This is a genomic window from Pseudomonas sp. B6(2017) (assembly GCF_002112765.1).
Lineage (GTDB): Bacteria > Pseudomonadota > Gammaproteobacteria > Pseudomonadales > Pseudomonadaceae > Aquipseudomonas > Aquipseudomonas piscis.
Genome location: NZ_NEIQ01000004.1, coordinates 1 through 56,633 on the forward strand (window position 1 = coordinate 1; position 56,633 = coordinate 56,633).

The following is a 56,633-nucleotide window of genomic DNA, read 5'->3' on the forward strand; positions in this document are numbered from 1 at the left end:
CGCCTGTACAAGCTCTCTGCCGCCCCCTGACACCGGCACCTCCCCACCCGACGCAACCAGCAGATCCACGGCCAATAAAAATGCCCTGGCCTTGCGACCAGGGCATTTCGCCATCATCGAGCCCCTATATAGATAGAAGCCCAGTGCCAGGAACTTAGTGCGACACCGCCCCACTGGCACCGAGGCCGGTCTGCGAACGCACGAACTGCGGGAAGAACAGCGCCCGCTCATTGGCCGCTGCCGCCGACTTGTCGGTGATGGAGAAGAACCAGATACCGACGAAGGCGATGATCATCGAGAACAGCGCCGGGTACTCGTACGGGTAGATCGGCTTCTCATGATGCAGGATCTGCACCCAGATGGTCGGACCGAGGATCATCAGCGCCACTGCGCTCACCAGGCCCATCCAGCCACCGATCATGGCGCCACGGGTAGTGAGTTTCTTCCAGTACATGGAAAGCAGCAGTACCGGGAAGTTGCAGCTGGCAGCGATGGAGAACGCCAGGCCCACCATGAACGCGATGTTCTGGCTCTCGAACAGGATGCCCAGGCCGATGGCCAGCACGCCCAGGGTCACCGTGGTGATCTTGGAGACGCGGATCTCGTCCTTCTCGTTGGCCTTGCCCTTCTTGATCACGCTGGCATACAGGTCATGGGACACCGCCGAAGCACCGGCCAGGGTCAGGCCCGCCACCACAGCCAGGATGGTGGCGAAGGCCACCGCCGAGATGAAGCCCAGGAACACGCTGCCGCCCACCGCATTGGCCAGGTGCACCGCCGCCATGTTGTTACCGCCCAGCAAGGCGCCTGCGGCGTCCTTGAAGTCCGGATTGGTACTCACCAGCAAGATCGCGCCAAAGCCGATGATGAAGGTCAGGATGTAGAAGTAACCGATGAAACCAGTGGCATAGAGCACGCTCTTGCGAGCTTCCTTGGCGTCGCTCACGGTGAAGAAGCGCATCAGGATATGCGGCAGGCCGGCGGTACCGAACATCAGCGCCAGGCCCAGGGAGAACGCCGAGATCGGATCCTTCACCAGGCCGCCCGGGCTCATGATCGCCTCACCCTTGGGGTGGACCTTGATCGCTTCGGAGAACAGCACGTTGAAGTCGAAGCCCACGTGCTTCATCACCATCAACGCCATGAACGATGCGCCGGAGAGCAACAGCACCGCCTTGATGATCTGTACCCAGGTAGTGGCCAGCATGCCGCCGAACAATACGTACAGGCACATCAGGATGCCCACCAGGATCACCGCCACGTGGTAATCGAGACCGAACAGCAGCTGGATCAGCTTGCCGGCACCCACCATCTGCGCGATCAGGTAGAACGCCACCACCACCAGCGAACCACAGGCCGACAGGGTGCGGATCTGGGTTTGCCCGAGGCGATAGGACGCCACGTCGGCGAAGGTGTACTTGCCCAGGTTGCGCAAGCGTTCGGCGATCAGGAACAAAATGATCGGCCAGCCCACCAAAAAGCCGATGGAGTAGATCAGCCCGTCATAGCCGGAGGTGAACACCAGGGCGGAAATACCCAGGAAGGACGCCGCCGACATGTAGTCGCCGGCAATTGCCAGGCCGTTCTGGAAGCCGGTGATCTTGCCGCCCGCCGCGTAATAGTCGGCAGCCGACTTGTTGCGCTTGGAAGCCCAGTAGGTGATGCACAGGGTGGCACCGACGAACACCACGAACATCACGATCGCCGATACGTTGAGAGGTTGCTTGTGGACTTCTCCCGTCAGGGCGTCTGCGGCCCACAGGGCGGGAGCGAAAGCGGCCAGGCCGAGCGCTGCGAATAGACGGCGGATCATTGCTGAGCCTCCTTCAGGATCGCGTTGTTCAGCTCGTCGAACTCACCGTTGGCGCGCCGGACATAGATGGCCGTCAGGATGAAGGCCGAGACAATCAAGCCGACACCGATGGGAATGCCCCAGGTGATGGATGATGAAGGACTGAGTTTGCTCCCCAGGATCTGGGGTCCATAGGCGATCAACAAGATGAAAGCCGAGTAAAGCCCAAGCATGATCGCCGAAAGAATCCAGGCGAACCGCTCCCGTTTGCTCACCAGCTCCTTGAAGCGCGGGCTGTTTTGAATCGAGAGGTAAATGCTGTCGTTCATTGTTTTTATCCTCGCAGCACAGATTTTAGGTGGAACCTAATCCACTCTATGCAGCTCTCAAACGCGTTCTAGACGACCTTAGTATTAGAACGACATTAACCCCCGCGCCAATTCTCCCCCGCAAAAAAACGGGGGCATCCGCGACGCCGTCGCAGACACCCCCAAGACCCTTGAAATAGACGCTGCGCTACTATTTAGCGGTCCACTCGGCCACCCGCTCCGGGTGCTTGCCCACCCAGTCCTTGGCCGCCGCATCAGGCTTGGCGCCCTCCTGGATGGCCAGCATCACTTCGCCGATTTCGTCTTTCGACGCCCACTGGAACTTCTTCAGGAACGCCGCCACCTCAGGCGCCTTCTTCTCCAGTTCCTTGCTGCCGATGCTGTTGACGGTCTCGGCGGCGCCATACACGCCCTTGGGATCCTCGAGGAAGCGCAGTTTCCATTTGGCGAACATCCAGTGCGGCACCCAGCCGGTCACGGCGATGGAATCCTGTTTTTCCTCGGCGCGGGTCAGCTCGGCGATCATCGCCGCCCCGGAACTGGCCTGCAGCTTGTAGTCCAGCCCATAGTCCTTGATCGCCTGGTCGGTCTTGAGCATCACCCCTGAGCCGGCATCGATCCCGACGATCTTGTTCCTGAAGCTGGCATCGCCCTTCAGGTCAGCGATGGACTTGGCCTTGACGTACTCCGGCACGATCAGGCCGATCTTGGCGTCCTTGAAGTTGGGGCCATAGTCCACCACCTTGTCCTTGTTCTTGGCCCAGTACTCGCCATGGGTCACCGGCAACCAGGCCGAGAGCATGGCGTCGAGCTTGCCGGTGGCCACGCCCTGCCACATGATCCCGGTCGCCACGGCCTGCAGCTTGACGTCATAACCGAGCTTCTTGATCACCTCCGCCGCCACATGGGTCGTCGCCACGCTGTCGGACCAGCCGTCGACATAGCCGATGCTCAGGGTCTTGCTGTCGGCGCTGGCCAAGGTGGAGCTGATGGCAAGTACCATTGCGGCACCTGCGCCTAAGAGTCGTCGCATCTTCATCGTTACTTCCCCGAAAAGTGCAGTGCCGGGCAGCTGCCGGGCACATCAACGTATGGTTATGGTGCTCGGCGCCTCCATCACGCCCGACCGCGAACACGTTCGATCATCAGCGGAGTACTGATGCCTGGATCATCAACCCGCCACCGGCGGCGACCTGCTCTGACTGCGACCTCAAGGCAACAGCCAGCGACATCAGAAAGCCAGTAGCCGTCCCTGCTCCCCGCGACAACAAGCCTGCGCGAACTTCGCATGGCAGCCCCAAGGCACAGTCGAATACAGGTAAGATGCCCGGCTTTGCCCCCCTGACGGCCTGACCATGCCCGCCACTCCACGCTTCCCCCTCCTCGCCTACCTGTGCGCCTGCCTGATTGCCCTGCTGGCCCTGTGCAGCTACTGGTACGGCCTCGGCCGGCCGGTGCAGTTGCCCGACGTCGCCAGCGCCAGCCACAAGCTGCAATGCGCCTCCTACACTCCGTTCGACAAGGACCAGTCGCCGTTCGACCAGCCGTTCAAGCTGCGCCCCGAGCGCATGGACGCCGACCTGGCGCTGCTGGCGACCCGCTTCGAGTGCATCCGCACCTATTCCATGAGCGGCCTGGAGGCCCTGCCGGAGCTGGCGCGCAAGCACGACCTGAAGCTGATGATCGGAGCCTGGATCAACAGCAACCCGGCGGATAACGAAAGAGAGGTGGACCTGCTGATCGCCTCGGCCAACGCCAACCCGGATGTGGTCAGCGCGGTGATCGTCGGCAACGAGGCACTGCTGCGCAAGGAAATCACCGGCGCCCAGCTGGCCCGGCTGATCACCAAGGTCAAGCACAACGTCAAGCAGCCAGTGACCTACGCCGATGTCTGGGAGTTCTGGCTCAAGCACCCGGAAGTGGCCCCGGCCGTGGACTTCCTGACCATCCACCTGCTGCCCTACTGGGAAGACGATCCATCGAACATCGACGTGGCCCTGGATCATGTGGCCCAGGTACGCCAGGTGTTCGGCAACCGCTTCGCCCCCAAGGACGTGCTGATCGGCGAGACCGGCTGGCCCAGCGAAGGTCGCCAGCGCGAGACCGCGATCCCCAGCCGGGTCAACGAAGCCCGGTTCATCCGCGGTTTCGTCGCCCTGGCCGAGCAGAATGGCTGGCACTACAACCTGATCGAGGCCTTCGACCAACCCTGGAAACGCGTCAGCGAAGGCGCGGTCGGTGGTTACTGGGGGCTGTTCGACGCCGATCGCCAAGACAAGGGGATCCTCGAAGGTCCGGTATCCAACCTGCCCTACTGGCCCCTGTGGCTGGGCCTGGGAGCGGCGCTCCTGGGCGGTACCCTGCTGCTGGGTGGCAGGATCGGCAGCACTCGGGCGGCCGTCCTTCTGCCACTGCTGGGTGCCGTGGCGGCCTGCAGCATCGGCACCTTCGCCGAATTGACGCGGGTCACCAGTCGCTTCGCCAGCGAGTGGGCCTGGGCCGCCCTGCTGCTGGGCCTGAACCTGCTGGTCCTGGCCCACGCCGCGTTGGCCCTGGGCTCGCGTGAAGGCTGGCGCCGGCGGCTGTTCAGCATCCTGGAAAAGCGTGCCGGCTGGCTCCTGGCCGCAGCCGGTTTCGCCGCGGCGGTGATGATGCTCGAGCTGGTGTTCGATCCGCGCTATCGCAGCTTCCCCAGCGCCGCCCTGCTGGTGCCGGCCCTGGCCTTCCTCTGCCGACCGGTGCGAGTACCACGGCGCGAGGTCGCCCTGCTGACCTTCATCATCGGTGCCGGCATCGCGCCGCAGCTGTACCAGGAAGGCCTGGCCAACCAGCAGGCCTGGGGCTGGGCCCTGGTCGGCCTGCTGATGGTCGCCGCGCTGTGGCGCAGCTTGCGGGCGCGGGTCGGCTGATCCGCCCGGCTAGGGGCGAGGAGCGCGCACCAGGCGCAGGCTGGCGATCACCAGGGCGAACACCGCCAGGCTGGTGTTGTACAGCACCAGGGCCGGGATCCCGGCCGCCATGGCCAGCAGCGCCAGCCCCCAGCCCAGCCGCCCTGGCACGACGAAAGCCAGCAGCGCCGCGCCCAGGGCGCTCCAGCCCAATACCTTGAAATGAATCATCCACCCCAGGCTGGAGCGCAACGAGCACTCCCAGCGGCCGGCCTCATCGATGCATACGCCCACCCAGCGGGCATCCTCCATGAAGCCATAGCGCAGGCCATAGCTGGCGGCCAGCCACAGCACCAGGGCCAACAGCAGCAAGAACAGGGGAAAGCGGCGAGACATGGGGCACTCCAGGCAATCAAAACGGCGCCCAGCATAATCCCCCGGAAACACTTGGCAAGCACCATGCACGCATAGCTATTCAGCCAAGGGTGGCAACGTGTATCGTCCGGCTACTATCACCACTACCCCCAGGCCAGACTGCCACGGACGTTATTTGCGCCCGCACATGGCACTTCGGCAGCAGCACGGTGGTCATAGCCTGCGAACCTCATTCGGCACCTTCCTTCTAGGGATACAGTCATGCTTCGTTCCTTGCGCCTCACCGCCCTGTTCGGTGGCCTTATCCTGAGTGCGTCCGCACTGGCGGTCGATGTCGATCCGGCCAGCTACGGCTACCCGTTGACCAATCCCTTCGAAGCCACCATCGCCACCACACCGCCGGACTTGCGCCCGGAGCTGCCCTCGGACGATGACATCCGCCAGTCCGACTACAGCCTGACCCTGCGCCCGGAACGCGAATTCACCCTGCCGGACAATTTCTGGGCAGTGAAGAAACTCACCTACCGCATCGCCACCCAGGACCACGCCGCCCCGTTGATCTTCCTGATCGCCGGTACCGGCGCGCGCTACGACAGCACCCTCAACGAATACCTGAAGAAGCTCTACTACAAGGCCGGCTACCACGTGGTGCAGCTGTCCTCGCCCACCAGCTTCGACTTCATCAGCGCCGCATCGCGCTTCGCCACTCCCGGGGTGACCGCCGAGGACGCCCAGGACATGTACCGGGTGATGCAAGCGGTGCGCGCGCAGAACTCCAAGCTGCCGGTCACCGACTACTACCTCACCGGCTACAGCCTGGGCGCCCTGGATGCGGCGTTCATCAGCAAGCTCGACGAGACCCGGCGCACCTTCAACTTCAAGAAGGTCCTGCTGCTCAACCCGCCGGTCAACCTCTACACCTCGATCAGCAACCTGGACAAGCTGGTACAGACCGAGGTCAAGGGCATCAGCAGCAGCACCACGTTCTACGAGCTGATGCTGGCCAAGCTGACCCGCTACTTCCAGCAGAAGGGCTATATCGATCTCAACGACGCCCTGCTCTATGACCTGCAGCAATCCAAGCAGCACCTGAGCAACGAACAACTGGCGATGCTGATCGGCACCGCCTTCCGCTTCTCGGCGGCGGACATCGCCTTCACCTCGGACCTGATCAACCGGCGCGGCCTGATCACCCCGCCCAAATACCCGATCCGCGAGGGCACCAGTCTCACGCCATTCTTCAAGCGCGCCCTGCAGTGCGACTTCGACTGCTACCTGACCGAGCAGGTGATCCCGATGTGGCGCGCCCGTACCGATGGCGGCAGCCTGCTGCAACTGGTCGACCAGGTGAGCCTCTATGCGCTGCAGGACTACCTCAAGGCCAGCCCGAAGATCGCCGTGATGCACAACGCCGACGACGTCATCCTGGGCCCCGGCGACCTGGGCTTCTTGCGCCAGACCTTTGGCGATCGCCTGACCGTCTACCCCCATGGTGGCCATTGCGGCAACCTCAACTACCGCGTCAACAGCGACGCCATGCTGGAGTTCTTCCGTGGCTAAACATCTCCTGCTTATCGCTGCGTTGCTCTGCGCAGGCTATGTCCAGGCCGACGACGGCCATGCCGGCACCATCACCGCGCCCGACGCCGACGGCTTCACCGAGCCGCTGAAACAGCTCAAGTTCAACCCGGGGCTGGACCAGCGCGAGTTCGAACGCTCGACCCTCAGCGCGCTGAACGTCTACGACCCGCTGGAGTCCTGGAACCGCCGGGTCTATCACTTCAACTATCGCTTCGACCAATGGGTGTTCCTGCCCGTGGTGGACGGCTACCGCTACATCACCCCGAGCTTCCTGCGCACCGGAGTGAGCAACTTCTTCAACAACCTGGGCGATGTACCCAGCCTGCTCAACAGCCTGCTGCAGTTCAAGGGCCAGCGCTCCATGGAGACCACCGCCCGCCTGCTGGTCAACACCACCATCGGCATCGCCGGCCTGTGGGACCCGGCCACCAAGATGGGCCTGCCGCGCCAGAGCGAGGACTTCGGCCAGACCCTGGGCTTCTACGGGGTGCCGAGCGGAGCCTACCTGGTGCTGCCGCTCCTGGGCCCCTCGAACCTGCGCGACACCGCGGGCCTGGCGGTGGACTACAGCGCCGAGTCGGCGATCAACTTCCTCAACGTCGCCGAAGTCAGCAAGAACCATCCGGAGCTCTGGCTGTTGCGTGGCGTCGACAAGCGCTACCAGACCAACTTCCGCTATGGCGAGCTGAACTCGCCGTTCGAGTACGAACAAGTGCGCTACGTCTATACCGAAGCGCGCAAACTGCAGATCGCCGAGTAACCTCCCGTCACGGCGAGCCCGGGTCTCCGGGCTCGCCACACGCCCCGCGAAATGCTCTAGCCCGGCACTTCCGGCCTCGACGGCAGCGCGATTCACACTGCCTGCAACCCGCCGCAATCCAGCCGCCATGGCCGTGGAACCCCGGAAAAACCTAGGCCTCGTAGCGCACAAACGAACTTAAAAAAACAAATGTGAATTTTTTATTAACTTATTGTGACGGTCGGTGTAAGCTCCAGCGCAACACAGCTAAGGAAGCAGTAACGTGTTCTACGATAATCAGGGACTGATGTCGTCCATCTTCGCTATTCCTCCCCGGCGGTCATCCGCCAATCTTCAGCACCAACTACCGCACAGGTCGATCATGGTCAACTTGCGCCCGTGATTATTGCTGTGCAGATGTTTGCCCGCTGAACTGCCGGTAACTTCCAGCCAATACCAAACGCATTGATTCCCCCCAAGATCCAGGCCATTGCGTGCCGGTTCCCGGGAAGTGCATCGCTATTGCCCGCTGAAAACCAAACAGGCAGATTCCGGCAACTAACGAGGGCTGGTCGATGTATTCGGCCGGGCCAGTATTCCGTCAAGTAATTCAGACATCCGTTACCATGAAACTATCGGCCAGACCCCAGTCCCGCGTGCAGCGTTACTTCAGCGAGTTGCCTCTTTTCATCTGGATCCTGTTCATCGGGACCTTCATTACCCGAGCGACCTCGATGATGGTCTGGCCATTCATCTCCGTGGTGCTCTATACCCGCTTCGACTTCAGCCCGACCTTCATCGGGCTGGTGCTGACCCTTTCGATCGCCATCTCCTCGGCAGTCAGCTTCTACAGTGGCTACATCTCGGACAAGATCGGCCGGCTGAAGATCATCATCCTCGGCTGCGTGGTCGCCACCCTGTCCTACTGCCTGCTCGGCCTGTCCGGCAGCGCCCAGGGCTACATCGCCGGTACCTTGCTGGCCAACCTGTCCTGGGCCCTGGTCAACAACCCGATCAAGACCGTGATCGGCGACATCATCGAGTCCCGCCCCCTGGTGGAGCGGGCCATGCACCTGCGCTACTTCTTCCTCAACGCCGGCGCCGCGGTAGGTCCCTATCTCGGCCTGCAACTGGGGATCAGCGCCGGCTCCCTGGCCTTCGTCCTGGTGACCCTGTCCTATGTCCTGCTGCTGCTCGGCGTGGTGGTGTTCGGTCGTGGCATCGTGCTCAAGGCCATCAACAGCACCAGCTTCGCCAACACCATGAAGGTCCTGTCCCGGGACCACATCTTCCTCGCCCTGGTGCTCAACAACATCCTGATGATGTTCATCTTCGGCAACTTCGACTCCAGCCTGCCCCAGCTGATCACCGCCATCGGCTTCGAAGGCTACCTGGGCTTCATCGCCTCGCTGATCGTCCTGCACGCCACCACCATCGTCCTTTTGCAACTGCCGCTGTCCGGCGCGCTGGCATCCTGGAGCCTGGACGCGAAGATCTATGTCGGCAGCGTCCTGCTGATCGCCAGCGAATTCATCTTCGCCCTGGCCGCCCACCACTATGAAACCAAGGCCCTGTGGTACAGCGCCGTATTACTCATGAGCATCAGCCAGACCATTCTGTTCCCCTGTATCAACATGTTCGTCGACAGCCTGGCTCCCAACAACTTGCGGGGAGCCTACTTCGGTGCCGCTTCTTTGTATGGAGTTGGATTTTCCCTGTCGCCCATCGTTGGCGGGCTCTTCATACAATGGCTCGACGGTACTGCGCTATTCATCTTCCTGGGCATTGCCAGCAGCCTCATGACTTATATCTTCTTCAGCATCTTCAAACATGCCGGCAAGCCCCGCCAAACAGCAGATGACAGTTCCGGCACGGCATCCCCCGTATCCAGCGGCTGAATAAAGTCGGCGCGACAAACGACTTCTATATCAATTCCTACAACTTCAACTGATATCTCAGCGGCCCAGCCTCGCCTGCAACTTCTATCGCTTATATAACTTCAACCAGGAGCATTAGATGCCCATCCAGAACTATGACGTGATCTTGTGCGGTGCCGGCCCAGCCAATATTTCGCTGCTGCCGGAGCTGATTCGGAACGAACAAGCCGGCCGCTGCCTGATCCTGGAAAAGAACCATGTCGTAGGCGCCGGGGAAATCGGCCAGTACCGGATCACCGCCAACTCCCTGGGGGGCGTATTCCTGGAAAAATTCCAGGACCAGGAAGATCGGCTCAGCCGCTTCCTCAAGGACACCCCGCAATGGCGCTATTTGCGCGAAAACCAGGATCGGGCCGTCGAGCTGAGCCAGGTCGGCGCCTTCCTCGAACAGATCGCCGCCTTCGTCATGGCCGACAAGGCCCTGCGCCAGCGCTTCGTGTTCTCCACCGATAGCTGCGTCCAGGCGATCCGCCAATTGCCCGAGGGCGGCTACCTGGTCAGCTACAGCCTGGACGGCGTGCTGATGCAGGCCCAGTGCCGCAAGGTCATTTGCAACCTCGGCGGGCAGCCCCAGCAACGCGGCCTGCGCCACGCCTCTTGCAACATCAACTCCGACGAGTTCATCAAGGGCCTGCACGACCGGCAATTTTGCACATCGGCCCCGGACTCGGTGGCCATCCTCGGCTCGTCCCACAGTGCGGTGTCCTGCCTGATACGCCTGGTGGAGCAACTGGATTACCGGGGCCCCATCACCCTGCTGGCCAAGCGCGACTTCAAGCTGTTCTTCGACTGTGCCGAGAGCGCCCGGGCCCAGGGCTATCACTTCACCGACGCTGACGTGTGCAACGCCAGCGGGCGGATCAACCGCTACTCGGGGCTGCGCTACGACTCCTTCGAGTTCGCCCGCAAGGTGCAGCAAGGGCAGATCGACAACCTCCAGGTGGTGGATATCTCCACCCGGTCCCCGGAGCAGGTCGACGCCTTGATCAACGCCAGCGCCGTCTTGCTCAACAGCACCGGCTACAGCGCCAGGGCCGTGGAGTTGCTGGACGCCGACAGCCGCCCGATCCAGTTGCAGCAGGACGCCCACGGCCTGCTGACCAATGCCCGCCTCAACCCCCTGGCCGCGGATGGCCGGGCGCTGGAGGACTTCCATACCTTCGGCCTCGGCTCAGGCATCAAGACCGGTGGCGACAGTGGCGGCGAAGAAAGCTTTTCCGGGCGGATCGACGGCGTATGGGTCTACCAGCACGTAGTGCCCGGATTGATATTTGGTAAATAAGGAAATTCCAATGAATAACAATACAGCCATCCTGCTTTGCGCGGGCCGAGGCAGCCGCCTGGCCAACCGAACCGAAAACACTCCGAAGCCGTTGGTCCAGACCAACGACATCGCCTTCATCGACAACGCCCTGGCCAACCTGGAACGGCTCGGCGCCGGCAAGGTGGTGGTCGTGGTCGGCTACCAGGCCGAGACCATCACCGCGCACCTGGAGCAGATGAACACCAGCCTTTGCTTCGAGTTCGTCTACAACCCGGACTGGGCCACCACCAACAACATCTATTCGCTGTACCTGGCCCGGGAACATATCGGCCGGGACACGCTGATCATCGAAGGCGACATCTACTTTTCCCAGCAATGCCTGGAACAGCTGATGGCCAAGTCGGCTGACCTGGTCACCCTGGTGTCCGCCCTCGGGCCGAACATGGAAGGCACCTACACCACCATCGAGAACGACCGGCTGCTGGGTTTCGGCTCCACCAAGGAGGCTGGGCACCAGACCCTGGACAGCCACTACAAGACCGTCAACCTGTACAAGATCGGTACGCAGGAGTTCGCCCGCCATGTGGTCCGCCAACTGGACCTGTACATCGCCCGGGGCGACAAGAACACCTACTACGAAGATGTCTTCAAGCAGGCCTCGCTGGACAGCCAGTGGAACATCCAGCCGGTGATCGTCGACAACACCCAGTGGTACGAAGTCGACAACTACTACGACCTGACCATCTGCAACTACATCTCCCACCAGGATCGCCTGGGCTTCGTGCAGAACCGCCACGGCGGCTACTGGCGCTACCCGCTGCGCGACTTCGCGCTGATCTACAACTTCCATTTCCCGCCGCAACAGCTCAAGGACAAGATCAAGGACAACTTCGAGCACATCCTGCTCAACTACCCGGGCGGCCGCCGGCTGATCGAGGAGTCGCTGGCCGAGTTCATCGATGTCCCGGCCCAACGGCTGTGCGTGGCCAACGGCGCGGCGGAGATCATCAAGATCCTGCCGGACCTGTACCCGGGCAAGGTGCTGGTCACCGTGCCCTCGTTCAACGAGTACGCCAACGTCTTCGGCGAAGACCGCACCCTGTGCCTGCACACTCGCGAAGCCGAGGCATTCGCCATCGACACCCAGGCGCTGTTGGCGCTCTGCCACGAACAGCGCCCCTCGGTGGTGGTGATCGAGTCGCCGAACAACCCCACGGGCGCCCTCACCCCGGCGGCCGCGCTCCAGGCCCTGGCCCGCGAGCTGCAGGCGCTGCAGATCGCGTTGATCGTCGACGAATCGTTCCTGGACTTCTCCCGGCATGCCGACCAGACCCTGCTCCACGTCCTGGACGAACACCCCAACCTGGTGGTGATCCGCAGCATGAGCAAGACCTTCGGCATCGGCGGCATTCGCATCGGCTACCTGGCCAGCGCCGACCAGGCGCTGCTCAAGGCCCTGAACGCGCAGTTGCCGATCTGGAACCTCAACGGCTTCGCCGAGGAATTCCTGCTGCACCTGCCGCAGTACAAGGACCAGTACCTGGCAAGTTGCCAGACGGTGATCGGCGACACCCGGGACCTGCAGATCGCTCTGAACGACATCGACGGCCTCAGCAGCTTCGAAACCGAATCGAACTTCGTCTATTGCAAGACTCACTACGCCGACGCCCGGACCCTCTGCCGCCTGCTCCTGGAGCAGCATCACATCTACGTCAAGGAATGCTCGGGCAAACGCAACGAGGGTTCCGACCAGTACCTGAGGATTTCCTGCCGCACCCGCGAGGAAAACATCGAGCTGCTCCTGGCCCTCAAGAACGTCATGGCACAACTGGCCCGTCATCATGGCCATGCCCATCAACAGGAGAACGACCATGCATTCGCCTAAGCGCGTGGTGATCTGCGGCAAGGGCGAACTGGCGATCTTCGCCTGCCGCTACTTCCAGGATCACCCGGACTACCTGCTCAGCCACGTGGTCGCCGACCCGTTCGAACCGGTGAGCAGCGAACAGACGCTGATCGACTACTGCCACCAGCAGCAGATCCCGGTGGTCGAGGACGGGCGTTTCGAGAACCTGCCGGGATACGCCGAGCAGGCGTTCTCCTGCGACCTGTGCCTGGTGATCTTCCACAAGCGGATCCTGCCCAGGGCCTTCATCGATTGCTGCGCCAAGATCCTCAACCTGCACCTGTCCTACCTGCCCCACTACCGGGGCGTGCGTCCGGTGAACTGGGCACTGAAGAACGGCGAGCGGCGCCACGGCGTGACCCTCCACGAAATCAACGAGGGCATCGACGACGGCCCGATCCTCAGCCAGGTGGCGTTCGATATCTTTCCCGAGTTCGAAGAGGTCGGCGACACCTACCAGCGCGCCATGGGGTATGCCCGGCAACTGCTCAGCGACAGCCTGCCGCTGATCTACCGCATCACCCCGGTGCCCCAGGACCATGGGCAGATGAGCATCTACTACGAACGGGACAATCTGCGCCTTGAGGAGCGCATGACCTTCACCAAGGCCAAGTCCCTGGAGCTGCTGGCCCAGAGCGCCGCGAAACCCGCCTGAGGCGCATGCCGCCCCTCCCGACGGCCGGGTCGGCCCATTGGCATGACCCGGCCCGTGCCAACCGGAGCCTGCGATGTACGACCTGATAGCGTCCGACCTGGACGGAACCCTGCTGTTGCCAGGGGACCGGATCGGCGACTACACCTGCAATACCCTCTGGCAGCTGCACCAGGCCGGCCGCCAGATAGTGCTGGCCACCGGCCGCCACCAACGCGATGTCCGCTCGCTGATCGGCAAGCGGCTACCGCCGGTGCACTTGATCACCGCCAATGGCGCCAGCATCGCCAGCGCCTGCGGCAACCTGCGCCTGGTCCAGGAACTGGACAACGAACTGGTGCGCGAGCTGATCGCCAGCGCCACGGACCGCCAGTGGGTGATCAACGCCTACTGCCAGGCACAGTGGCTGATCAGCGACCACTACCCGAACCTGGACAACTTCAGCCAGAACCCGGCATTCCAACCGACGCTCTGCGCGCCGGCGGATTTTCTCGAGCAAGGGGTACAGAAGCTGTTCTTTTTCCATCACGACCAGGACCACGCGGCGTTGGCGCGCCTGCAATCGCACCTCGACGCCTGCTTCGGCGCGCGGATCAGCAGCGTCTTCTCCTTTCCCTGGTGCCTGGAGGTGATGGCCGGCGGGGTCAACAAAGGCCATGCCCTGCAGCGCCTGGCGCAGCTGCTGGGGGTTGCCCTCAAGCGCTGCGTGGCCTTTGGCGATGGCATGAACGATGTGTCGATGCTGGCCAAGGCCGGACAAGCGGTGGTGATGGACAGCGCCCACCACGATGTCCGGCGGGCCTTGCCGGAGGCCGCAGTGATCGGTCACTGCGGCGAGGAAGCCGTGGCCCGCTACCTGGCCACGCTGCTGCCGGCCTAGGCCGCTTGGCCGCGGACGGCGCGCCAGGCCTTGCTGGCCAGGGTCACGCCGAGCAAGACCACGGCACCGGCGACGATCCCGGCCACGGCATTGAGCAGGGTCGGCATGAGCAACGAAAAACCACCCACCAGGCTGGCGCTGCGCGCGGTGAGCTCTTCGATCAGGTGGTGGGCCGCCGGCACGCCGTGGGTGAGGATGCCGCCGCCGACCATGAACATGGCCGCAGTACCGATCACCGACAGGCTCTTCATCATGTAGGGCGCGGCCCGCAGGATCGCCCCACCCACGCTCCTGGCCAGTTGTCCCGGCTTGCGCGCCAGCCACAGGCCCAGGTCATCGAGCTTGACGATGCCGGCCACCAAGCCATAGACGCCGACGGTCATCACGATGGCGATGCCCGACAGCACCACCACTTGCTGGGCCAGCGGCGCGTCGGCAACGGTACCCAGGGTAATGGCGATGATTTCGGCGGAGAGGATGAAGTCAGTGCGCACCGCACCCTTGATCTTGTCCTTTTCGAAGGCCACCAGGTCGGTGGCCGGATCCGCCACGGCCTCGATCAGCTGGTCATGGGCCGCCTGGTCCTGGGCCTTGCTGTGGAGGAACTTGTGGGCCAGCTTCTCGAAACCCTCGAAGCACAGGTAGGCGCCTCCGAGCATCAGCAGTGGAATCACCAGCCAGGGAGCGAAGGCGCTGATGGCCAGGGCCGCTGGCACCAGGATCAACTTGTTGCGAAACGAGCCCTTGGCCACGGCCCAGACCACCGGGACCTCCCGTTCGGCGCGAACCCCGGACACCTGCTGGGCATTGAGGGCCAGGTCATCGCCCAGCACACCGGCGGTCTTCTTCGCCGCCATCTTGGTCATCAGGGCCACGTCGTCCAGCACCGCGGCGATATCGTCGAGCAAAACCAGCAAACTGCTTCCTGCCATGGGCCAGGCTTCCCTGCGTGAGATGAGGCGCGCAGCATACCGCGCCGCAGGAGGACCAGGCGAGATGCCGGCAAACGGTCGCCCCCCTCTCGAATGCTGGCAAGACCACGGCCAATGGGCATTCTTGAGCCTTTCGCGAGCCCGGTGCTACCATGCGCAACCGCCGAACAGGCAAGGAATCCCCCGGTTTATGAGCACCATCCGCGAGCGCAATAAAGAACTGATCCTGCGGGCCGCCAGTGAAGAATTCGCCGACAAGGGCTTCGCCGCGACCAAGACCAGCGATATCGCCGCCAAGGCCGGGCTGCCCAAGCCCAACGTCTACTACTACTTCAAGTCCAAGGAAAACCTCTACCGCGAGGTGCTTGAAAGCATCATCGAGCCGATTCTCCAGGCCTCCACCCCGTTCAATGCCGATGGCGTACCCAGCGAAGTGCTCAGCGGCTATATCCGCTCGAAGATCCGCATCTCCCGCGACCTGCCCTTCGCCTCCAAGGTGTTCGCCAGCGAGATCATGCATGGTGCCCCGCACCTGAGCCCGGACCAGGTGGAACAGCTCAACGCCCAGGCCAAGCACAACATCGAGTGCATCCAGACCTGGATCGACCGTGGCCAGATCGCCCCTCTGGACCCGCACCACCTGATGTTCAGCATCTGGGCCGCGACCCAGACCTACGCCGACTTCGACTGGCAGATCTCGGTGGTCACCGGCAAGGCCAAGTTGACCGAAGAAGACTACGAAGCCGCCGCCCAGACCATCATCCGCCTGGTGCTCAAGGGCTGCGAACCCGAATCCGCATAACCCACCCTCATGACGCCGCCCGGTTCACGGGCGCCAAGAGATTCGTGTGGCCGCTGCCCCAGGCTGCGCACGACCCGGCACGAGCCGCCTGGTGGCTATCGGCAATCAACCCGAGGTACCGCGTCGCCCGGTTTGGCGGGCGCTGCGCACCCGATCGCAGCCTCGCAGGCTCGACAGCGGCTACACGTACTGCGCGACCTAGGCGCTGACACCGGCATCCGCGGCCAGGCCCTGGGCTTCGATGGCGCTGATGGCGCACTGCTCATCGATGTCCGAGGTATCGCCACTGATGCCGATGGCGCCAATCACCAGGCCCGCCTGATCACGAATCAATACCCCGCCCGGTGCCGGCACCACACTGCCCTGCCCCAGGCTGTTGAGCGCGCCGATGAAGGCCGGGCGCTGCTGGGCATCCAGCGCCAGCAGGCGCGAGCCCTTGCCCAGGGCGATCGCCCCCCAGGCCTTGCCGATGGCGATCTGCGGGCGCAGCAGGCTGGCGCCATCCTCCCTTTGCAAGGTCACCAGATGACCACCGGCATCGAGTACCGCGATGGCCAGTGGCGCGGCACTGATGTTGCGCCCCGCCTGGATGGCCTGGTTGGCCAGGTTGACTGCGACTTTCAAGGTTAAAGCGCTCATGGGTGCCGTCCTCATCTTGTTATTGGAAAGCCTGGTGGAGCTCCTTTAAGGAGAAGCTCGATACAACGAATAGAACACAATGATTTGTATTTTTGTATACAATATTTATTGAAATATAGCCCATGCGACAAAATGACACCGGTTTATCAGGGCTCAAAGCGCAGCCGATAGCTTCCAAGAAAAGCCATTGACCTGTGCTGCTCGCCATGAATACACTCTGCGCAAAGCCACTTGTATACAATTACAAAACGTAAGAGGCACAAAACCATGAGCAAAATGAGAGCAATCGAAGCCGCCGTTCTGGTGATGCGCCGTGAAGGGGTCGACACCGCCTTTGGCATCCCGGGCGCCGCCATCAACCCGCTGTACTCTGCCTTGCAGAAGGTCGGCGGCATCGATCATGTGCTCGCTCGCCACGTCGAAGGCGCCTCGCACATGGCCGAGGGCTACACACGCACCAAGGCCGGCAACATCGGTGTGTGCATCGGCACCTCGGGCCCCGCCGGCACCGACATGGTCACCGGCCTGTACAGTGCCTCGGCCGACTCCATCCCGATCCTCTGCATCACCGGCCAGGCTCCCCGTGCCCGCCTGCACAAGGAAGACTTCCAGGCCGTGGACATCACCAGCATCGTCAAGCCGGTGACCAAGTGGGCCACCACCGTGCTGGAGCCGGGCCAGGTGCCCTACGCCTTCCAGAAAGCCTTCCATGAAATGCGCTCCGGCCGCCCTGGCCCGGTACTGATCGACCTGCCGTTCGACGTGCAGATGGCGGAAATCGAATTCGATATCGACGCCTACCAGCCCCTGCCCCTGGCTAAGCCCTCGGCCACCCGGGTCCAGGCCGAGAAAGCCCTGGCCATGCTGGCACAGGCCGAGCGGCCGCTGCTGGTGGCCGGCGGCGGGGTGATCAACGCCGATGCCAGCGAACTGCTGGTGGAGTTCGCCGAACTCACCGGCATCCCGGTGATCCCGACCCTGATGGGCTGGGGCAGCATTCCCGACGATCACCCGCAGATGGTGGGCATGGTCGGCCTGCAAACCTCCCATCGCTACGGCAACGCCACCCTGCTCAAGTCCGATGTGGTGCTGGGCATCGGCAACCGCTGGGCCAATCGCCACACCGGCTCGGTGGACGTCTATACCGAAGGCCGCAAGTTCATCCACGTGGACATCGAGCCGACCCAGATCGGCCGGGTCTTCACTCCCGACCTGGGCATCGTTTCCGACGCTGGCAGCGCCCTCACCGTACTGCTGGAAGTGGCCCGCGAGTGGCAGGCGGCCGGCAAGCTCAAGGACCGCAGCGCCTGGTTGCACGACTGCCAGCAACGCAAGGCCAGCCTGCAACGCAAGACCCACTTCGACAACGTGCCGGTCAAGCCGCAGCGGGTCTACGAGGAAATGAACCAGGTGTTCGGCAAGGACACCTGCTACGTCAGCACCATCGGCCTGTCGCAGATCGCCGGCGCGCAGTTCCTCCACGTCTACAAGCCGCGCCATTGGATCAACTGCGGCCAGGCCGGCCCGCTGGGCTGGACCATTCCGGCGGCCCTGGGGGTGGTCAAGGCCGATCCGAGCCGCAAGGTGGTGGCACTGTCCGGCGACTATGACTTCCAGTTCATGATCGAAGAGCTGGCGGTGGGTGCGCAGTTCAACCTGCCGTATATCCACGTGGTGGTGAACAACTCCTACCTGGGGCTGATCCGCCAGGCCCAGCGCGGCTTCGACATGGACTATTGCGTACAGCTGTCCTTCGACAACCTCAACGCTCCCGAGCTCAATGGCTACGGCGTGGACCATGTCGCGGTGGCCGAAGGCCTGGGCTGCAAGGCCCTGCGAGTATTCGAGCCCAAGGACATCCAACCGGCCCTGCGCCAGGCCCAGGAACTGGTCGAAACCTTCAAGGTGCCAGTGGTGGTGGAGATCATCCTGGAAAGGGTGACCAATATCTCCATGGGTACCGAGATCAACGCCGTCAACGAGTTCGAGGACCTGGCGCTGGTGGGCAACGACGCCCCCACCGCCATCGCCCTGCTCGACTAACCAGCCAGCACAACTCCCGTAGCCGCCCAGGACCGCGCTCGAGCGCCAAGCCAACGCCGTCTTCGCGAGCCGCCAGGGTCCACCGGACCTTGGCGCCTACTGCCCCGGCGACTACAGGACTTGATAGATCCACAGGAGACCACCATGCCGCGTTTTGCCGCCAACCTGTCCATGCTGTTCACCGAGCAGGATTTCCTCGCTCGCTTCAAGGCTGCCGCCGATGCCGGCTTCAGCGGAGTCGAGTACCTGTTTCCCTATGAATTCAGCTCGGCCGAGATCAAGGCCCAGCTCGACGCCCACGACCTGACCCAGGTGCTGTTCAACCTGCCGGCCGGCGACTGGGCCAAGGGCGAGCGCGGCATCGCCTGCCTGCCCGACCGGGTCGCGGAGTTCCGCGCCGGGGTCGACCTGGCCATCGCCTATGCCCAGGTCCTGGGCAATACCCAGGTCAACTGCCTGGCCGGCATCCGCCCCCAGGGCGTGGACGAGGCCCTGGTGCAAAAGACTTTCGTCGACAACCTCAGGTACGCCGCCGACAAGCTCCAGGCCGTGGGCATCAAGCTGGTGATGGAAGCCATCAACACTCGCGACATTCCCGGCTTCTACCTCAACAACACCGCCCAGGCGCTGTCGATCCGCGAACAGGTCGGCAGTGCCAACCTGTTCCTGCAGTACGACATCTATCACATGCAGGTCATGGAAGGAGACCTGGCCCGGACCCTGGCCAACCACCTGGAGCAGATCAACCACGTGCAGCTGGCGGACAACCCCGGGCGCAACGAACCGGGCACCGGCGAGATCAACTACCGCTTCCTGTTCGAGCACCTGGAGCGCATCGGCTACCAGGGCTGGGTCGGCTGCGAGTACAAGCCGCTGACCACCACCGAAGCGGGCCTGGGCTGGCTCAAGAGCCACAACGCCATCTGATCGGCAACCGCGTCATCGTTCATCGAGGGCCAGGCTGCCCGCGAGACGAATGCCTTGGCACCCGCAACCTTATAGAGCAATAAAAAGAGGATTTTCCCCATGGCTAAAATCGGATTCATCGGCACCGGCATCATGGGCCACCCCATGGCCGCCAACCTGCAGAAGGCCGGCCACAGCCTGCTGCTCTCGGAACACCACGGCAAGGCCCCGGCCGACCTGATCGCCGCCGGCGCCGTGGCCCTGGCCTCCCCCAAGGAGGTGGCCCAGGAAGCCGAGTTCGTGATCATCATGGTGCCCGACACCCCCCAGGTCGAAGACGTGCTGCTGCGCGCCGACGGCGTGGCCGCCGGGATCGGCAAGGGCAAGATCGTCATCGACATGAGTTCGATCTCGCCCACCGCGACCAAAGCCTTCGCCGCCAAGATCAACGAGAAAGGCGCGCAATACCTGGACGCCCCGGTGTCCGGCGGTGAAGTCGGGGCCAAGGCCGCGACCCTGAGCATCATGGTCGGCGGCGACAGCCAGGCTTTCGAACGCGCCCTGCCGCTGTTCCAGAGCATGGGCAAGAACATCACCCTGGTCGGCGGCAATGGTGACGGCCAGACCGCCAAGGTGGCCAACCAGATCATCGTCGCCCTGAACATCCAGGCCGTGGCCGAAGCGCTGCTGTTCGCCGCGAAGAACGGCGCCGACCCGGCCAAGGTGCGCGAAGCGCTGATGGGCGGCTTCGCCTCCTCGCGCATCCTGGAAGTGCATGGCGAACGCATGATCAAGGGCACCTTCGACCCGGGCTTCCGTATCAACCTGCACCAGAAGGACCTCAACCTGGCCCTCAGCGGCGCCCGCGAGCTGGGCATCAACCTGCCCAACACCGCCAACGCCCAGCAGGTATTCAGCACCTGCAACGCCATCGGTGGTGGCAACTGGGACCACTCGGCCCTGATCAAGGGCCTGGAGCACATGGCCAACTTCTCGATCCGCGACAAACACTAAGCAGCATTCGTAGCCACCGCCCCGGGCTGTGCGAAGGTCCGCAGGAAACGCATCACTGCGGGCCACGGACAGGCCCTGCCGACCCTGACACCGCCCTTGGCGGTGGCTACACCTGTTCCACGCCCCCCATAACAAGAATCCGGGAGCCCGCCATGTCGGTCGATCCGCAACAATTGCTGCGTGAGCTGTTCGCCACAGCCATCGACGCCGCCCATCCGCAACATGTCCTCGAAGCCCACCTGCCCAGCGACCGCAGCGGCCGGGTCATCGTCATCGGCGCCGGCAAGGCCGCCGCGGCCATGGCCCAGGTGGTCGAACGCAGTTGGCAGGGCGAAGTCCGCGGGCTGGTGGTGACCCGCTACGGCCACGGCGCCCCTTGCCACAAGATCGAAGTGGTCGAGGCCGCCCATCCGGTGCCCGATGCCGCCGGCCTGGACGTGGCCCGGCGCGTGCTGGAGATGGTCAGCGACCTGACGGAACAGGACCGGGTGATTTTCCTGCTGTCCGGCGGTGGCTCGGCGCTGCTGGCCCTGCCCGCCGCCGGCATCACCCTGGCCGACAAGCAGGCGCTCAACAAGGCGCTGCTCAAGTCCGGCGCCACCATCGGCGAGATGAATTGCGTGCGCAAGCACCTCTCGGCGATCAAGGGCGGGCGCCTGGCCAAGGCCTGCTGGCCGGCCACAGTGCACACCTACGCGATTTCCGATGTGCCCGGCGATTTGGCGACGGTCATCGCCTCCGGGCCTACCGTGGCCGATCCCAGCACTTCGGCCCAGGCCCTGGCGATTCTCCAGCGCTACGCCATCGAGGTACCGTCGGCGGTGCGCGCCTGGCTGCAGAGCCCCGAGTCGGAAACCGTCAAGCCCGGCGACCCGTGCCTGGCCCGCAGCCATTTCCAGCTGATCGCCCGGCCCCAGCAATCCCTGGAGGCGGCGGCAGTCAAGGCGCGCCAGGCGGGTTTCAGCCCGTTGATCCTCGGCGACCTGGAGGGCGAGTCCCGCGAGGTGGCCAAGGTCCACGCCGGCATCGCCCGCCAGGTGGCCCTGCATGGCCAACCCCTGGCCGCGCCCTGCGTGATCCTGTCCGGCGGCGAGACCACGGTCACGGTACGCGGCAACGGCCGTGGCGGACGCAATGCCGAGTTCCTGCTGAGCCTGACCGACAGTCTCAAGGGCCATCCCGGCATCTACGCCCTGGCTGGCGACACCGACGGCATCGACGGCTCCGAGGACAACGCCGGGGCCATCATGACCCCGGACAGCTTCGCCCGTGCCACGGCCCTGGGCCTGAACGCCGGCGACGAGCTGGACAACAACAATGGCTACGGCTACTTCGCGGCCCTGGACAGCTTGATCGTCACCGAGCCGACCCGTACCAATGTCAACGACTTGCGCGCCATCCTGATTCTCGAGACCACCAAACATGACGCCTGACAAAAAGGTCAAGATCCTCGCCACCCTGGGCCCGGCCACCGACGGTATCGAGGATATCCGTGAGCTGGTGCAAGCCGGGGTGAATATCTTCCGCCTCAACTTCAGCCACGGCAGCCATGCCGACCACGCCCAGCGCCACGCCTGGATCCGCCAGGTGGAAAGCGAGCTGAACCAACCCCTGGGGATTCTCATGGACCTGCAGGGGCCGAAGCTGCGGGTCGGCACCTTCAGCGCCGGCAAGGTCCAGTTGATACGCGGCCAGGCCCTGCGCCTGGACCTGGACCCGACCCCGGGCGATGCCCGGCGGGTCAACCTGCCCCATCCGGAAATCATCGCCGCGCTGGAGCCCGGCATGGACCTGCTGCTGGATGACGGCAAGCTGCGCCTGCGGGTCGACGCCAGGCATGCCGAGGCCATCGATACCACGGTGCTGGCCGGTGGCGAGCTGTCGGATCGCAAGGGCGTCAACGTGCCCCAGGCGGTGCTGGAGCTGAGCCCGCTGACCGCCAAGGACCGCCGCGACCTGAGCTTCGGCCTGGAACTGGGAGTGGATTGGGTGGCGCTGTCGTTCGTACAGCGCGCGCAGGATATTCGCGAAGCCCGGGAACTGATCGGCAACCAGGCCTTGTTGATGGCCAAGATCGAGAAACCCTCGGCGGTGGCCCAACTGCGGGACATCGCCGAACTCAGCGACGCGATCATGGTGGCCCGGGGCGACCTGGGGGTCGAGGTGCCGGCCGAAGCCGTGCCGCAGATCCAGAAGGACATCATCGCCACCTGCCGCCAGCTGGGCCGGCCGGTGGTGGTGGCCACGCAGATGCTGGAGTCCATGCGCTTCTCCCCGGCGCCCACCCGGGCCGAAGTCACCGATGTGGCCAATGCCGTGGCCGAAGGCACCGACGCCGTGATGCTGTCGGCGGAAACCGCTTCCGGGGAATACCCGCTGGAGGCCGTGCAGATGATGAGCAAGATCATCCGCCAGGTGGAAACCGGGCCGGACTACCAAACCCAACTGGACGTCAACCGGCCCCAGGCCGAAGCCACGGTGTCCGATGCCATCAGCTGCGCGATCCGGCGTATCTGCAGCATCCTGCCGGTGGCGGTACTGGTGAACTACAGCGAGTCCGGCAGCTCGACCCTGCGCGCCGCCCGGGAACGGCCGTCGGTGCCGATCCTCAACCTGACCCCCAACCTGCAGGCCGCGCGCCGCCTTTCCCTGGCCTGGGGCGTGCACTCGGTGGTCAACGACCGCCTGCGCCAGGTCGATGAAGTCTGCAGTACGGCCCTGGAGATCGCCCAGGCCCAAGGCCTGGCGCAGCGTGGGGACACGGTAGTGATCACCGCCGGTGTGCCGTTCGGCCAGCCGGGGACGACTAACTCCTTGCGTGTCGAAACCCTTCTCTGACCTGCCCCCCTGCCGGTGCTGCGGCCCCGATCCATTCAGAGCTCTCCAGAGAGGGAGCCTGATGGCCCGGACGCAGCCAACAGCGGCCGCACTGACCGATATCCATCATGCCGTCACAGTCGTTCAACGCTTTCTGCCCCGATTGGGCCACTGCCCTGCTCAATGGCTTCAGCCAGATCTTTCTCCAGCGCGACCCGCTGTGCGGCCTGCTGTGCCTGCTGGCGATCCTGGCCTGCGCCCCGGCGCTGCTCGGTGGCGCCCTGCTCGGCGCCCTGGCCGGGCTGCTGACGGCCCAGCAACGGGGCTACGCCAAGGCCGATCGGCAAGCCGGGCTGTTCAGCTACAACGGCGTGTTGCTCGGGCTGCTGCTGAGCCTGTACCTGCCCTGGACGATCTTGCTGCCGCCCTTGATCATCGCCGCCGGCGGCCTGAGCGCGATCATCACCCAGCAGTGGCTCAAGCGCGCCCGGCAACCCGCCCGGCTGCCGGCCTACACCGCGCCCTTCGTCGGCCTCGGCTGGCTCCTGGCCGGCCTGTTCACGCCGCTGGCCGCCAACCCGGCGCCCACCGGGCTATCGCCCATGGGGCTGCTGGGCGGCCTGTTCCAGGGCCTGGGCCAGGTGATGTTCCTCGGCGACTGGCTGGCGGGGCTGCTGGTCTTCGCCGGCCTGTTGCTGGCCAACCGCCGGGCGGCGATCTGGGCCCTGGGCGGCTCGGGGTTCGGCCTGGGTGTGGCGGTCATGCTGCAGGAGCCCGGCCAGGCGCTCTCGGGACTGGCCGGCTATAACTGCGCGCTGGTGGCCCTGGCGCTGGGCCAGATCGGCCTGCGCCCCTGGTGGCCGCTGCTGGGCATGGTCCTGGCGCTGCTGATCACCCCCGGCATCGCCGCGATAGGCTTACCCCCACTTACCGGCCCCTTCGTCCTCGCCTGTTGGCTGGTGCTGGCCTGCAACCGGGTGTTGGGCCGCACCCCGCGCCGCGACGCGCCTTGCGCTAGCGCAACGAATCCACCTAGGCTTCGCTGATCTTCGATTCAGGCGATTTCCATGGGTAACAGCGACAACTGGCGGCAACGCCTCTACGTGATGATCTTCCAGACCGACACCGTGGCTGGAAGACGCTTCGATACCACCTTGCTGCTGATCATCCTCGCCAGCCTGGTGATCGTGATCCTCGACAGCATCGACCAGGTGCACCGCGACTACGCCAACGTCCTGGCGTACATCGAATGGGGCTTCACCCTGATCTTCGCCATCGAGTACGGGCTGCGCCTGTACTGCTCGCCCAAGCCGCTGCGCTACGCCTTCAGCTTCTACGGGCTGGTGGACCTGCTGGCGATCGTCCCCGGGATCCTCGCCCTGTACTACAGCGACGCCCAGTACCTGTTGATCATCCGCATCATCCGCATGCTGCGGATCTTCCGCGTGCTCAAGCTGGCGCCCTACCTCAAGCAGGCCCACTACCTGCTCGACGCCCTGCGCGGCAGCAAGCAGAAGATCCTGGTGTTCCTGCTCAGCGTCTGCACCCTGGTCACGGTGTTCGGCACCCTGATGTACGTGGTCGAAGGTCCGGAGCACGGCTTCACCAGCATTCCCAAGGGCATCTACTGGGCCATCGTCACCCTGACCACCGTGGGCTACGGCGATATCGTGCCCAAGACGGTGATCGGCCAGGTGATCTCGTCCATGGTGATGATCACCGGTTACTCGATCATCGCCGTGCCCACCGGGATCTTCACCGCCGAGCTGGCCAGCGCCATGCGCGGCGAGCAGCAGAAGCACGACTGCCCGGTGTGCCGCAAGAACAGCCACGAGCCGGCCGCCGCCTTCTGCTCACGCTGCGGTAATGCCCTTTTTAAGAAAATGGAATAAGCAAAGTACTTTTCAATCTTTAAAGAGATATAGCGCCCCGGCTATAGTCGGCGGCAAATTGCCTTCACTCTCGAATAAAAGGAAATGTGCAGTGAAAAAACTCTTCAGCGCTTCGCTCCTGGCCGCCGGCCTGGCCCTGGCTGGCGCCGCCCAGGCCGCACCGACCCTGCTCAACGTTTCCTACGACGTGATGCGCGACTTCTACAAGGACTACAACGCCGCGTTCCAGAAACACTGGAAGGCCGAGCATAACGAAAACATCACCCTGCAGATGTCCTTCGGCGGCTCCAGCAAGCAAGCGCGCTCGGTGATCGACGGCCTGCCGGCGGACGTCATCACCATGAACATGGCCACCGACATCAACGCCCTGGCGGACAACGGCAAGCTGGTCCCGGACAACTGGGTCACCCGCCTGCCGGACAACAGCGCCCCCTTCACCTCGGCCACGGTGTTCATCGTGCGCAAGGGCAACCCCAAGGCATTGAAGGACTGGCCGGACCTGCTCAAGGACGGCGTACAGGTGATCGTGCCCAACCCCAAGACCTCGGGTAACGGTCGCTACACCTACCTCTCGGCCTGGGGCTACGTGCTCAAGAACGGCGGCGACGAGAACAAGGCCAAGGACTTCGTCGGCAAGCTGTTCAAGCAGGCGCCGGTGCTGGACACCGGTGGCCGCGCCGCCACCACGACCTTCATGACCAACCAGATCGGCGACGTGCTGGTGACCTTCGAGAACGAGGCGGAAATGATCGCCCGCGAATTCGGCCGCGATCAGTTCGAGGTGATCTACCCGAGCGTCTCCGCCGAAGCCGAGCCTCCGGTGTCGGTAGTGGACAAGGTGGTGGAGAAGAAAGGCACCCGCGCCGCCGCCGAGGAATACCTGAAGTACCTGTGGTCGCCGGAAGGCCAGGAGATCGCCGCCAACAACTACCTGCGCCCACGGGATCCGAAGGTGCTGGCCAAGTTCACCGACCGCTTCCCGAAAGTCGACTTCCTCTCGGTGGAGAAGACCTTCGGCGACTGGCGCAGCGTACAGAAGACCCACTTCAACGATGGCGGGATCTTCGACCAGATCTACACCAACGCCAAGTGATCCCTCGCGGGTGAATGAAAAAAGCGACCTGTGCGGTTAATGCCGATCAGTCAAGGCAATGGCAGAGAATCACCTCTGCTTGACTGACCGGCACCCATCAACCTCCACGGTCGCTTTTTTTATGCTTCAGGTGGCAGTCAGAGGGCCAGCGCCGGATTGAACAGCGCCGCTTCGGCGGCCTGATGCCGCTCCTCCAGCACCGCCTCGGCCTCGACTTCGATCAGCCACTCGGGCAGCGACAGGCCGCTGACGATGATCCATGAAGACGCCGGCGGCTGGCTGGCGAAGCGCTCCAGCAAGACCGCGCTGATGTGCTCCTGCTGATCGCGGGCCGCTTCGGCGATATAGATCCGCAACATCACCACATCCGCCAGCGTCCCACCGGCCTCGGCCAGCACCCGCTGGATATTGTCGAAGGCCTGCTCGGTCTGCTCCCGCAGGCCCGGGCCTACGGTGCGTTCATGTTCATCCACTCCCACCTGGCCGGACAGCAGCAGGCGCCGCCCGCCCCGCACTTCCACGGCCTGGCTGAAGCCGTACTGCAGTGAATCGAACACGCTGCCGGGATTGAACGTCGACTTTTGCATAAGGACCTCCGCCTCGATGAACGACCGCAAACCCTAAACCAGGGCCCCGCGGACTTCCAGCGCCAGCCGGGCGCAGCAACATCCGGCAACGCAACAGCGGATGGCGGACCTACATCGGAGGCGTCACCCCGTCCTTGCCGGCGGAAATCGATTGCGCGATCAGCTTGCCGTCGGCGCCCTGGGTGACGAACATCACCACCTTGACCCCGGTCTTGAGCAAGCTGCGATCCCCCGGCACCAGGTTGACGATGGGCACATCGTCAGGCACCAGGATCTTCTGCTGGCCGCCCTTGTAGTTGACGGTCAGGGTCCGGCCATTGCTCACCACCAGGTCGCCGACGCTACCGTTGGTCATGCTGCTGCCCTTGGCCAGGTCGAAAGGCCGGTGCCGGCCATCTGCGGCGGGAACACATGCACTTCCAGGGCCTTGAGGGTGCCATCGGCCATGGGCACCGCCGCCGAGCCGATGTAGCTGCCCGGCTTGATGTCCTCGATATTGGCCAGGGTCACGGCACGCACCTGGGTCTGCGGCGTCAACTCGATGCTGACGTTCTCCCCGCTATTGGCATGCACCCGCAGCACATCGCCGCCAAGGCCGGTGATTTCCCCCCGCACGCCGATGCGCATGCCGGGCGCATCCTGGGCCAGGGCACTGCCGAGCAGGGCCATCAGGGCGAAGCATTGGATAACGCACAACACACCAGGCAGAGATCGTTTCATGGCAACAAGGTCCTCGGCTGAGCGAAGCGGTACAGGGCCGAGCCAGCAGCCGGCCCGCAAAGACCACCAGCCTGCTACCAGGCGCGAGCCAAGTAAATGCCTGGCCAGCGCCTGGGCCGACTGGCGGCCAGGCACGTCCCGCTTTTGCCGTTGATCCAGATGCCTTGCACCCGGGCTCAGCTCGCATCGATGTCTTCACCGGTTCGATCGCGAACCCACAGCAACACCAGGGTGGACAAGGCGACCGTCACCATCATGTACCAGGCCGGGGCCAGGGGCTGTTCGGTCACCTGCAACAACCAGGTCACGAAGAACTGGGCGAAGCCGCCGAACACCGAGACGCCGATGCCATAAGCCGCAGCCATGCCGGAGGTACGTACAGACTTGGGGAACATCTCCGGCAGCATGGTGATCCCCGGCACGGTCTGCAGCGTCAGCAACACCGACAACAAACCGATGATCAGCAACAGGCTGGCCAGGCTGGGGGCGGCGATCAACCACTGGAAGCACGGGACGATCGCCACCAGGGTCCACAGCCGCGAATGGAAGATCACCCGCTTGCGCCCCCAGCGATCGGCTACCCAGCCCACCAGCGGCGACAAGAGGAAGCACACGGCTCCCACCACCACGCTGGCCAGCAGGCTGGAGGTGGTAGGCAAGCCCAGCACCCGGGCGGCATAGGCCGGCATGTAGAACGCGATGATCTGGGTCGAGACCATCGCGCCCAGCATCAGCAACACGCTCTTGCCCAAGGTGGCCTTGTGCTGGCCGAACAATTCGCGCAACGGGCTGCTGTGGGCGGCCCGCTCCATGGCCTGCCGGCTATGGGCGCTGGATACGCCGGCCACGAGCGTGTCTTCCAGGTGCCGGCGGATGTACCAACCCACCGGCGCGGTGAGCATGCCGATGAAGAACGGGATGCGCCACCCCCATTCAGCCATCGCCGCCTGGCCCAGGCCGGCCACCAGGGCGGCGACCATGATCGCCCCGAGGAAAATCCCCAGGGACTGGCTGCCGAATTGCCAGCTGGCATAGAAGCCCCGCTGCGATGCCGGTGCATGCTCGACCAGCAAGGTGGTCGCCGCCCCCACCTCGCCCCCGGCGGCGAAACCCTGGATCAGCCGCGCCAGGACCATCACCAGCGGCGCAGCCATGCCAACCTGGGCGTAGGTCGGGGCCAGGGCCATCATCGCGCAACCCAGGCCCATGAGGAGCAACGTCAAGGTCAACGCCGAACGCCGGCCGAAACGATCGGAATAGGAACCGATCAGCAACGCACCCACCGGACGCATCAGGAACCCCACGCCGAAGGTGGCGGTGGTCAAGAGCAACTGGCCGTAGGAAGAAGCAGCGGGAAAGAACAACGGGCCGATGAACAGCATCAGGAAACTGAACACCGTGAAGTCGAAGAACTCCAGGGCGTTGCCAATAGTGGTACCGACAATCACCCGGCGACGGGATACGGGGAGATCAGGCGCCAGCAGCGGCGCATAGGACTGCTGAACAATGCTCATGACATTCTCCTGGGCACGAGGCAATAGGCACTCACCACCGGCCAGCCCGGGCAGGCCCGGCCGGATCACGGTCAATGGCTACGGATCAGTCGTCCGTCCCCAGGAAAGTGCTCACCAGCTTCACCCAGTAGGTGGCGCCATAGGGCAGGCTGGTATCGTTGAAGTCATAACCGGGGTTGTGCAGCAGGCAACCGCCCTCACTACCCTCGCCGTTGCCCATGACCAGGTAGCTGCCGGGGCAGGCCTGCAACATGAAGGAGAAATCCTCGCTGCAGGTCATCGGCTGCATATCGGCCACCAAACCCTCATCGCCCAGCCAATCCTGGACCACCCCCCGGGCCAGCGCGGTTTCGCGCGGATGGTTGTACAGCACCGGAAAGGCATTGGGGCTGACCAGCACTTCGGCCCTGGCGCCATAGGCCTGGGCCTGGGCGTGGGCCAGCTCTTCGATACGCCTGAGCAGCAGGTCGCGGGTGCAGTTCTTCAAGGCCCGGACCGTCACTGCCAGTTCGACACTGGCGGGTACCACCGACGAACTGCTGCCGCCGTGGATCGCCCCGACCCCGACGACGCCCATGTCCAGCGGTGGTACGTTGCGTGCCACCACCGTCTGCAAGGCCATGACCAGTGAAGCGGCGGCGACTACCGGATCAACCGTGTCGTGGGGCATGGCGCCATGCCCACCACGACCATGGATGCGGATAGTGACGGTATCGGCCGAGGCCATGAACGGCCCGGCCAGGAAACCGAAGCGCCCCACCGGCAGGCCCGGCCAGTTGTGCATGGCGAACACCGCATCACAGGGGAACAGCTGGAACAGGCCATCCTCAATCATCTTGCGTGCCCCCACATGCCCCTCTTCGGCGGGCTGGAAAATCAGGCGCACAGTGCCCTCGAAGTCGATATCCCGAGCCAGACACTGGCCGGCGGCGAGCAGCATCGCCGTATGCCCGTCGTGGCCACAGGCGTGCATCTTGCCCTCATGGCGGCTGGCATAGGGCAAGCCGCTGGTCTCCAGGATCGGCAGCGCGTCCATGTCCGCACGCAGGCCGATGACCCGACCGCTGCGGCCCTTGCGCAGCGAGCCGACCACACCTGTGCCGGCCAGCCCCTGGTGGACTTCGTAGCCCCACTCGCGCAACTTGGCGGCTACCAGGCGGCTGGTTTCGAATTCTTCATAGCTCAGTTCGGGATGGGCATGCAGGTGTTGGCGCAGGGCAATCATGGCAGGGGTCAACGCATGTACTTCAGGCAGGATCGCTTGGTTCGGCATGGGTTACTCCTCAGCGGTGTCGTACGGCCCGATCGTCGGCTCAGACGCTGTCAGGCTCTTGTAGGATGTCGCCGGTACGCCAGGGCGGACCCGGTCGCTACGGCACGCTGACTATCGCCCCAGGTCCTGGAAAAAATAAAATAATATGTTCCGATCTGGCTCCTCGGAATTTCTTATGAAGATCAGCCTGCGCCACCTTCGATATGCCCTGGCGGTCACTCGTCATAACAACATCACCCAGGCCGCCGAACACCTGAGCGTGTCCCAGCCGGCGATTTCGGCGGCGATCAGCGAACTGGAGGGCCACCTGGGGCAGATGCTGTTCATCCGCCAACGCGGGCAAGGGATGACCCTCACCCCCTTCGGCCGCTTGGCGATGGACAAGGCCCGGCAGATCCTGGCCGGCGTACATGAGCTGGAACATCTGGCGGACAGCGGCCATTCGCTGTCCGGCGAACTGATGCTGGCGTGCTTCGAAGACCTGGCTCCCTACTGCCTGCCGCAACTGCTGCGCGGCCTGCAACAGCGCCATCCAGGGATCAAGGTGGGGATCCGCGAGTGCGGGTTCGACCAGATCGGCAAGCAGTTGGGCAACGGCAGCCTGGATGCCGCGCTGAGCTATGACCTGGGCCTGCCGGATGGCGTGCAGACCACCGTGTTATGCGAGCTGGCGGCCCATGCCTTATTGCCGTCCGGGCATCCCCTGGCTGCCCAGCAAGCGGTCAGCCTGGGCCAGCTGTGCAAGCATCCCCTGGTCTTGACCGGGCAGGCCTACAGTTGGCAGCACTTCCTGGACCTGCTGCGTTTCCATGGGCTGCAGCCCCAGAGCCTGACCAAGACCCAATCCTTCGAACTGCAACGCGGGCTGGTGGCCAACGGCCTGGGCGTGGGCTTGGCCTATACCCGGCCATTTGGCGATCACAGCTACGACGGCCAACCATTGGCGGTGCGCCCCATCAGCGAAGCCTTGCCGCTGCAGCGTATCGTCCTGGCGCAGTTGCAGAGCCATAGCGACTCGCAGCTGGTCAACGCCTTGCGGGAACAGGCGCTGCAATGGTTCGGCCAAAGCCCGGTGTTCGGCTGGTAACCCGGGCTTTGGCATGGCCAAGGCTCAGATGCGCTCGCGGATCAGCACCTCGATGTTCGCCGCCGCGCCCCAGCGGCGAACCAGCGCGAGCAGTTGCGGATCGGTTTCGCCCACCAGGTAGAGGGTGTCGATGACCTGGGTGGCCGCCCACTCGACGAACTCGCTGCCATCGAAGTCGGCCGCGCTGGCGAGGTGGAATTCGTTCTCGTAGAAGCCGGCGCTCACCGCCACCGGGGTGTCCTGGGGGCCGGCCGCGGTGATGAAGTCGCAGGCCAGGTGCACCACGCCCCACCCCGCCACCCGCCAGTTGCCCAGCGCCTCGTCGAGCCGGGCCCGTGCGCCCCGGGCAAATCCCAGGCCGTCGAGCACTACACGGCGGTTGACGATCAGCCACAGCTTGCGCCGCTTCGGCACCTTGAGCCGTACTTCGCCGGTGACCTTCGAGGCCCGCAGGGCCAGGGCGAACACCAGCAGCAAGGGGGCGAAGTAGCTATAGATTTTCTCGGCCCGACTGGTTTCGGTCAGCGTGCGCAGGCGATCGACCTCCTTGCGCTGGCGCTGCTGTTCGGCGAAGTCTTCGGCCAGGCGCTCCAGCCACTGGCCGACCACGGCCGAGGAGTACTCGCCGCGCAGATCCCCCAGGGCCTGTTGTACCCGGGTCACGGCCAGTATCGACAATCGGCCATCGTCCATGCGCGGCAAGCTGGCAAAACGTTCGCACAGGTTGAGCACCTGGGCGGCATCCTGGGGTTCGTGCAGCTGGGTGGCGGCCTGGCAGTGCTGCTTGCCCAGCAGGTCGTCGATATCCGCCGCGACACCCCGCTGCAATCCGGCCTGGGTGCTCTGCGCCAGGCGATAGTCGCTCTGGAACCAATCCACCCGCACCACCTGGGTAGCACTGATCAGGGCCAGGGACGCCAGCGTCAGCCAGCCGTAGTCCACCTTCTTCCAACCCACCTCGGTGAGCGGGAATACCGAGATGAAGGTCCAGCAGCAGAAGTAATAGAAAAACGCGAAGACCACCAGCAAGGACAGTGGCTGCACCGACAGGTAGATCAGTTCCGGCACTTCGGCCGGGCCCAATCCGTAGAGCAGCAACAGCACGCCGCTTAGCGCCAGCCAGAACAGCATCGGCAGGAAATAGGGTTTGTTCAGGGATTTTTTCATCGGTCGCTCAACGGCAGCGGCTCAGGAACACCTCGCTGTATCGGCCAAGGCCCACGAGGCTTAAGCATTTGCGACAAAGGCCCTGGGATGGGCCTTGGCGAGGGTCTGGCGGTACAAGCGCCAGCAGCGTTACTGGAACTGGCGGCCGAGCCCGGCGGGCACGCCATGGATATCGGTATCTTCCCAGGGGCCGTCGGGGCTGATGGAGCGGCTCCAGCCGTTGTTCCAGCGATAGTAGGTGCGCTGGCGGTAGAAGGTGTTGCTTTGGTTATCCAGCACGTAGACCCCCAGTCGTGGGTCCCAGTGGCTGTGCCCACCCGGAGGCGGAGCGAAGCTGGCCGAAGTGCGTGGCAGGGCCTTGGTTGCAGGCGCTGGTGCATGGGGCGTGGCAGGCTTGTCGGAGGGCACCGTGGAAGGAGCCGGGCGCGTGCTCGGCTCCGCTGGCGGGATGGGCTCGGAACTGGTGGGTACTGGCCGCTGGACCGTACAAGCGCTCAACCCCAGGACCAGGGACAACAGGGTGATGCGAGCGATGGCGGTCATGGTGGTTTCTCTTTATTTATCCGGGCTGTCGATGGTCAGCTGCTGGGCCGTGGTGGTGCTGCTGGCCAAGGGCTGGCTGTGTCCGACCCATTCACCGGCCGTTGGCTGGCCAGCGCGGGAAACACGCGCAACCAGTTGGACTTCAGGGAAGTTCGACAGTTTCAGCTGCGGCATCATCGCGTCGGCATCCCCCAGCTCGACGGTGGCCGGCAAGTCGGCCACGGTCAGGCGCTTGGCCGCCAAGGGCGCCGGTGGTCCCTGGGTGGCGCGGGCGAAGATGAACACGCTGTCGCCCGGCTGGACCTTGGCCTTGAGCTCGGCGGCCAGGTCGACCCGGACCTTGAGCAGCGCGCCCTTGGCCTTGGTCGCCGGCTCGGCGGCCACTTTGCCCCCGCTTGCCACCAGCTTCTCGCTGGCCCGGTCGATCCCGCCTTGCAGGGCTGCACGGGATTTGTCGTCCGGCGGCAGTTGCGCCTGCAGGCGCTTCCAGTAGTCGATGGCATCCTGGAACCGCTCGCTTTCAAAGGCGGCGATGCCCAGCAGACCCAGGCTGGTGACCTCGTTGGGATCGGCCTTGAGCGCTTCGTCGGTGAGGGCCTGGACCTTGTCCGACCACTTCTTGTCATCGGCGAAATACTGGGCCTGGGCCCACTGTCCCAGCAGCTCGGGCTGGCGCCCGGCCAGGGCCACGGTGCGCTCGAAGATCTTCGCCGCATCCGCCGGCCGATCCTGGGCCATGTAGGTGCGCCCGAGGAAGTACAGGCCTTCGGCGGAGTCCGGCTGGGCCGCCACCGCACGCTCCAGGCGCTGGGTCATTTCTTCCATGGTCTGCGGCGCCTGGGCGAACTCGCGGGTCAGCTCGACCTTGTCGCTGGCTCCGAAGTGCAGGTACAGGCCCAGGCCCAGGAGCGGCACCAGCACTGCCGCCAGCAGGGGCAGCGGCTTGCCCAGCCGCGAATTGCGCACCTGGCCGTTGCCTTCGGTGTCTGCCAGCAGCTCGCGGGCGGCCTCGGCCCGGCCGCTGTCCAATTGCTCGGCGCTAAGCACGCCCTCCTGCTGCTGGCCCTGCAACTCGGCCAGGCGTTCTTCATACAGCGCAACGTTGAGCGCGGTCCGGTCCTCTTCGCGCTGGGCGCGACGCTCACGCAGTATCGGGATCAGCAGGAAACTCAAGGCGATCAGGAGCAACAGGCCTGCCGCGAGCCAGAAATCAGTCATGGGTGGTTTTTATCCAGCAGTTGGTCGAGGCGCTGCCGCTCTTCGGCGGAAAGCGTGTTCGGGCTATCGCTGCGCTGGGCGCGGCGGCGCCGGACAATCACGGCGATGATCACCATGCCGCCCAGCAGCAGCCCGGCAGGGCCGAACCAGAGCAAGGCGGTCTTGCCGGTCAAGGCCGGGTTGTAGCGCACGAAATCACCGTAGCGATCGACCATGAAGTCGATGATCTGCTGATTGTCCTTGCCTTCGCCGAGCATGCGGAAGATTTCCTTGCGCAGGTCCGCGGCGATGGGGGCATTGGAGTCGGCGATGTCCTGGTTCTGGCACTTGGGACAGCGCAGCTCCTTGGTCAGCTCGTGGAACCGCTCACGCTCGCCATCATTGGCGAACTGGTAGGTGTCGATGGCGGCCTGGGCCACCCCGACGATACCCAGGCCCAGCAGGGCCGCGATCAACCAGCGCTTCATGGCTTGGCCTCGTCGACCAGGGCCTGGTACTTGGCGGCCAGTTGCTCGCGCCAGACCACTTCGTCGATCACCCCGACGTACTTGTCGCGGATGATGCCCTTGGCGTCGATGAAGAAGGTTTCCGGGGCGCCATAAACGCCGAGATTCAGGCCCAGGGAGCCCTCCTCGTCGCGCACGTCCAGCAGGTAGGGATTGTGGAACTCGGCCAGCCACTTCAGGGCATCGGCGTTGACGTCCTTGTAGTTGATCCCGTAGATCACCACGCCACGCTCGGCCAGCTTGTTCAGCACCGGGTGCTCGACCCGGCAGGAAATGCACCAGGTGCCCCAGACGTTGACCAGCGCCGGCTTGCCCAGCAGGTCGGCGCGGGTCAGGGTCTTGTCGCCCTGCACCGAAGGCAGGGAAAACTCCGGGAACGGCTTGCCGATCATCGCCGACGGCAGCTCGGCCGGGTCCAGGTACAACCCGCGATAGAGGAACACCGCCACCACCAGGAACAGCGCCAGGGGCAACATCATCATCCAGCGTTTCATGCAGTGGCTCCTGTCATGCCCAGCGCTTCACGCACCCGGCTCTTCACCTTGACTCGATAGCGCCGGTCCATCGCCGCCAGCACGCCGCCAAGGCCTGTCAGCAGGCCGCCGAGCCAGATCCAGCGCACGAACGGCTTGACGTGCACGCGCACCGCCCAGGCGCCATTGCCCAGGGGCTCGCCGAGGGCGACATACAGGTCGCGGGTGAAACCGGCGTCGATCCCGGCTTCGGTCATCATCGAGCTCTGCACGGTGTACAGGCGCTTTTCCGGATGCAGCACGGCCACTTCCTTGCCATTGCGCACGACGCGGACGGTGCCCTTGTCGGAGGTGAAGTTGGGGCCTTCGAAATGCTTGGCACCCTCGAAGATGAAGTGGTAGCCCGCCAGCTCCATGGACTCGCCCGGCTCCAGGCGCAGGTCGCGCTCGGCGCTGTTCTGGCTCGACAGCACCACGCCCAGGGCACAGACCGCGATCCCCAGGTGCGCCAGGTGCATGCCCCAGTAGCTGCGGGTCAGGCTCGGCAGGCCCTTGACCAGGCCCTTGTGGCGAGTCTTGTCGAAGATATCCCGTACTCCGGACAACACCACCCAGGCCGCCAGCAGGAAAGTCGCCAGCACCGCCCAGTTGAAGTCGCCATAGGCGATGCCCGCCACCACGGCCAGGGCCACGCTGCCCAGCAGCACCGGAGCCAGCATGCCCAGCAGCCATTTGACCGGGGTGTCTTTCCAGCGCACCAGCACGCCCACCGCCAGCACCACCATCAACAGGGCCATCAGCGGGATGAACAGCGCATTGAAGTACGGCGGCCCCACCGACAGCTTGGCGCCGCTCAGGGCGTCCAGCACCAGCGGGTACAAGGTCCCCAGGAGGATCATCGAGGCCGCCACCACCAGCACCAGGTTGTTGCCCAGCAACAGGGTTTCCCGGGACCACAGGTTGAAGCCCACCTGGCTCTTGACCACCGGTGCGCGCAAGGCGAACAGGGTCAGCGAGCCCCCCACCACGAACAACAGGAAGAACAGGATGAACACGCCACGCTCAGGGTCGGCGGCAAAGGCATGGACCGAGGTCAGGACCCCGGAGCGGACCAGGAAGGTGCCCAGCAGGCTCAGGGAGAAGGCAGCGATGGCCAGCAGCACGGTCCAGCTCTTGAACACCCCGCGCTTCTCGGTGACGGCCAGGGAATGGATCAGCGCGGTGCCTACCAGCCAAGGCATGAAGGAGGCGTTTTCCACCGGGTCCCAGAACCACCAGCCACCCCAGCCCAGCTCGTAGTAGGCCCACCAGGAGCCCAGGGTGATGCCGATGCCGAGGAAGGCCCAGGCGACTATGGTCCAGGGCCGCGACCAGCGGGCCCAGGCGGCATCGAGGCGACCGCCGAGCAACGCGGCGATGGCGAAGGCGAAGGCCACCGAGAACCCCACGTAGCCCATGTAGAGCATCGGTGGGTGGACGATCAGGCCGATGTCCTGCAACAGCGGGTTGAGATCGCGGCCATCGGCCGGGACCTGGGGCAGGATCCGCGCGAAGGGGTTGGAGGTGACGATCAGGAACGACAGGAAGCCGGTGCTGATCATGCCCATGATCGCCAACACCCGGGCCAGCATCACTTGCGGCAACTGCCGCGAGAACACCGACACGGCGAAGGTCCAGCCACCCAGGATCAGCGCCCAGAGCAGCAGCGAGCCTTCATGGGCACCCCATACGGCGCTGAACTTGTAGTACCAGGGCAAGGCGCTGTTGGAGTTATGGGCGACGTAGGCCACCGAGAAATCGTCATTCATGAAGGCGTAGGTCAGGCAGCCGAAGGCGAATACCAAGAAGGCGAACTGCCCCCAGGCCGCCGGCTGCGCCAGGCTCATCCACAACCGGTCGCCACGCCAGGCGCCCAGCAACGGCACCACCGCCTGGACCAGGGCCAGGCACAGCGCCAGGATCATCGCCAGGTGGCCGAGCTCGGGAACGAACAAAGCGGAACTCATGGCTCAACCCTCCTTCGCCGGCGTCGGTGCCGACTGGCCGCTGTCTTTCAGGGCCTTGGTGACTTCCGGCGGCATGTACTTCTCGTCGTGCTTGGCCAGTACTTCATCGGCGACTACCACGCCATCGGCGTTGATCTTGCCCAGGGCGACGATGCCCTGCCCTTCGCGGAACAGGTCCGGAAGGATGCCGCGGTAGGTGATGGTTACCGACTTGTTGAAGTCGGTGACCACGAACTTGACGTCCAGCGAATCGGCGGAGCGCTCCAGCGAGCCGGCCTGGACCATGCCACCGGCGCGGATGCGGGTGTCATGGGGGGCTTCGCCATTGGCGATCTGGGTCGGGGTGTAGAACAGGTTGATGTTTTCCTTCAGCGCGCTGAGGGCCAGGCCGACGGCGATGCCGACACCCACCAGGATCGCCAGGATGATCAAAAGACGCTTTTTACGCAGCGGATTCACTTACCGTTCTCCCGGCGCAGACGACGCGCCTCTTGTTGCAGATAGCTCCTGCGGTCCAGGATCGGCGCCACCAGCTCACGCACCAGGACCACCAGGCAGATACCGTAGGCCGACCAGACGTACAGGCCGTGATGGCCCATGGCGAGAAAGTCGCTGAAGGATGCAAAACTCATTGCGCGGCCTCCAGGCTGCGTTGGACTTCGGCCTTGACCCAGCTGGTCCGGGCTTCGCGCTTGAGTACTTCAAGGCGCATGCGCAGCAACAGGACCACGGCGAAGAAACAATAGAAACCCAGTACCGTCAGCAACAGCGGCAGCCACATTTCCACCGGCATGGCGGGCCTTTCGGTCAGGGTGAAGGTCGCCCCCTGGTGCAGGGTGTTCCACCACTCCACCGAGTACTTGATGATCGGGATGTTCACCACCCCGACGATCGCCAGCACCGCACAGGCCTTGGCGGCGCTGTCACGGTTGCTGATGGCGGCGTTCAGGGCCATGAGGCCGGCGTACAGGAACAGCAGGATCAGCATCGAGGTCAGCCGGGCATCCCAGACCCACCAGGACCCCCAGGTCGGCTTGCCCCAGATGGCCCCGGTCACCAGCGCCAGGAACGTGATGGAATGGCCAATGGGCGCGGCGCATTGCAGGGCAACGTCGGCCAGCTTCATTTTCCATACCAGCCCGACCACCCCGCACACCGCCAGCATCACATAGCAAGACTGGGCCAGCATCGCCATCGGCACATGAATATAGATGATGCGAAAGCTGTTGCCTTGCTGGTAGTCCGGTGGCGCGAAGGCCAGGCCCCAGACCACGCCGATACCAATCAGCAACACGGCGGCGACGCTCAGCCAGGGCAGCAGCTTGCCGCTGATGCCGTAAAACCATTTAGGCGAGCCGAGCTTGTGAAACCAGGTCCAGTTCATTCGTTGCTTCCATCACGGTTGCTCTTCGTCTACACGAACAGCCAGGGTCTTTACTGGTCAAAAAACAACCAGACCTCATTATTCGCCGACGCTGATCTTCAGGCCAGCAGCTATTGCAAAGGGTGTCAGGGTTACTGCCAGCGCAGCCAGGCTACCAAGCCACAGCAGGAACCCTGTAGTCGGCAGGCCCTGCAATGCCGCCTGCAAGGCGCCACTGCCGAGAATCAACACCGGGATGTACAACGGCAGGATCAACAGCGCCAACAACAAGCCGCCGCGCTTGAGCCCTACCGTCAGCGCCGCGCCCACCGCCCCGAGCAAACTGAGGACCGGCGTACCCAGCAGCAACGAGAGCAGCAGTACTGGCAGGCAGGCGGCCGGCAGCCCGAGCATCACCGCCAGCAAGGGCGCGAGCAATACCAGTGCCAACCCGGAGAAGATCCAGTGTGCCAGCACCTTGGCCAGCACCAGAAGGGCCAGGGGGTGCGACGAAAGGACCCACTGCTCCAGGGATCCATCCTCGAAATCACTGCGAAAAAGCCCGTCCAGCGAGAGCAGGACGGACAATAGCGCCGCCACCCAGACCAGGCCGGGAGACAAGGTTTGCAACAATTGTGTCTCAGGTCCCACCGCCAGCGGAAACAAGGCGACGACTATCGCGAAAAATACCAGGGGGTTGGCCAACTCTGCCGGGCGCCGGCACAGCAGCCGAGCCTCACGGGCCACCAACAAGACGAAGACACTCATGCGGCCCACCGTCCCAGATCGATATCGCGGTATCCCGAGGGCATGCGGCCAAGAGTGTGGTGGGTGGTCAGCACCACCGTGCCGCCGCGTTCGCAATGGGCGGCCAGGTGTTCCTCGAGTTGCGCCACGCCCTGCTTGTCCAGGGCAGTGAAGGGTTCATCGAGGATCCACAGCGGCGGGCTGTCCAGGTACAGGCGGGCCAGGGCCACACGGCGCTGCTGGCCGGCGGACAGGGTATGGCAGGGAACGTCTTCGAACCCCTTGAGGCCGACGGCGGCCAGGGCCTGCCAGATCGCCTCGCTCCGGGCCGGCTGGTGCAGGGCACAGAGCCAGCTGAGGTTCTCTTCGGCGGTGAGCAAGTCCTTGATGCCGGCGGCATGGCCGATCCACAACAGGTTGCGGGCCAGTTCGGCGCGCTGGGCCTGCAATGGCTGGCCGTTGAGCAGCACCTGGCCACTGGTGGGCTGCATCAGCCCGGCGAGCAGGCGCAACAGGCTGGTCTTGCCGCTGCCATTGGGACCGCTGATCTGCACCATGTCTCCAGCCGTCAAACGCAACTCGAGGTGTTCAAAGAGCATCCGCCAATCGCGCTCACAAGCGAGTGCAACGGCTTCGAGAAGAGGGCTGGTCAAGGGATAGCGGGCCTTTACGGGTTCAAGTCGGCAGTGGAGCGGCCGTTAAAGGAATGCAGGATAAATGCATTGGCGGCCTGTTCTAGAGAGCTGCGTCAAACAATTGTATTGTTTTTACCACTCCTTAAAAGACGGGCGGCATTATACATGTGAGTCCCTACCTTACAGGGGGTTAATTTCCACAGGTTGTGTCCGAATGACAGGCGAAATGAACATCCCCCCGCTGCCACCGACGCCCGCTCCCGGAGCCTCGCGCGCGCAGTTGCCCAGCGGTGAACTGCTCAAGCTGACGCCGCCACTGGAGGGGCTGATCGCGCCCGGCCAGAGCGCCCGGGCCGAGGTGCTGTCGCTCAAGCAGACGAACCAGACCTTCGAGCTGCTGCTCAAGCTGACCCTGGACAACGGCCGGCAAACCACCCTGCAAGCCACCAGCAACCAACCCCTGCCCCAGGGCACCAGCCTGGCGGTGACCCAGCCATCGGCAGCCAACCTGGCCATCACCGTGCAACAGGCCATCGCGTCCAGTGTCGCCGCCCTGACCAGCCTGGATACCGCCCAACTGCCTCCGGGCACCCTGTTGCAGGGCAAGGTCCTGACCTCGCAATTGCTGCCCCAGGGCAGTAACCAGCCAGCGCTGTACCGTTCCCTGGTGAGCCTGCTCAATACCGCCCAGAGCGGCAGCACCCTGGACATCGAGAGCCCGCAGCCGTTGCGCATCGGCAGCTTGCTGAGCGCCCTGGTGACAGATGCCCGGACCCTGAGCTTCGTCCCCTTGAGCAACCGCCAGGACCAACTGGCGATCGCCGCCCAGTTGGCCAGCCAGCAAAGTCGCCAGGGCTCCCTGGGCGGCCTGCTCAATGCCCTGCAGAACCTGCCCGTCGACGACCAGCCCGGCCCGGCCAGCGACCTACGCGCCGCAGTCGAACGCCTGCTGGGCAGCCTGCCCAATGCACAGCAAATGAGCACCGCCCGCGGCGTGGCCCAGGCGCTGCTGGGCAGCGGCGTGTTCCTCGAGGCCCGGCTGGCCGCAGGCAACCCGGGCCAGGCCACAGACCTGAAGGCCGACCTGCTACGCCTGATCGCCCAATTGACTCCGGCACTGCCCTCCTCCACCAGCTTCAACGCAATCCTCGCCGCCAATACCCTGGCCCAGTCGCTACCCAGCTTTGTACGCAGCGCCCTGGGCACCCTGGGCCAGGTCAGCGCCAAGACCACTGCCGGCGGCTTCCCGCTGCCGGAGCGCCTGCTGCAAAGCCTGGAAGGCTCAGGCAGCCTGGAGCAACTGCTGCGCCTGGCCGCCGCGGCGGTATCGCGCCTGCAGAGCCACCAACTGGCGGGCCTGGAACAAAGCGGGCGTACCGACGATGGCCGCCAGCTGACCACCTGGCAGCTGGAAATCCCCATGCGCAACCTGCAGGACATCGTGCCCCTGCAGGTCAAGTTGCAGCGCGAGGAGCCGGCGCAAGCAGAACAGCAAACCCCGGACAAACGTGAAGAACGCGAGCCCCGGCAGGCCTTGTGGCGGGTCGACCTGGCCTTCGACCTGGAGCCGCTGGGCCCGCTGCAGGTCCAGGCGCAACTGCTCCAGGGCCGCTTGTCCAGCCAACTCTGGGCCGAACGCCCCTATACCGCGAGCCTGATCGAGAGCCACCTGGGCAGCCTGCGCGAGCGCCTGCTGGCCTCGGGCCTGGATGTCGGCGACCTGGATTGCCATCTCGGCATCCCGCCCCAAGGCCCGCATACCCGATTGGAACAACGCTGGGTCGACGAAACCGCATGAAGCACTCTGCCCCACCTCGCCAGGCCATCGCCCTCAAATACGATGGCCAGCAGGCTCCGACACTCACCGCCAAGGGCGATGACGAACTGGCCGAAGCCATCCTGAAGATCGCCCGCGACTATGAAGTGCCGATCTATGAGAACGCCGAACTGGTGAGGTTGCTGGCGCGCCTGGAGCTGGGCGACAGCATCCCGCCGGAGTTGTACCGGACCATCGCCGAGATCATCGCCTTCGCCTGGAACCTCAAGGGCAAGTTCCCGGCAGGCCACGATCCACGGCAGATAGAGTCGGAAAAGGACATCACCGAGCGCGGCGACGATTACTAGAAGAGCAGCTGCAAGCCATGAACCGCAAGCTGCATGCTTGAAGCTTGAAGCTGATGCTCAGCCTTTGTGCAGCTTGCTCACCAGCTCGGCCTCGGCCTGGGTCAGGCCGCAGGATTGGGTCAGCTCGTCGATGCTGGCGCCCATGCCCACCAGCCGTGCGGCCTGGGCAAAGGACAAGGTGGAAGGGTCACGCTGTTCCAGCTGGGCCAGCTTGTCCGGCAACGGCGCCACCACAGCCCGCAGCTCGTGCAAGTCCTCGCCCATGCGCACCGTGCCGTTCTGGTAATGATCGACCCGCTTGGCCAACTCCTTGATTCGCAGGTCGCGCAGGGCATCGCCCTCGGCCTGCTGCGCAGCGATCTGCCGCTGGTTGCGGGCGAAGGACAGGAACAGCGCGAGAGTGGCGACCCAGAGGATCGCCAGGACAATTACCGCTACCTCGAGGATCAATCAGATACTCTCCAGTTCCGACCATTCCTCTTCGCTCATCATCTTGTCCAGCTCCACCAGGATCAGCAGCTCGCCGTTCTTGTTGCAGACGCCCTGGATGAACTTGGCCGATTCTTCGTTGCCGACGTTCGGCGCGGTCTCGACTTCGGATTGGCGCAGGTAGACCACCTCGGCCACGCTGTCGACCATGATCCCGACCACCTGTTTGTCAGCCTCGATGATGACGATCCGGGTGTTGTCGTTGACTTCGGTGGGCACCAGGCCAAAGCGCTGGCGGGTGTCGATCACGGTCACCACGTTGCCGCGCAGGTTGATGATGCCCAGCACATAGCTCGGAGCACCCGGCACCGGGGCGATCTCGGTGTAGCGCAGGACTTCCTGGACGCGCATCACGTTGATGCCGTAGGACTCGTTATCGAGCTTGAAGGTGACCCATTGCAGGATCGGATCTTCGGAACCCTGTGCAGACGACGACTTATTCATACCCTGACCCCTCAAAATACCGTTGGCAACGGCGTGTGTTCTGTATGGCCGCGCCCCATTGGCACGGCCTGTTGTTGGTTCACTTCGGCTTGTGGGCCGCTTGACTGATTGCCAGCTGCTTGGCGCCCCCGGTGGCGATCAATTCCGCCAACTCGGCGACGTCGAGCAACGCGCACATGTGTTCGATAACCGTACCGGCCAGCCACGGACGCTGGCCCCGGTGGCTACGCCACTTGATTTCATTGGGGTCCAGGCGCAGCGAACGGCTGACCTGGTGCACGGCCAGCCCCCACTCATAGCCCTGGACCGAAATAACGTATTGCAGGCCCTGGCGGAAATCGTCGCGATAGCGATCCGGCATGACCCAGCGCGCCGTGTCCAGCACCTTCAGGTTGCCGGCCTGGCTCGGCAAGATACCGAGGAACCATTCCGGCTGGCCGAACAACGGCGTCAGCTCCTGACCCGCCAGGGAATAGATCGACCCCAGGCACACCAGGGGTACCGCCAGGGTCAGGCCAGCGACATCGAACAACAGGCATTCGAAAGGCTCGGCCGCCCATGACGGGCGATCGCTACCGGCGACCGGCGGCGGTGTGTTGCCAGGTGGCAGATGGACTTCCACCACGGGCGGCACCAGGGCCTGGAGCATCGGCACCACGGGCGAGATCGAGGCCGGCAGGGGTGCCGGTGCATCCTGCACGGGAGCCGCGGGTACGACAGCAGGCGCCTCGGCCCGAGCAGCAGGCGGTGCCTGGTGCTGGATCCGTGCATCCCGGGCCTGCTCCTCCAGTACCGCAGCCTGGAATTCGTCCAGTACCTCGCTGGAGGCTTCAGTACGGGCCTCAACGACAGGCGGAATCGGCTCAGCAACGACCTCGGGAAGCGGCTCTTCCTCGGTGGCATCCTGCAGCAAAGCATCCAGGTACGACTGCAGCGCCAGCTGCGGCCGGTTCTTGACATCCAGGGGACGGTTCATGAGGACACCCACGCACAAAACCCCACACAGTGAACTGTAGGGGTTATCGGCCGGGCTGCCGGGCGACTTGAATGGTGCTTCACGTCAGGCCACCTGCGCCACGGCTTGTTGCGCCAGCAAATGCTTGAGCAAGGCCTTGTAGGCCAGCACGCCACGGCTCTTGCCGTCGAATTGCGAAGGCGTAACCCCGGCCCGGCTGGCATCGCGCAGGCGCGTATCCACGGGAATGTAGCCTTGCCAGATCTGCTCCGGGAACTTGTCCCGCAGAATCCGCAGGGTGCCCAGCGAGGCCTGGGTCCGCCGGTCGAACAGAGTCGGCACGATGGTGAATGGCAACGGCTGCTTGCGGGAGCGGTTGACCATCGCCAGGGTATTGACCATGCGCTCCAGCCCCTTGACCGCCAGGTGCTCGGTCTGCACCGGGATCACCAGTTGCTGGCTGGCCGCCAGGGCGTTGACCATCAACACCCCAAGCAGCGGCGGGCTGTCGATGACTGCATAGTCGAAGTCCTGCCACAGCTGCGCCAGGCTCTTGGCGATCACCAGGCCCAGGCCGCTCTGCCCGGGGGACTGGCGCTCCAGGGTGGCCAGGGCCGTGCTCGACGGCAACAGGGAAATCCGTTCGTGGCTGGTGCCCAGCAACAGTTGCCCAGGAAGATCCTCGGGCACGCTGCCCTTGTGCAGGAACAGGTCGTAGCTGCTGTGCTCCAGGCTGTCGGGGTCATAACCGAAATAGCTGGTCATGGACCCGTGGGGGTCGAGGTCGACCACGACCACGCGCTTGCCCGCCTCCGCCAGCAAGCCGGCTAAAGCGATGGAACTGGTGGTTTTACCGACACCACCCTTTTGATTGGCAACAGCCCAGACTCTCATTCAGTTTGTTCCTCCCGCCCAGCCACAGCAGGGCGAGACATAGCGCTAAGTTATAAAGCAGGTGACGGAGAATTGACGGCACTCCCCTGTACCGGCGATTTCACCGCGGTTGGTGCAGTTTGTGTGCCAGCCCGCTTCAGAGCCGCATCCGGGGTCGCATTGGCGGTGCCGGTACCGGTCAAGCTACGGCGCACATCCAGGTTGCGCGAGACCACCAGCACCACCCGGCGGTTACGCGCCCGGCCCTCGGCGGTGGCATTGTTGGCCACCGGCTGGAATTCGCCATACCCCACCGAAGCCATGCGCGCCGGGTTAACTCCCTGCATCGCCAGCATCCGCACGATACTCGCCGAGCGCGCCGAAGACAGCTCCCAGTTGGTGGGATATTGCGCAGTCTGGATCGGCAGGTTGTCGGTGAAACCCTCGACGTGGATCGGATTGTCGAAGGGTTTGAGGATCTTCGCCACCTTGTCGATGATGGTGAACGCCATATCGCTGGGCATGGCATCGCCACTGCCGAACAGCAGGCTGGAGTTGAGCTCGATCTCCACCCACAGCTCGTTGCCACGCACGGTCATCTGGTCGGAGCTGATCAGATCGCCGAAGGCCGCGCTGATGTCATCGGCAATGCTCTTGAGCGGGTCGCTGCCGCCCGAGATGCCGGCATCGATCTGCTCGCTGTCCTTGACCAGCGGCTTGGCCGGGGTCACGGTCTTGGGCCGCTCTTCGCCGATAGGGATCGGCTTGAGGGCGCGATCGGAATCGGTGAAGACCCCGACCAGCGCTTCGGAGATGATCTTGTACTTGCCCTCGTTGATCGAGGAAATCGAGTACATGACCACGAAAAACGCGAACAACAGGGTGATGAAGTCGGCGTAGGAAACCAACCAACGTTCGTGGTTGACGTGTTCTTCATGTTGACGACGACGAGCCATGATCAGTCCATGAAGCCTTGCAGCTTCAACTCGATGGAACGCGGGTTCTCGCCTTCGGCGATCGACAGGAGGCCCTCGAGGAGCATTTCCCGGTACCGCGACTGGCGCAGGGCGATGGACTTGAGCTTGGCGGCGATCGGCAGCAGCACCAGGTTGGCGCTGGCCACGCCATAGATGGTGGCGACGAAGGCCACGGCGATACCGCTACCCAACTGCGATGGATCGGCCAGGTTGCCCATGACATGGATCAGGCCCATCACCGCACCGATGATCCCGATGGTCGGCGCGTAGCCGCCCATGCTCTCGAAAACCTTGGCGGCCTCGATATCCCGGCTTTCCTGGGTATAGAAGTCCACTTCGAGGATGCTGCGGATGGCTTCCGGCTCGGCGCCATCCACCAGCAACTGCAGGCCCTTGCGTGAATAGGTATCGGGCTCGGCATCCGCCACGCCTTCCAGGCCCAGCAGGCCCTCCTTGCGCGCGGTCAGGCTCCAGTTGACCACCCGGTCGATGCCCGCCGGCAGGTCGACCCGCGGCGGGAACAGGATCCAGGCGAGGATCTGCATGGCGCGCTTGAAGGCGCTCAACGGCGACTGCAGCAAGGCCGCGCCGATGGTGCCGCCGAGCACGATCAGCGCAGCCGGGCCGTTGGCCAGGGCCGAAAGATGGCCACCTTCGAGGTAGTTGCCGCCGATGATGGCGACGAACGCCATGATGATCCCGATAAGGCTCAGTACATCCATTACATGCAAGCCTCGACCAGGTGCCGGCCGATATCGTCCAGGCTATACACCGCGTCCGCCAGGTTGGCCTTGACGATAGCCATGGGCATGCCATAGATCACGCAACTGGCTTCATCCTGGGCCCACACCGCGCTGCCGCCCTGCTTGAGCAGGCGCGCGCCCTCACGACCGTCGGCGCCCATGCCGGTGAGCACCACCGCCAGGACTTTATCGTTGTAGGACTTGGCTGCAGAGCCGAAGGTGATGTCCACGCACGGCTTGTAGTTCAAGCGCTCGTCGCCAGGCAGGATCTTCACCGCGCCACGGCCGTCGACCATCATCTGCTTGCCGCCAGGGGCCAGCAGCGCCAGGCCTGGGCGCAGGATGTCGCCGTCCTCGGCCTCCTTGACGCTGATCTTGCAAAGCTTGTCCAGGCGCTCGGCGAAAGCCTTGGTGAAGGCCGCCGGCATGTGCTGGATCAGCACGATCGGCGCCGGGAAGTTGGCCGGCAGCTGGGTCAGTACCCGCTGCAACGCCACCGGGCCGCCGGTGGAAGTACCGATGGCCACCAGCTTGTAGGCCTTGCGCTTGGGCGCAGGCGCTGCCGGGCTCGCGGCGGGCGCCGGGGCACGGCTCGGAACCGGGGCCGGGGCCGGGGCCGGTGCGGCCGGACGGCTGCTGGCGAAGCTCGAGGTGGCCGGAGTCGGCGCGCTGCTTTGCGGTGCCGGGGCACTGTAGCTGCTGAAGCGCCGGTTGCTGCGCGAGATGCTGTGGACCTTCTCGCACAACAGTTGCTTGACCTTCTCGGGGTTGCGCGAGATGTCCTCGAAATTCTTCGGCAGGAAATCCACCGCCCCGGCGTCCAGCGCATCGAGGGTCACCCGCGCGCCTTCATGGGTCAGGGAAGAGAACATCAGGACCGGGGTCGGGCAGCGCTGCATGATGTGCCGCACTGCGGTGATGCCATCCATCATCGGCATCTCGTAGTCCATGGTGATCACGTCCGGCTTGAGGGCCAGGGCCTGATCGATCGCCTCTTTACCATTGGTCGCGGTACCGACGACCTGGATGCTCGAATCCGCTGAAAGAATTTCCGAGACGCGGCGGCGGAAAAAACCCGAATCGTCCACCACCAGGACTTTGACTGCCATAAACACTCCGTTAGGTGGGGCGAGGCCAAGCGCCCCTCCCCACCGAATCAAATACGCCGTGCGGCGTAACGCTTGAGCATGCTCGGAACATCGAGGATCAGCGCGATGCGACCGTCACCGGTAATGGTGGCGCCAGACATGCCCGGGGTCCCCTGGAGCATTTTGCCCAAGGGCTTGATGACCACTTCTTCCTGGCCCACCAACTGGTCGACGACAAAGCCGATCCGCTGGGTGCCCACCGAAAGGATCACTACGTGGCCCTCGCGCTGCTCTTCATGAGCGGCGGAACTGACCAGCCAGCGTTTGAGGTAGAACAAGGGCAAGGCCTTGTCCCGCACGATCACCACTTCCTGGCCGTCCACCACGTTGGTGCGCGACAGGTCGAGGTGGAAGATTTCGTTGACGTTGACCAACGGGAAGGCGAACGCCTGGTTGCCGAGCATGACCATCAGCGTCGGCATGATCGCCAGGGTCAGCGGCACCTTGATCACGATCTTCGAACCCTGGCCCTTGGTCGAATAGATGTTGATCGAGCCATTGAGCTGGGAAATCTTGGTCTTGACCACGTCCATGCCCACACCGCGACCGGAGACATCGGAGATCTCGGTCTTGGTGGAGAACCCGGGGGCGAAGATCAGGTTGTAGCACTCGGTATCGCTCAGGCGATCGGCGGCGTCCTTGTCCATCACCCCGCGCTTGACCGCGATGGCGCGCAGGACATTGGGATCCATGCCCTTGCCGTCATCGGAGATCGACAACAGGATGTGGTCGCCTTCCTGCTCGGCGGCCAACACCACCTTGCCCTGGCGCGACTTGCCCGATTCCTCGCGTTCTTCCGGAGATTCGATACCGTGGTCCACCGCGTTGCGCACCAAGTGCACCAACGGGTCGGCCAGGGCCTCCACCAGGTTCTTGTCGAGGTCGGTTTCTTCCCCCACCAGCTCCAGGTTGATCTCTTTCTTGAGCTGCCGGGCCAGGTCGCGAACCAGGCGCGGGAAGCGCCCGAAGACCTTCTTGATCGGCTGCATGCGGGTCTTCATCACCGCGGTCTGCAAGTCGGCGGTGACCACATCGAGGTTCGACACCGCCTTGGACATGGCTTCGTCGCCGCTGTTGAGCCCCAGGCGCACCAGGCGGTTACGCACCAGTACCAGCTCGCCCACCATGTTCATGATTTCATCCAGGCGCGCAGTGTCCACGCGCACCGTGGTTTCCGCTTCGCTGGCCGGCTTCTCGGCTGCTGCGGCTGGCGCGCGGGCCGGAGCAGGAGCCGCGGCGGGTTTTGGCGCCTCGACCTTGGCCTCAGGCTTGGCAGCGGCGGCCGGCTTGGCTGCCGCAGGCTTGGCCACCGCGGCACTGGCAGCCGCCGGTGCCGCCACGGCAGGAGCCGCAGCGACCGTGGCCGCTGGCTGGGCAGTGCCTGGCGTGTCGGAGAACTTGCCCTTGCCGTGCAGCTCATCGAGCAGGGATTCGAATTCGTGATCGGTGATCAGGTCGCTGCCAGCCGCAGCTGCATCTGGCGCAGCGGCGGCAGGTGCGGCAGCTACCGCCGATTCCAGTGCGTCAACGGCGAAATTGCCCTTGCCATGCAACTGGTCCAGCAGTGCTTCGAACTCGTCGTCGGTGATCTCATCGCCGCCGGCAGCGGCGCCACCCTCGGCATCGGCCGCGGCGGGAGCGAGCGCATCGGGGGCGAACTGGCCCTTGCCGTGCAACTGGTCCAGCAGGGACTCGAACTCGGCGTCGGTGATCTCGTCGCCGGCAGGCTCACCCTCGGCGGCAGATACGGCGGCGGGCGCGGCATCGGCATCGGCCTTGGCGGCGCTCAGCGAGTCGAGCAACAGTTCGAATTCGTTGTCGGTAATATCGCCCGCCGGCGCTTGCGGCTCGGGCTCGGGTTCCGCCACGGCCTCGACCACCTCTTCCACGGGGGCAGGAGCGGGCTGCGCACCGGCCGGTTCGGCCAGGCGCGCCAGGGCGGATAGCAATTCAGGTGTCGCAGGAGTGATCTCGGTACGCTCGCGGACCTGGCCGAACATGCTGTTCACCGTGTCCAGAGCCTCGAGCACCACGTCCATCAGTTCCGAGTCGACTCGTCTCTCACCCTTGCGCAGGATGTCGAAAACGTTCTCGGCGATATGGCAGCACTCCACCAGCTCATTGAGCTGGAGGAAGCCGGCGCCCCCTTTAACAGTGTGAAAACCGCGAAAAATTGCGTTGAGCAGATCCGCATCATCTGGCCGGCTTTCCAGCTCGACCAATTGTTCGGACAGTTGCTCTAGAATCTCGCCGGCCTCAACCAGGAAATCCTGAAGGATCTCTTCATCGGCGCCGAAGCTCATTAATGGGTGCTCCTAGAATCCAAGGCTGGAAAGCAAATCGTCAACATCGTCCTGACCGGACATGACGTCTTCCCGTTTATCGGCATGAATCTGCGGACCTTCACCCTTGGCGAGATGTTTTTGCGGATCTTTTTCCGCCAGGATCGATGCGCGGTCATGTTCGATACCAGCGAAACGATCGACCTGGCTGGCCATCAAGACGAGTTTGAGCAGATTGCTTTCGACTTCCGTGACCAACTGGGTCACGCGCTTGATCACCTGGCCGGTGAGGTCCTGGTAATCCTGCGCCAGCAGAATGTCGTTGAGGTGGCCGGAGATGGTACGGGTCTCCTGCTCGCTACGAGTCAGAAAACCGTCGACCCGCCGCGCCAGTTCGCGAAACTCCTCGGCACCGACCTCGCGCCGCATGAAGCGGCCCCAGTCCACGCTCAAGGCCTGGGCTTCAGCGCTCAGGCCGTTGACCAGCGGGGTGCTGCTCTCCACCAGGTCCATGGTGCGATTGGCTGCGGCTTCCGTCAGCCGGACCACATAGGAGAGGCGCTCGGTGGCATCCGTGATCTGTGAAACTTCCTCGGCTTGCGGCATATGCGGGTCAATCTGGAAATTGACGATCGCGCTATGCAGCTCGCGGGTGAGCTTGCCCACTTCCTGGTACAGGCCGCGGTCACGGGTCTGATTGAGCTCATGGATCAGTTGCACGGCTTCGCCGAACCTGCCCTTCTCCAGACTCTCGACCAGTTCCAGCGCATGTTTTTTCAGGGTCGACTCAAAGTCGCCCAGTGAAGATTCGTTATGCTCCATAGCTCCCCCGTGGCGCAATGGCTACGCATCTCAACCGATGCGTTCGAAGATCTTCTCGATCTTCTCTTTCAGCGCCTGGGCCGTGAATGGTTTGACGACATAGCCGTTAACGCCGGCCTGGGCGGCTTCGATGATCTGCTCGCGCTTGGCTTCGGCAGTCACCATCAATACCGGCAGGTGCTTGAGCTTTTCATCGGCGCGCACGTGGCGCAGCAGATCGATACCGGTCATGCCCGGCATGTTCCAGTCCGTTACCAGAAAGTCGATGCTCCCGCTGTTGAGTACCGGAATGGCGGTAGTGCCATCGTCGGCCTCGACCGTGTTGGTGAAACCCAGATCACGCAACAGGTTTTTTATGATCCGCCGCATCGTTGAGAAATCATCAACGATGAGGATTTTCATGTTCTTGTCCAATTCGACCTCCAAGCAGTCTTAAACGCATCCAGTTCCTGGACGCGCCATTCAATCAATCCGGCATAACACGCAACGACTGCATGGAGCACATACTGCAAAACCGGCAAGGCGCAAGGCCTGACCGGTCTTGGGCGCAGTGTCCCCACACTGCCTGTCAGCGCGCTCGCCACTCCCCCAAACGCCCCCGCAAGCGGGCCGCGCACTGGCTGTGTAACTGGCTGACCCGCGATTCGCTGACCCCCAGGACCTCACCGATTTCCTTGAGGTTCAGCTCTTCGTCGTAGTACAGCGCCAACACCAGTCGCTCGCGCTCCGGCAAATTGGCAATCGCATCCGCCAACGCGGCCTGGAAGCGTTCATCCTCCAGGTCCCGTGACGGCTCGAGATGAGCACTGGCGCCATCCTCGTGCAGCCCTTCATGTTCGCCGTCCTGCAACAGGTCGTCGAAACTGAACAGCCGGCTGCCCAGGGTGTCGTTCAAAATCCCGTAATAATCGTCGAGACTCAATTGAAGTTCGGCCGCAACCTCGTGATCTTTAGCGTCACGACCGGTTTTAGCTTCAATTGCGCGAATGGCATCACTGACCATGCGCGTATTACGGTGCACCGAACGCGGTGCCCAGTCGCCTTTACGAACCTCGTCGAGCATCGCGCCACGGATACGGATACCCGCGTAAGTCTCGAAACTCGCGCCCTTGCTCGCGTCGTACTTGGTCGATACTTCGAGCAAACCGATCATCCCGGCCTGGATCAGGTCCTCTACCTGGACACTGGCCGGCAACCGCGCCAGCAGGTGATAGGCGATACGCTTGACCAGGGGCGCATAGCGCTCGATCAGTTCGTATTGGCTGTCACGCGCCGACTTCTTGTAGAGGTTGTAGCCACTGGCAGTCATAGCACCGGTCCCGCTGTTTGATGCACTAGCCGCTCGACAAAGAATTCCAGGTGCCCGCGTGGGTTAGCCGGCAACGGCCAGGTATCGACTTTCTGTGCGATGGCCTTGAACGCCAATGCACACTTCGAACGAGGAAAGGCTTCATAGACCGCACGCTGCTTTTGCACGGCCTTGCGCACGCTTTCGTCGTAGGGAACTGCGCCGACATATTGTAAGGCCACGTCCAGGAAGCGATCAGTGACCTTGGTCAACTTTGCAAACAGGTTGCGCCCTTCCTGAGGGCTCTGGGCCATGTTGGCCAGGACCCGGAAGCGGTTCATGCCGTAGTCGCGGTTGAGCAGCTTGATCAGCGCGTAGGCGTCGGTGATCGAAGTGGGTTCGTCGCAGACCACCAGCAGCACTTCCTGGGCCGCGCGGACAAAACTGACTACCGAGTCACCAATACCCGCAGCGGTGTCGATCACCAGCACATCGAGGTTGTCGCCGATGTCGCTGAAGGCCTGGATCAGGCCGGCATGCTGGGCGGGGCTCAGGTGCACCATGCTCTGGGTGCCCGAGGCGGCCGGAACGATGCGGATGCCACCCGGCCCCTGGAGCAGCACGTCGCGCAGCTCGCAGCGCCCTTCGATGACATCGGCCAGGGTGCGTTTGGGGGTCAGGCCCAAGAGGACATCGACATTGGCCAATCCCAGGTCGGCATCCAGCAGCAAGACCCGTCGACCGAGCTCAGCCAGAGCCAGGGACAAGTTCACTGACACATTAGTCTTGCCGACGCCACCTTTGCCGCCGGTCACCGCGATCACCTGTACGGGATGCATGCTGCCCATGTTCTTTCTTTACCTTGTCTTACTTAGACGGGGCCACATAACTGGCTGCGTGTTCACCGTGAGAACAATGCCTGGCAGACCATCGATGTAGATACACTGCAATCTATTCATGAGTACCTCAGCCGACTCGCTTGGCCGGGTTGTGGTACAGGTCAGCGAACATATCGGCCATGGCTTCTTCGCTGGGTTCTTCCTGCATCTGCACGCTCACGGCGCGGCTCACCAGTTGGTGCCGACGCGGCAGGTGCAGGTCGTCAGGAATCCGCGGGCCATCGGTCAGATAGGCAACCGGCAATTCATGACTGATGGCCAGGCTCAACACCTCGCCAAGGCTGGCTGTTTCATCCAGTTTAGTCAGGATGCAGCCGGCCAGCCCACAGCGCTTGTAGCTGTGGTAGGCGGCGGTCAGCACCTGCTTCTGGCTGGTGGTGGCCAGCACCAGGTAATTCTTCGCGCGGATCCCGCGGCCGGCCAGGCTTTCAAGCTGCATGCGCAACGCCGGATCGCTGGCCTGCAGGCCGGCGGTATCGATCAGCACCACGCGCTTGCGCAGCAGCGGCTCCAGGGCCTGGGCCAGGGACTGGCCAGGATCGACATGGGTCACCGAGACATTGAGGATCCGCCCCAGGGTCTTGAGCTGCTCCTGGGCACCGATGCGGTAGCTGTCCATGCTCACCAGCGCAATGTTCTGCGCGCCGTACTTGAGCACGTAGCGAGCCGCCAGCTTGGCCAGGGTGGTGGTCTTGCCCATGCCGGCAGGGCCGACCATGGCAATCACCCCGCCCTCTTCCAGGGGCTCGACTTCCGGCGTCAGGATCATTCGCGCCAGGTGCGCCAGCAGCATGCGCCAGGCCTGGCGTGGCTCGTCGATATCGGTGATCAGGGCCAACAGGTCGCGAGCCAGGGGGCCGGACAAGCCGATGCGCTGCAGGCGGCGCCAGAGGTTGGCCTGTTCGGGACGACTGCCCTGCAACTGGCTCCAGGCCAGGGAACCGAGCTGTACTTCCAGCAGCTCGCGCAAGCCGTTGAGCTCGGAGCGCATGGAGTCCAGGGCACGGTTGTCCACCGCCGGCGCGACTGGGGCCGGAGCCGGGCGCGGGCGCTCGGTCAGGGTTGGCTCGATCAAGGGCTCGGCTGCCGTCAACGGCAGGCCGGCGAACAACTGGCGATTGCTGATCGAGGCAGTGTCGCCTTCGCCCCGCAGGCTCAGCTCGGCCTGGGCGGTAACGATCCGCGACTGGGTCTTGCGCAGCTCGTCTTCGAGCTCCATGTTCGGAATCCGTGGCGACAAGGCCGATAACTTGTAATCCAGGGCCGCCGTCAGCTCGACGCCACCGGCGATCCGGCGGTTGCCGATGATGGCAGCCTCGGCCCCCAACTCATCACGAACCAGTTTCATGGCCTGACGCATATCGGCGGCGAAAAAACGCTTAACTTGCATAACCCACTACCTCAGCCGTTGGGCCCTACTGTCGCAACGATGGTCACTTGCTTGTTGTCGGGAATTTCCTGGTACGCCAGCACATGCAAACCCGGGACGGCCAGACGACCGAACCGCGAGAGCATGGCGCGGACCGGACCCGCTACCAACAGAATCACCGGTTGACCTTGCATCTCTTGACGCTGCGCCGCTTCGATCAGCGAACGCTGCAGCTTCTCTGCCATGCTTGGCTCGAGCAGAACGCCTTCTTCCTGGCCTTGTCCTGCCTTCTGCAAACTGCTGAGCAAAATCTGTTCCAACCTTGGCTCCAAGGTGATCACAGGCAGCTCGGACTCAGTACCTACAATGCTTTGGACGATGGCGCGAGACAATCCGACGCGCACCGCAGCAACCAAAGCGGCAGTATCTTGACTCTTAGCGGCATTGTTGGCGATAGCCTCGGCAATGCTGCGGATATCACGCACCGGCACCTGTTCGGCCAACAAGGCTTGCAGCACCTTGAGCAACTGCGAGAGCGAGAGCACGCCCGGCACCAGCTCTTCAGCCAGCTTCGGCGAACTCTTGGCCAGCACCTGCATCAGTTGCTGGACCTCTTCGTGGCCGATCAGTTCGCTGGAGTGCTTGTACAGAATCTGGTTCAAGTGAGTGGCGACCACGGTACTGGCGTCGACCACGGTGTAGCCCAGGGACTGGGCCTGGGGCCGCTGGCTGATCTCGATCCACACCGCCTCCAGGCCGAAGGCTGGATCCCGGGCGGCGATACCATTGAGGGTGCCGTAGACCTGCCCCGGGTTGATCGCCAATTCGCGATCCGGATAGATCTCGGCCTCGGCCAGGATCACGCCCATCAGCGTCAGGCGATAGGCGCTGGGGGCCAGGTCGAGGTTGTCACGGATATGCACGGTGGGCATCAGGAAACCCAGGTCCTGGGACAGCTTCTTGCGCACTCCCTTGATCCGCGCGAGCAGTTGCCCGCCCTGGTTGCGGTCCACCAGGGGAATCAAGCGATAACCCACTTCCAGGCCGATCATGTCGATCGGGGTCACGTCGTCCCAGCCCAGTTCCTTGGTCTCCAGGGCCCGTGCCGGCGAGGGCAGCAGGTCCTGCTGGCGCTGGAGCTCTTCCTCGGCGCGGACCTTGGCCTGGTTCTGCTGGCGCCAGAGCAGGTACGCCGCACCGCCGGCCACCAGGGCCAGGCTGAGGAAAGACACATGGGGCATGCCCGGCACCACGCCCATGACCGCCATCAGCCCGGCGGCCACCGCCAGGGCCTTGGGCGAGGCGAACATCTGCCGGTTGATCTGCTTGCCCATGTCCTCGGAGCCCGAGGCACGGGTGACCATGATCGCCGCCGCGGTGGACAACAGCAGCGAGGGCAGCTGCGCCACCAAACCGTCACCGATGGTCAGCAAGGCATAGACCCGGCCAGCGTCGGCAAAGGTCATGTCGTGCTGGAAGATACCGACCGCCATACCGCCGATCAGGTTGATGAACAAGATCAGCAAGCCGGCGATGGCATCACCGCGGACGAACTTGCTGGCACCGTCCATGGAGCCGTAGAACTCGGCCTCCTGGGCCACTTCGGCGCGGCGCGCCTTGGCCTGGTTCTGGTCGATCAGGCCGGCGTTGAGGTCGGCGTCGATGGCCATCTGCTTGCCGGGCATGGCGTCCAGGGTGAAGCGCGCGCTCACCTCGGAGATCCGCCCGGCACCCTTGGTCACTACCACGAAGTTGATGATCATGAGGATCGCGAAGACCACGATACCCACGACGTAGTTACCGCCGATCACCACCTCGCCGAAGGCCTGGATCACCTTGCCCGCGGCGGCGTGCCCTTCCTGCCCATGGAGCATCACCACCCGGGTCGAGGCCACGTTGA

At 64.0% G+C, this 56,633-nt stretch carries 54 protein-coding genes and 1 pseudogene (1 of these 55 running past the window's edge); 20 read left to right on the top strand and 35 right to left on the bottom strand.

What is annotated here, in order from left to right:
* Positions 1-154: 154 nt before the first annotated feature.
* From CAG11_RS07620 to CAG11_RS07630, 3 genes are all read right to left on the bottom strand, one after another.
* The gene (locus CAG11_RS07620; protein ID WP_022643100.1) at positions 155-1,813 is read right to left on the bottom strand and encodes a cation acetate symporter; all 1,659 of its coding nucleotides are present in this window, start codon (positions 1,811-1,813) and stop codon (positions 155-157) included.
* Positions 1,810-2,121 (bottom strand): DUF485 domain-containing protein, encoded by a 312-nt coding sequence (locus tag CAG11_RS07625; RefSeq protein WP_022643099.1) that lies wholly within the window; start codon positions 2,119-2,121, stop codon positions 1,810-1,812. The genes CAG11_RS07620 and CAG11_RS07625 overlap by 4 nt, the downstream gene beginning before the upstream one ends.
* Before the next feature lie 190 nt (positions 2,122-2,311).
* A complete protein-coding gene (locus CAG11_RS07630; protein ID WP_031321212.1) occupies positions 2,312-3,160 on the bottom strand; it encodes a glycine betaine ABC transporter substrate-binding protein in 849 nt (282 codons plus the stop codon).
* Positions 3,161-3,476: 316 nt separating this feature from the next.
* On the opposite strand from CAG11_RS07630, the gene CAG11_RS07635 reads away from it, so the two are divergent.
* Positions 3,477-5,030 (top strand): beta (1-6) glucans synthase, encoded by a 1,554-nt coding sequence (locus tag CAG11_RS07635; RefSeq protein WP_085595799.1) that lies wholly within the window; start codon positions 3,477-3,479, stop codon positions 5,028-5,030.
* A 9-nt stretch (positions 5,031-5,039) separates the two neighbouring features.
* On the opposite strand, the gene CAG11_RS07640 is transcribed toward CAG11_RS07635, so the two are convergent.
* Complete coding sequence (locus CAG11_RS07640; RefSeq protein ID WP_053135017.1) at positions 5,040-5,405, bottom strand: hypothetical protein; 366 nt, start codon at positions 5,403-5,405, stop codon at positions 5,040-5,042.
* Positions 5,406-5,645: 240 nt separating this feature from the next.
* Between CAG11_RS07640 and CAG11_RS07645 the strand changes: the two genes are divergently transcribed.
* The 7 genes from CAG11_RS07645 to CAG11_RS07675 all read left to right on the top strand — a co-directional run bounded on the left by CAG11_RS07645 (position 5,646) and on the right by CAG11_RS07675 (position 14,343).
* Positions 5,646-6,944, top strand: a complete 1,299-nt coding sequence (locus CAG11_RS07645; protein ID WP_085595802.1) for a serine/threonine protein kinase — start codon at positions 5,646-5,648, stop codon at positions 6,942-6,944.
* A complete protein-coding gene (locus CAG11_RS07650) occupies positions 6,937-7,725 on the top strand; it encodes a VacJ family lipoprotein (RefSeq protein WP_085595804.1) in 789 nt (262 codons plus the stop codon). The genes CAG11_RS07645 and CAG11_RS07650 overlap by 8 nt, the downstream gene beginning before the upstream one ends.
* A gap of 605 nt (positions 7,726-8,330) precedes the next feature.
* On the top strand, positions 8,331-9,602 hold the full coding sequence (locus CAG11_RS07655) for an MFS transporter (RefSeq protein ID WP_085595806.1): 1,272 nt from the start codon (positions 8,331-8,333) through the stop codon (positions 9,600-9,602).
* 118 nt (positions 9,603-9,720) lie between these two features.
* Positions 9,721-10,923, top strand: coding sequence for a hypothetical protein (locus CAG11_RS07660; protein ID WP_085595808.1), 1,203 nt, complete (start codon positions 9,721-9,723; stop codon positions 10,921-10,923).
* A 10-nt stretch (positions 10,924-10,933) separates the two neighbouring features.
* Positions 10,934-12,790, top strand: a complete 1,857-nt coding sequence (locus CAG11_RS07665; protein WP_085595810.1) for an aminotransferase class I/II-fold pyridoxal phosphate-dependent enzyme — start codon at positions 10,934-10,936, stop codon at positions 12,788-12,790.
* Positions 12,777-13,466 carry a formyltransferase family protein gene (locus CAG11_RS07670; RefSeq protein ID WP_022643091.1) on the top strand — a complete coding sequence of 230 codons (690 nt, stop codon included), beginning with the start codon at positions 12,777-12,779 and terminating at the stop codon, positions 13,464-13,466. The genes CAG11_RS07665 and CAG11_RS07670 overlap by 14 nt, the downstream gene beginning before the upstream one ends.
* A 73-nt stretch (positions 13,467-13,539) precedes the next feature.
* Entirely contained in the window at positions 13,540-14,343 is an 804-nt protein-coding gene (locus tag CAG11_RS07675; RefSeq protein ID WP_085595812.1) for a Cof-type HAD-IIB family hydrolase, read from the top strand.
* Here CAG11_RS07675 and CAG11_RS07680 read toward each other — a convergent pair.
* Positions 14,340-15,275, bottom strand: a complete 936-nt coding sequence (locus CAG11_RS07680) for a DUF808 domain-containing protein (RefSeq protein ID WP_031321205.1) — start codon at positions 15,273-15,275, stop codon at positions 14,340-14,342. The two genes, CAG11_RS07675 and CAG11_RS07680, sit on opposite strands and share 4 nt — an antisense overlap.
* 190 nt (positions 15,276-15,465) lie before the next feature.
* On the opposite strand from CAG11_RS07680, the gene CAG11_RS07685 reads away from it, so the two are divergent.
* The gene (locus CAG11_RS07685) at positions 15,466-16,077 is read left to right on the top strand and encodes a TetR/AcrR family transcriptional regulator (protein WP_022643088.1); all 612 of its coding nucleotides are present in this window, start codon (positions 15,466-15,468) and stop codon (positions 16,075-16,077) included.
* A gap of 198 nt (positions 16,078-16,275) precedes the next feature.
* Here CAG11_RS07685 and CAG11_RS07690 read toward each other — a convergent pair whose 3' ends face one another.
* A complete protein-coding gene (locus CAG11_RS07690) occupies positions 16,276-16,716 on the bottom strand; it encodes a heme-binding protein (protein WP_031321203.1) in 441 nt (146 codons plus the stop codon).
* 267 nt (positions 16,717-16,983) lie between these two features.
* On the opposite strand from CAG11_RS07690, the gene gcl reads away from it, so the two are divergent.
* The 8 genes from gcl to CAG11_RS07730 all read left to right on the top strand — a co-directional run bounded on the left by gcl (position 16,984) and on the right by CAG11_RS07730 (position 26,481).
* Positions 16,984-18,759 (top strand): glyoxylate carboligase, encoded by a 1,776-nt coding sequence (gene gcl, locus CAG11_RS07695; RefSeq protein ID WP_085595814.1) that lies wholly within the window; start codon positions 16,984-16,986, stop codon positions 18,757-18,759.
* A gap of 144 nt (positions 18,760-18,903) precedes the next feature.
* Positions 18,904-19,686: a hydroxypyruvate isomerase gene (gene hyi, locus CAG11_RS07700; protein ID WP_085595816.1), complete on the top strand. Its 783-nt coding sequence runs from the start codon at positions 18,904-18,906 to the stop codon at positions 19,684-19,686.
* Positions 19,687-19,785: 99 nt separating this feature from the next.
* A complete protein-coding gene (locus CAG11_RS07705) occupies positions 19,786-20,679 on the top strand; it encodes a 2-hydroxy-3-oxopropionate reductase (protein ID WP_085595818.1) in 894 nt (297 codons plus the stop codon).
* Positions 20,680-20,831: 152 nt separating this feature from the next.
* Positions 20,832-22,112 (top strand): glycerate kinase, encoded by a 1,281-nt coding sequence (locus tag CAG11_RS07710; RefSeq protein ID WP_085595820.1) that lies wholly within the window; start codon positions 20,832-20,834, stop codon positions 22,110-22,112.
* Complete coding sequence (pyk, locus tag CAG11_RS07715; protein WP_022643083.1) at positions 22,102-23,517, top strand: pyruvate kinase; 1,416 nt, start codon at positions 22,102-22,104, stop codon at positions 23,515-23,517. Before CAG11_RS07710 ends, pyk begins: the two co-directional genes overlap by 11 nt.
* A 107-nt stretch (positions 23,518-23,624) precedes the next feature.
* Positions 23,625-24,542 carry an urea transporter gene (locus CAG11_RS07720; protein ID WP_085595822.1) on the top strand — a complete coding sequence of 306 codons (918 nt, stop codon included), beginning with the start codon at positions 23,625-23,627 and terminating at the stop codon, positions 24,540-24,542.
* Positions 24,543-24,563: 21 nt separating this feature from the next.
* Positions 24,564-25,388 (top strand): ion transporter, encoded by an 825-nt coding sequence (locus tag CAG11_RS07725; protein WP_022643080.1) that lies wholly within the window; start codon positions 24,564-24,566, stop codon positions 25,386-25,388.
* 91 nt (positions 25,389-25,479) lie between these two features.
* The gene (locus tag CAG11_RS07730) at positions 25,480-26,481 is read left to right on the top strand and encodes a sulfate ABC transporter substrate-binding protein (RefSeq protein WP_068578499.1); all 1,002 of its coding nucleotides are present in this window, start codon (positions 25,480-25,482) and stop codon (positions 26,479-26,481) included.
* Between the two features lie 137 nt (positions 26,482-26,618).
* On the opposite strand, the gene CAG11_RS07735 is transcribed toward CAG11_RS07730, so the two are convergent.
* From CAG11_RS07735 to CAG11_RS07750, 4 genes and pseudogenes are all read right to left on the bottom strand, one after another.
* Entirely contained in the window at positions 26,619-27,068 is a 450-nt protein-coding gene (locus tag CAG11_RS07735; protein ID WP_085595824.1) for a RidA family protein, read from the bottom strand.
* 109 nt (positions 27,069-27,177) lie between these two features.
* Positions 27,178-27,737: pseudogene (locus CAG11_RS07740) on the bottom strand (hypothetical protein).
* Positions 27,738-27,964: 227 nt separating this feature from the next.
* Positions 27,965-29,302, bottom strand: coding sequence for an MFS transporter (locus tag CAG11_RS07745; protein WP_085595826.1), 1,338 nt, complete (start codon positions 29,300-29,302; stop codon positions 27,965-27,967).
* A gap of 85 nt (positions 29,303-29,387) precedes the next feature.
* Positions 29,388-30,575 (bottom strand): M20 aminoacylase family protein, encoded by a 1,188-nt coding sequence (locus tag CAG11_RS07750; protein ID WP_085595828.1) that lies wholly within the window; start codon positions 30,573-30,575, stop codon positions 29,388-29,390.
* A gap of 175 nt (positions 30,576-30,750) precedes the next feature.
* On the opposite strand from CAG11_RS07750, the gene CAG11_RS07755 reads away from it, so the two are divergent.
* Positions 30,751-31,662 carry a LysR family transcriptional regulator gene (locus tag CAG11_RS07755; protein WP_085595830.1) on the top strand — a complete coding sequence of 304 codons (912 nt, stop codon included), beginning with the start codon at positions 30,751-30,753 and terminating at the stop codon, positions 31,660-31,662.
* A gap of 24 nt (positions 31,663-31,686) precedes the next feature.
* Here the strand turns inward: CAG11_RS07755 and CAG11_RS07760 are convergent, their stop codons facing one another.
* From CAG11_RS07760 to ccmA, 11 genes are all read right to left on the bottom strand, one after another.
* A complete protein-coding gene (locus tag CAG11_RS07760; protein WP_085595832.1) occupies positions 31,687-32,829 on the bottom strand; it encodes a lipase chaperone in 1,143 nt (380 codons plus the stop codon).
* Between the two features lie 129 nt (positions 32,830-32,958).
* Positions 32,959-33,372 carry a hypothetical protein gene (locus tag CAG11_RS07765; RefSeq protein ID WP_085595834.1) on the bottom strand — a complete coding sequence of 138 codons (414 nt, stop codon included), beginning with the start codon at positions 33,370-33,372 and terminating at the stop codon, positions 32,959-32,961.
* 12 nt (positions 33,373-33,384) lie between these two features.
* Positions 33,385-34,590 (bottom strand): c-type cytochrome biogenesis protein CcmI, encoded by a 1,206-nt coding sequence (gene ccmI, locus CAG11_RS07770; protein ID WP_085595836.1) that lies wholly within the window; start codon positions 34,588-34,590, stop codon positions 33,385-33,387.
* Complete coding sequence (locus CAG11_RS07775; RefSeq protein ID WP_053135052.1) at positions 34,587-35,057, bottom strand: cytochrome c-type biogenesis protein; 471 nt, start codon at positions 35,055-35,057, stop codon at positions 34,587-34,589. Before CAG11_RS07775 ends, ccmI begins: the two co-directional genes overlap by 4 nt.
* Positions 35,054-35,590: a DsbE family thiol:disulfide interchange protein gene (locus CAG11_RS07780; protein WP_022643072.1), complete on the bottom strand. Its 537-nt coding sequence runs from the start codon at positions 35,588-35,590 to the stop codon at positions 35,054-35,056. Before CAG11_RS07780 ends, CAG11_RS07775 begins: the two co-directional genes overlap by 4 nt.
* Complete coding sequence (locus CAG11_RS07785) at positions 35,587-37,575, bottom strand: heme lyase CcmF/NrfE family subunit (protein ID WP_022643071.1); 1,989 nt, start codon at positions 37,573-37,575, stop codon at positions 35,587-35,589. Before CAG11_RS07785 ends, CAG11_RS07780 begins: the two co-directional genes overlap by 4 nt.
* 3 nt (positions 37,576-37,578) lie before the next feature.
* The gene (gene ccmE / locus CAG11_RS07790) at positions 37,579-38,034 is read right to left on the bottom strand and encodes a cytochrome c maturation protein CcmE (protein WP_022643070.1); all 456 of its coding nucleotides are present in this window, start codon (positions 38,032-38,034) and stop codon (positions 37,579-37,581) included.
* The gene (gene ccmD, locus CAG11_RS07795; protein WP_022643069.1) at positions 38,031-38,207 is read right to left on the bottom strand and encodes a heme exporter protein CcmD; all 177 of its coding nucleotides are present in this window, start codon (positions 38,205-38,207) and stop codon (positions 38,031-38,033) included. Before ccmD ends, ccmE begins: the two co-directional genes overlap by 4 nt.
* Positions 38,204-38,959 carry a heme ABC transporter permease gene (locus CAG11_RS07800; RefSeq protein WP_068578478.1) on the bottom strand — a complete coding sequence of 252 codons (756 nt, stop codon included), beginning with the start codon at positions 38,957-38,959 and terminating at the stop codon, positions 38,204-38,206. The genes ccmD and CAG11_RS07800 overlap by 4 nt, the downstream gene beginning before the upstream one ends.
* 78 nt (positions 38,960-39,037) lie before the next feature.
* Positions 39,038-39,706: a heme exporter protein CcmB gene (ccmB, locus tag CAG11_RS07805; RefSeq protein ID WP_022643068.1), complete on the bottom strand. Its 669-nt coding sequence runs from the start codon at positions 39,704-39,706 to the stop codon at positions 39,038-39,040.
* Positions 39,703-40,338, bottom strand: coding sequence for a cytochrome c biogenesis heme-transporting ATPase CcmA (gene ccmA, locus CAG11_RS07810; RefSeq protein ID WP_085595838.1), 636 nt, complete (start codon positions 40,336-40,338; stop codon positions 39,703-39,705). Before ccmA ends, ccmB begins: the two co-directional genes overlap by 4 nt.
* A gap of 196 nt (positions 40,339-40,534) precedes the next feature.
* Between ccmA and CAG11_RS07815 the strand changes: the two genes are divergently transcribed.
* Positions 40,535-42,118 carry a flagellar hook-length control protein FliK gene (locus CAG11_RS07815; RefSeq protein ID WP_085595840.1) on the top strand — a complete coding sequence of 528 codons (1,584 nt, stop codon included), beginning with the start codon at positions 40,535-40,537 and terminating at the stop codon, positions 42,116-42,118.
* Entirely contained in the window at positions 42,115-42,444 is a 330-nt protein-coding gene (locus CAG11_RS07820) for an EscU/YscU/HrcU family type III secretion system export apparatus switch protein (RefSeq protein WP_022643065.1), read from the top strand. The genes CAG11_RS07815 and CAG11_RS07820 overlap by 4 nt, the downstream gene beginning before the upstream one ends.
* A gap of 57 nt (positions 42,445-42,501) precedes the next feature.
* On the opposite strand, the gene CAG11_RS07825 is transcribed toward CAG11_RS07820, so the two are convergent.
* The 14 genes from CAG11_RS07825 to flhA all read right to left on the bottom strand — a co-directional run.
* On the bottom strand, positions 42,502-42,894 hold the full coding sequence (locus tag CAG11_RS07825) for a DUF2802 domain-containing protein (RefSeq protein ID WP_053135067.1): 393 nt from the start codon (positions 42,892-42,894) through the stop codon (positions 42,502-42,504).
* Positions 42,895-43,377: a chemotaxis protein CheW gene (locus CAG11_RS07830; protein WP_011060011.1), complete on the bottom strand. Its 483-nt coding sequence runs from the start codon at positions 43,375-43,377 to the stop codon at positions 42,895-42,897.
* A gap of 79 nt (positions 43,378-43,456) precedes the next feature.
* Positions 43,457-44,353, bottom strand: a complete 897-nt coding sequence (locus tag CAG11_RS07835; RefSeq protein ID WP_085595842.1) for a CheW domain-containing protein — start codon at positions 44,351-44,353, stop codon at positions 43,457-43,459.
* An 84-nt stretch (positions 44,354-44,437) separates the two neighbouring features.
* A complete protein-coding gene (locus CAG11_RS07840; RefSeq protein WP_022643062.1) occupies positions 44,438-45,226 on the bottom strand; it encodes a ParA family protein in 789 nt (262 codons plus the stop codon).
* A gap of 50 nt (positions 45,227-45,276) precedes the next feature.
* Entirely contained in the window at positions 45,277-46,161 is an 885-nt protein-coding gene (gene motD, locus CAG11_RS07845) for a flagellar motor protein MotD (protein ID WP_022643061.1), read from the bottom strand.
* A gap of 2 nt (positions 46,162-46,163) precedes the next feature.
* Complete coding sequence (locus CAG11_RS07850; RefSeq protein WP_022643060.1) at positions 46,164-46,904, bottom strand: flagellar motor protein; 741 nt, start codon at positions 46,902-46,904, stop codon at positions 46,164-46,166.
* Entirely contained in the window at positions 46,904-48,034 is a 1,131-nt protein-coding gene (locus CAG11_RS07855; protein ID WP_085595844.1) for a chemotaxis response regulator protein-glutamate methylesterase, read from the bottom strand. Before CAG11_RS07855 ends, CAG11_RS07850 begins: the two co-directional genes overlap by 1 nt.
* 47 nt (positions 48,035-48,081) lie before the next feature.
* A complete protein-coding gene (locus CAG11_RS07860; RefSeq protein WP_085595846.1) occupies positions 48,082-50,376 on the bottom strand; it encodes a chemotaxis protein CheA in 2,295 nt (764 codons plus the stop codon).
* A gap of 12 nt (positions 50,377-50,388) precedes the next feature.
* Positions 50,389-51,177: a protein phosphatase CheZ gene (locus CAG11_RS07865; RefSeq protein ID WP_085595848.1), complete on the bottom strand. Its 789-nt coding sequence runs from the start codon at positions 51,175-51,177 to the stop codon at positions 50,389-50,391.
* Positions 51,178-51,207: 30 nt separating this feature from the next.
* Positions 51,208-51,579 (bottom strand): chemotaxis response regulator CheY, encoded by a 372-nt coding sequence (locus CAG11_RS07870; protein WP_003183998.1) that lies wholly within the window; start codon positions 51,577-51,579, stop codon positions 51,208-51,210.
* Positions 51,580-51,745: 166 nt separating this feature from the next.
* Positions 51,746-52,486 (bottom strand): RNA polymerase sigma factor FliA, encoded by a 741-nt coding sequence (fliA, locus tag CAG11_RS07875; protein ID WP_011060003.1) that lies wholly within the window; start codon positions 52,484-52,486, stop codon positions 51,746-51,748.
* Positions 52,483-53,313, bottom strand: a complete 831-nt coding sequence (fleN, locus tag CAG11_RS07880) for a flagellar synthesis regulator FleN (RefSeq protein WP_016963180.1) — start codon at positions 53,311-53,313, stop codon at positions 52,483-52,485. Before fleN ends, fliA begins: the two co-directional genes overlap by 4 nt.
* Positions 53,314-53,431: 118 nt before the next feature.
* Positions 53,432-54,754 carry a flagellar biosynthesis protein FlhF gene (flhF, locus tag CAG11_RS07885; RefSeq protein ID WP_085595850.1) on the bottom strand — a complete coding sequence of 441 codons (1,323 nt, stop codon included), beginning with the start codon at positions 54,752-54,754 and terminating at the stop codon, positions 53,432-53,434.
* An 11-nt stretch (positions 54,755-54,765) separates the two neighbouring features.
* A protein-coding gene (gene flhA, locus CAG11_RS07890; RefSeq protein WP_085595852.1) for a flagellar biosynthesis protein FlhA crosses the window boundary here: on the bottom strand, positions 54,766-56,633 show its 3' portion. The gene runs 262 nt beyond the window's last position; only the last 1,868 of its 2,130 coding nucleotides appear in the window; its start codon lies off the right edge, out of view — the gene reads right to left on this strand; its stop codon occupies positions 54,766-54,768.

Coding starts and splice junctions, on each gene's coding strand:
- CAG11_RS07840 (WP_022643062.1), bottom strand. CDS start 45,226: ATGAGAGTCTGGGCTGTTGCCAATCAAAAGGGTGGTGTCGGTAAAACC.
- ccmB (WP_022643068.1), bottom strand. CDS start 39,706: ATGAGTGTCTTCGTCTTGTTGGTGGCCCGTGAGGCTCGGCTGCTGTGC.
- CAG11_RS07870 (WP_003183998.1), bottom strand. CDS start 51,579: ATGAAAATCCTCATCGTTGATGATTTCTCAACGATGCGGCGGATCATA.
- ccmD (WP_022643069.1), bottom strand. CDS start 38,207: ATGAGTTTTGCATCCTTCAGCGACTTTCTCGCCATGGGCCATCACGGC.
- CAG11_RS07855 (WP_085595844.1), bottom strand. CDS start 48,034: ATGGCAGTCAAAGTCCTGGTGGTGGACGATTCGGGTTTTTTCCGCCGC.
- CAG11_RS07860 (WP_085595846.1), bottom strand. CDS start 50,376: ATGAGCTTCGGCGCCGATGAAGAGATCCTTCAGGATTTCCTGGTTGAG.
- CAG11_RS07675 (WP_085595812.1), top strand. CDS start 13,540: ATGTACGACCTGATAGCGTCCGACCTGGACGGAACCCTGCTGTTGCCA.
- CAG11_RS07765 (WP_085595834.1), bottom strand. CDS start 33,372: ATGACCGCCATCGCTCGCATCACCCTGTTGTCCCTGGTCCTGGGGTTG.
- CAG11_RS07635 (WP_085595799.1), top strand. CDS start 3,477: ATGCCCGCCACTCCACGCTTCCCCCTCCTCGCCTACCTGTGCGCCTGC.
- CAG11_RS07705 (WP_085595818.1), top strand. CDS start 19,786: ATGGCTAAAATCGGATTCATCGGCACCGGCATCATGGGCCACCCCATG.
- motD (WP_022643061.1), bottom strand. CDS start 46,161: ATGGCTCGTCGTCGTCAACATGAAGAACACGTCAACCACGAACGTTGG.
- CAG11_RS07720 (WP_085595822.1), top strand. CDS start 23,625: ATGCCGTCACAGTCGTTCAACGCTTTCTGCCCCGATTGGGCCACTGCC.
- fleN (WP_016963180.1), bottom strand. CDS start 53,313: ATGGGCAGCATGCATCCCGTACAGGTGATCGCGGTGACCGGCGGCAAA.
- CAG11_RS07830 (WP_011060011.1), bottom strand. CDS start 43,377: ATGAATAAGTCGTCGTCTGCACAGGGTTCCGAAGATCCGATCCTGCAA.
- CAG11_RS07655 (WP_085595806.1), top strand. CDS start 8,331: ATGAAACTATCGGCCAGACCCCAGTCCCGCGTGCAGCGTTACTTCAGC.
- CAG11_RS07725 (WP_022643080.1), top strand. CDS start 24,564: ATGGGTAACAGCGACAACTGGCGGCAACGCCTCTACGTGATGATCTTC.
- CAG11_RS07685 (WP_022643088.1), top strand. CDS start 15,466: ATGAGCACCATCCGCGAGCGCAATAAAGAACTGATCCTGCGGGCCGCC.
- CAG11_RS07820 (WP_022643065.1), top strand. CDS start 42,115: ATGAAGCACTCTGCCCCACCTCGCCAGGCCATCGCCCTCAAATACGAT.
- flhF (WP_085595850.1), bottom strand. CDS start 54,754: ATGCAAGTTAAGCGTTTTTTCGCCGCCGATATGCGTCAGGCCATGAAA.
- CAG11_RS07755 (WP_085595830.1), top strand. CDS start 30,751: ATGAAGATCAGCCTGCGCCACCTTCGATATGCCCTGGCGGTCACTCGT.
- CAG11_RS07660 (WP_085595808.1), top strand. CDS start 9,721: ATGCCCATCCAGAACTATGACGTGATCTTGTGCGGTGCCGGCCCAGCC.
- CAG11_RS07865 (WP_085595848.1), bottom strand. CDS start 51,177: ATGGAGCATAACGAATCTTCACTGGGCGACTTTGAGTCGACCCTGAAA.
- CAG11_RS07800 (WP_068578478.1), bottom strand. CDS start 38,959: ATGAACTGGACCTGGTTTCACAAGCTCGGCTCGCCTAAATGGTTTTAC.
- CAG11_RS07625 (WP_022643099.1), bottom strand. CDS start 2,121: ATGAACGACAGCATTTACCTCTCGATTCAAAACAGCCCGCGCTTCAAG.
- CAG11_RS07780 (WP_022643072.1), bottom strand. CDS start 35,590: ATGAAACGCTGGATGATGATGTTGCCCCTGGCGCTGTTCCTGGTGGTG.
- CAG11_RS07745 (WP_085595826.1), bottom strand. CDS start 29,302: ATGAGCATTGTTCAGCAGTCCTATGCGCCGCTGCTGGCGCCTGATCTC.
- CAG11_RS07670 (WP_022643091.1), top strand. CDS start 12,777: ATGCATTCGCCTAAGCGCGTGGTGATCTGCGGCAAGGGCGAACTGGCG.
- CAG11_RS07665 (WP_085595810.1), top strand. CDS start 10,934: ATGAATAACAATACAGCCATCCTGCTTTGCGCGGGCCGAGGCAGCCGC.
- pyk (WP_022643083.1), top strand. CDS start 22,102: ATGACGCCTGACAAAAAGGTCAAGATCCTCGCCACCCTGGGCCCGGCC.
- ccmI (WP_085595836.1), bottom strand. CDS start 34,590: ATGACTGATTTCTGGCTCGCGGCAGGCCTGTTGCTCCTGATCGCCTTG.
- CAG11_RS07785 (WP_022643071.1), bottom strand. CDS start 37,575: ATGAGTTCCGCTTTGTTCGTTCCCGAGCTCGGCCACCTGGCGATGATC.
- CAG11_RS07815 (WP_085595840.1), top strand. CDS start 40,535: ATGACAGGCGAAATGAACATCCCCCCGCTGCCACCGACGCCCGCTCCC.
- CAG11_RS07680 (WP_031321205.1), bottom strand. CDS start 15,275: ATGGCAGGAAGCAGTTTGCTGGTTTTGCTCGACGATATCGCCGCGGTG.
- CAG11_RS07750 (WP_085595828.1), bottom strand. CDS start 30,575: ATGCCGAACCAAGCGATCCTGCCTGAAGTACATGCGTTGACCCCTGCC.
- CAG11_RS07630 (WP_031321212.1), bottom strand. CDS start 3,160: ATGAAGATGCGACGACTCTTAGGCGCAGGTGCCGCAATGGTACTTGCC.
- CAG11_RS07775 (WP_053135052.1), bottom strand. CDS start 35,057: ATGAAGCGCTGGTTGATCGCGGCCCTGCTGGGCCTGGGTATCGTCGGG.
- CAG11_RS07640 (WP_053135017.1), bottom strand. CDS start 5,405: ATGTCTCGCCGCTTTCCCCTGTTCTTGCTGCTGTTGGCCCTGGTGCTG.
- CAG11_RS07620 (WP_022643100.1), bottom strand. CDS start 1,813: ATGATCCGCCGTCTATTCGCAGCGCTCGGCCTGGCCGCTTTCGCTCCC.
- CAG11_RS07710 (WP_085595820.1), top strand. CDS start 20,832: ATGTCGGTCGATCCGCAACAATTGCTGCGTGAGCTGTTCGCCACAGCC.
- fliA (WP_011060003.1), bottom strand. CDS start 52,486: ATGACTGCCAGTGGCTACAACCTCTACAAGAAGTCGGCGCGTGACAGC.
- CAG11_RS07850 (WP_022643060.1), bottom strand. CDS start 46,904: ATGGATGTACTGAGCCTTATCGGGATCATCATGGCGTTCGTCGCCATC.
- CAG11_RS07645 (WP_085595802.1), top strand. CDS start 5,646: ATGCTTCGTTCCTTGCGCCTCACCGCCCTGTTCGGTGGCCTTATCCTG.
- hyi (WP_085595816.1), top strand. CDS start 18,904: ATGCCGCGTTTTGCCGCCAACCTGTCCATGCTGTTCACCGAGCAGGAT.
- CAG11_RS07835 (WP_085595842.1), bottom strand. CDS start 44,353: ATGAACCGTCCCCTGGATGTCAAGAACCGGCCGCAGCTGGCGCTGCAG.
- gcl (WP_085595814.1), top strand. CDS start 16,984: ATGAGCAAAATGAGAGCAATCGAAGCCGCCGTTCTGGTGATGCGCCGT.
- CAG11_RS07760 (WP_085595832.1), bottom strand. CDS start 32,829: ATGAAAAAATCCCTGAACAAACCCTATTTCCTGCCGATGCTGTTCTGG.
- CAG11_RS07690 (WP_031321203.1), bottom strand. CDS start 16,716: ATGAGCGCTTTAACCTTGAAAGTCGCAGTCAACCTGGCCAACCAGGCC.
- CAG11_RS07735 (WP_085595824.1), bottom strand. CDS start 27,068: ATGCAAAAGTCGACGTTCAATCCCGGCAGCGTGTTCGATTCACTGCAG.